We start from the raw sequence: 54,403 nt of genomic DNA, 5'->3' as shown, positions 1-54,403 counted from the left end.
GCGTCACAGCGACATCCACCGCGTCGAGGTCGTGACGCGCGGTGGTCCTGTCCGGCGCCTGTCCCTGCCGGTGGGCCCGTCCTCCGGGGACAGGACGCCTTCGACGGCACCGTGGAGGAGCTGCGCGCGCTGCACGGCGGCACGGCACACCCGAGACCGGGCGACGAGGGACGTCCTCCTGACCGCCCGTTTCCTGGAGTCCACCGACTACAGCCCCGACGGCTTCGGCACCCATGTGGTCCTCGGCCCTGACGGGCCCGCCGTCACACCCCACCCGGGCCCGGGCCGGTTCGCGGCACGCCCGATCCCGGTGGAGCGGCTCGTCGTCAGGGCGGTCCGCCGTCCACGCGGCGGCGACGGCGATGTGCCGAGGGGCTGGGACGTCGCCGAACTGGACGACGGAGGCAGGCGGATCCGCCTCGCGGCCGCCCCTGCCGGCCTGGGCAGGATTCTTCGGGCGCGTTCACCGCCACCGACGCGCCCGCGACCGCCGGAAGTCCGGGCGAGAGGTAGCACGCACCCCGCCCCTCACCGCCCGATCCGCACCCCCCGCTCCACCGTCACCTGGTCGATGTCCGAGACCCGGACCGTCAGTTTCATCGTCCAGGTGCCCTCCAGAGGGAGGGTGAGGTCGTTGGTGGCCCAGTAGCCGCCCCGGTCGGTGAGGCCGGCGTCGATGGGGCCCACGTCCTCGGACGGGAGGGTGAAGGTGACGCGGAGCTCCGGGACGAAGGACAGGGCGCCCTGAGGACCGAAGACCACCGCCTGGAGGCCGTTCTCGCCGACGCGGCCCGGGTCCATCGTGAGCTGGACCGTGCCGCTGCCGCCGGGTGTCCCCGTGTCGTAGGGGACCGTCAGGGCCTGGGCGCCGGGCAGGCCCGCCACCTGCGGCGCGGGCGCCTTCGCGGCCTCGGCCTCCGCCCGGGAGGGCAGGGTGCCGGTCAGCACCGTGGTGACCAGCAGGACGGCCACCGCGACCACCACCTCCGCCAGGACGGAGCGGCGCAGGGCGCGGCGGTGGACGGTTTCCGGCTCGACGGCTGCCGGTTCGGCGGTGGTCACGTGCGTGGTCCTCGGTTCGGTGGGCGGGCCCGGCGCGCCCACCAGCGCCGGTACGCGTTCCCCGGCCACCGCCGGACGGGCCAGCAGGGCCGTCCAGCGGCGGGACAGGGCCGCCGCGAGCAGCAGGAACACCGTCGCCGCCAGCTTCACGGCGAGCGTGCGGCCGTACGCCGTTCCCGTGAGGGCGGACCAGGAGCCGAGGCCGCGCCAGGACTGGTAGGCGCCGGTGAGGACCAGGACCGTCACCGACGTGAACGCCAGACGGGAGAAGCGGGCCACCGTGTCGTACGGCGGCGGGGTCTTCGCCCGGTGGAGGGTGAGCAGCAGGGCGGTGAGGCCGCCGAGCCAGGCCGCCATCGCCAGCAGATGCAGCACCGACGACGTCATGGCGACCGGGACCTGGATGCCGGCCGAGGCGTGTTCCGCCGACGCCCATGTCAGGGCCACCCCCACGGAGAAGGCCGCGCCCGCCGTCATGCGCGTGCGGACCGTCCGGTGGCGAAGGACCGGGAGGAGCAGGGCCGCCGTCAGCAGGAGCAGCACGCGGGCCAGGAGCGCCATGCCCGGACGGCCGCTCAGCGTGTCCGGGAACGCCGACACGTCCAGGGCCGTCGCCGGTGACGTGCCCTTCTCGTAGGGCGCGCGCAGCACCAGCAGCGCCGCCGTCGTCACCAGCAGGGTCCACCAGCCGAACAGCAGGGGCGCCCGCAGCGGGCCCGTGTCCGGCGGGCGGCACAGGGCCGCGAACGCCGCCGTGCCGATGAGCAGCGCGGCCGCGATGTAGGCGAGGTAGCGGCCGGTGTCGTAGAGGCTCTTGGTGACCGGGTGTTCGGCGTGGTCCTGGGGCGCCGCCGGCGGGGTGGGGGACGGCTTGCCGATGGAGAAGGTGAACGCGCCCGAGACCGGATGGCTGTCCGCCGAGACCACCCGCCACGCCACCGTGTACGTGCCTTCGTCGAGGTCCCGGGGCAGCGCGGCGCGGGCCGTGTCGGCGGCGCCGGCCGCGTGTTCGGGCTCCTCCATGTGGACGCGGCGGTTGTCGGGGCCGTAGATGCGGAAGGAGTCCTCGAGCAGGCCCACGGACTCGGTGAACGTCAGGGTGATGTGCGTGGGCGCCGTCCCGACGACGCTTCCGTCCTCGGGGTCGCTGGCGCGCAGGGCCGCGTGGGCGCTCGCCGGGGCCGCGCCCGCGAGGAGGAGCACCAGCAGCGTGCCCAGCAGCACCCACGCACGCAGGACCGGCGCTCCGCCGTCCCGGCCGCCCGCCGCCCCGTCGCGCCGTCGCTCCACGTCGTTCCCGCCTCCCGGCCGTCCGCCTCCCGGGGAGTACGGACGGAACGCCCGGTCCGCTCAACGCGGCGGGGACGTCTTCACCAGGTGAGGCTTCACCGAGTGGGCTTCGCCAACAAGGGCTAGACCAACCGAGGCTTCGCCAGGTGGGGCTTCACCAGGTGGGGCGGGAGGTCGCCCCTCCGTCGACCACCAGGTCGTGGCCGGTCACCCAGGACGCGAGCGGGGACGCCAGGAACACGCAGGCGTCGCCGACGTCCTCCGGGCGGCCGAGACGGCCCACGGCGGACGCCTCACGCCAGCGGCGCACCCCCTCGGGCCAGGCGTCCTCAAGGCCCTCCCGGTCGATCAGGCCGGGCGACACCGTGTTGACGCGCACGCCCCACGGGCCGTACTCCAGGGCGGCCGTGCGGGCGTGCATCACCACCGCGGCCTTGGACGCGCCGTAGTGCGCGTGGCCTGGAGCGGGGAAGCGGGCCTCGACGGAGGCGACGTGGGTGACGGAGCCGCCGCCCTGGTCGCGCATCAGCGCTGCCGCCGCCTGGGTGCAGGCGAAGACGGCGGTGAGGTTGGTGTCCACGACCGCGCGCCACTCGGCCGCCGTCATCCCGGCGAGCTCCTGGACGGGCTGGACCCCGGCGTTGTTGACCAGCGCGGTGAGCCGGCCACCGAACCGTTCGGCCGCCTCCGCGACGATCCGGTGGCAGGCGTCCTCGTCGGTGAGGTCGGCCCGCAGGACGACGGCCCGGCCGCCCGCCTCCCGGATGACGGCCGCCGTCTCCTGGGCGGACGCGACCGAGGTGCGGCAGTGCAGGGCGACGGCCGCGCCCTCCTCGGCGAGCCGGCGGGCGACGCCCCGGCCGATGCCGCCGCCGGCGCCGGTGACGAGGGCGACCTGACCGTTCAGCAGTCCCCGCCCGCTCATGGGCGGCCCAGCTCCGCCACGAGGGCGGCCCGGTCGGGGTGGCGGGCGGCCAGTTCGGCCGGGTCGCCGTGCTCGTAGCCCTCGTAGGTGAAGCCGGGGGCCATCGTGCAGCCGAACAGGGTCCAGGAACCGCCCTCCGCGACGCGGGCGCCCATCCAGGTGCCGGCGGGGACGGTGAGCTGGACGTGCTGGCCGCCGAGCACGTCGGGGCCGAGCACCGGGGTGCTGCTGGTGCCGTCGGGTGCGAGCAGCAGCATCCGCAGCGGGTCGCCGAGGTAGTGGTGCCAGGTCTCGTCGGCGGGCAGGCGGTGCAGGGCGGAGAAGTCGCCGGGCTCTGCGGTGAGCAGGGCGACGATGGCGGTGCCCTCGGGGCGGCCGTCGGGCCGGTCGGGACCGGCCCAGGTCTGCCGGAACCGGCCTCCCTCCCGGGGGATCGGCTCCAGTCCGAAGTGGGCGACGAGGTCGTCGGGGGTCACCCTCCGAAGGCTACCCGCCGGGTGAGGAACGCGAGTTGTGCGTGCTTCTCCGGGAGGTACACGTCCGGCAGGTCGACCTCGGGCAGCACCACCCGGGGCCCGGCGGTGAAGCCCTGGCGCGCGAACCGGGCGATCGCCTTCTCGTTGGCGACGTCCGGGTCGACGACGATCCGCCGCCGGTCCAGGACCAGCAGGACGAACGTGGAGAAGGCGACCGACAGCCCCGCGGTCCAGCCGGAGCTGCTCCCGCCCGGCCCCGGGGGCGCGAGCAGCAGGTGCATGCCGATGTCGCCCGGCTCGACGGGGTAGCACTCGCCCACCCGGTCGGCCTCCGGTTCGTACGTCTGGAGCAGCGCTGCCGGGTCGCCGTCCTTCACCACCAGGTACGCGTGGTGGGTGTCGAGGGTGTCCATGTGCGCGTAGATCTCGAGGACCCGCTGTTCGGTGAGGCCGTTCATGCCCCAGAACTCGGCGCGTTCCCCGCTCACCCAGCGGTGCAGCAGGGGCGCGTCGGCGGCCGGGTCCAGCGGCAGTACGCGTACGGTGCCGAAGCCGTCGACCTCCTGCTCGTGGACGGCGGGGCGGGAGGCGTACGGGTCAGACATCGGTCTCCTTCGTCAGGTGCGCCCAGTCGGTGACGACCGGGGCCAGGTCTCCGGCGAGCCACAGGGGCTGTTGGTCTCGGTGGTGGGGCGAGCCGGGGCGGCCCGAGGCGCCGTGCGGCACCACCCAGCGGCTGTCCTCGCGGCGGGCGAGGTCCCAGACGTAGCGGGCGGCGGGGCCGCGGGCGGCGAGGTCGGTGATGCCGGGCACGGCGGAGGTGCACAGCACGCAGTCGTGGTCGCCGGACAGGCCCGGCTCCTCCCGGGGGTCCTCGGGCGGCAGGGCGCGCCAGGGTGCGAGGCGGTGGGTGTCGCCCCAGGTACCGGAGGGCGGCGCGGCGGCCACCTCCTCCAGGGCCGCCCGGACGACGGCCGTGCGGTCGATGCCGAACAGGTGCTCCGCCGTGAGCAGGTGCTCCAGGGCGAACCCGATGCGCGGGACCAGCGCGAGCCAGGGGCGGAAGACGTCCGGGTACGGCGGCGGGGTCGCGGCGGCGGCGAGGGCGGGCTCGGCGGCCAGACGGCGGACGACCGCACCGCGCAGGGCCGCGAAGGCGGCGGCGTCGGCGCTGTCGGCGTCCATGTGCCGGTCCCAGGCCAGCAGCCGCTCGCGCAGCGCGGACGCGGGCCCCGTGAGGCCGGGGGCGTCGAGCGCGGCCAGGTGGTCCAGGAGGGGTGCGGCGGAGGCGAGGTGGGTGTCGGTGTGGATCGCGGCCATGCCGGCGGCGGACCAGCGGTGCTGCCGGGCGAGCAGGGCGGCGATGCGGCGGGCGCGGTGCGGCGGGGCGAACTCCGCGCCGAGCGGGGCGGCGGGGCCTCGCTGGTTGGCCATCACGGCGACGCCGTCGTCGAGACCGGCGCGCGGCGGCTCGTGCCAGCCCTGCCATTCGTGGCCGGGCTCCCACGCGGGCACCAGGCGGACGCGGTTGGCGTCGGAGCGCACGGGGACGCGGCCGGCCACCCGGTGCAGGGCGCCGCCCTCGGTGTCGGCGGCGAGGAGGACGTTGACGGGCTCGGCCCACAGGTCGGCGGCGCGGTCCACGTCGGCCACGCTGCGGGCCCGCAGCAGCGGCAGCAGGGCGCCGAAGCCGAGGTCGCCGGTGACGCGGGGCGGGTAGCGGAGGGCGACGGCGAGCGGGGGTCCGCCGTTCTCGGGCACCCCTCCGTCCAGGCCTTCGGGGCCGCCGACGACGACGGGCCCGCGCTCGGTCTCGACGACCTCCACCTCGACGGGGTCCTCGCCCGCGACCTCGACGGTCTCGGTGTGCCGTGCGGCCCGCCGCCAGACGCCGTCCGGGCCGAGCGCCTCGATCCCGGCGCCGGTGCGGCGCAGCCGCTCGCGGTAGAGGTCCTGGTAGTCGGCCATGGCGTTGGTGATGGCCCAGGCGACGGTGCCGGTGTGGCCGAAGTGGGCGATGCCGGGGACGCCCGGCACGGCGAGGCCGACGACGTCGAACTCCGGGCAGGACAGACGTATCTGCTGGTAGACACCGGGGTCCTCGATGAACCGGTGCGGGTCGCCCGCGATCACCGGCTGCCCGGTGACCGTGCGCTCCCCCGCGACCAGCCAGCCGTTGCTGCCGGAGGTGCCGGGGCCGTCGGTGGCGAACAGGCCCACGGCGTCCGGCCCGAGGCTCGCGGCGGCGTGGTCGCGCCACAGCTTGGCGGGGAAGCCGGCGAAGAGGAGGTGCGTGGACAGCCACACGGCCAGCGGCGTCCACGGCTCCCAGCGGCCGGGGAGGACACCGGAGCGGGCGAACTCCGGGGCCTCGTGACCGTCCAGGCCCTCGTTGACGCCGGTGACGTACGCCAGGATCCAGTCGGCGGTCTCCGGGTCGCACTCCTCCAGGCGGGCGAAGCAGCGGCGGGCGGTGTCGGCGATCCGGGCGCGCCGGACCAGCACGTCCCAGGAGAGCTCGCCGGCGCCGAGGAAGGCGGCGGAGGCTCCCTGGGCGCGGTGGCGCTCCACCTCGATCTGCCAGCCGCGGTCGCGGGCGGTCACCAGACCCTGGAGGCGCGCGAGTTCACGCACGCCGTCGGCCCGCAGATGGGGAATCCCCCAGGCGTCCCGGAAGATCGCACCGGACACTGTGCCCCCACTTCGCTTTAGGTTAGGCTCGCCTAAGTTACCCGTGACGTGACGGGATCGTACGCGAAGGGTGAAACCGCGATGGGGCAGGGGCGGGGTTGGGAGGGCACGGTCCTCAGACTGCTGCGCGCGAAGGACTTCGAGTTCACCGTGACGGGCGCGGAGGACGTCACCGCCGACTACCGGCGGCTGACCTTCACCGACGGCGGGATGCTGGCCGTCACCGGCGTCCACCCGACGATGTGGGTACGGCTGTGGTTCGACAACGCGGGCAAGCCGCACCAGCGCGCCTACACCCTGGTCGACCCCGACCCGGGGACCGGCACCTTCGCCCTGGAGTTCGCGCTGCACGAGGGCTGCGCCAGCGACTGGGCGCGGGCGGCGAAGTCCGGGGACACCATCGAGGCGACCGTGCAGGGCACCGGCTTCGAGCGCCCGGACCCCTCCCCGTCGCACGTGTACGTGGTCGGCGACCCGGCCTCCCTGCCGGCCGTCAACTCCCTGCTGGGCGCCCTGGGTGACGCCCCGGCGACCGTCTGGTTCGAGGGCTCCCTCGACGGGCTGCCCTGCGTGGCCGACCCCGCGCGGCACGAGGTGCGCGAGGTGCCCCGGCGCGACGCGGGCGCGGCCCTGGTGGAGCGCGTCCGCGCCGAACTGCCGGACCTGCTGGCGTCCTGCCCCGACCCGTACGTGTGGATCGCCTGCGACACCGCGACCACCCGCGCGCTGGGCGCCTTCGCCCGCAAGGAGCTGGGCCTGCCCAAGCAACGGGTGCAGGCGCTGGGGTACTGGCGCGCGAGCTGACCCGCGACGCGCGATCAACGGGACGACGCGCGATCATCGGGGCATGGACGTCACACTGCACCTCGCCCAGGACCCCGAGGCCGACCGGCTGCTGGGCCGCAGCCCGCTCGCCGCGCTGACCGGGATGCTGCTCGACCAGCAGATCCCGATGGAGTGGGCGTTCAAGGGCCCGGCGACGATCGCGCAGCGGCTCGGCTCGGACGACCTCGACGCGCACGAGATCGCCGCGTACGACCCCGAGGCGTTCGCCGCGCTGCTCTCCGAGAAGCCCGCGGTCCACCGCTACCCGGGGTCGATGGCGGGCCGTGTCCAGCAGCTGTGCCGGTATCTCGTCGAGCACTACGACGGTGACGCAGAGGCGGTCTGGCGGGGCGTGGAGGACGGGCGCGAGCTGCTGAAGCGGCTCCAGGACCTGCCCGGGTTCGGCAAGCAGAAGGCGCAGATCTTCCTCGCCCTGCTGGGCAAGCAGCTCGGCGTCCGCCCGTCCGGCTGGCGGGAGGCGGCCGGGGCGTACGGCGAGGAGGAGTCCTTCCGCTCGGTCGCGGACATCACGGGCCCGGAGTCGCTGACGAAGGTGCGGGCGCACAAGCAGGAGATGAAGGCGGCGGCGAAGGCCGCGAAGGCCGCGAAGGCCGCGAAGGCCGCGAAGAAGACGGGGGCGTGACTGGCCCTGCGGGTCCGCTTCGCATGTGTACCGGGGGCGGGTATGCGAGCCGGGTGTGGCGTACGGAGCGCCCCGTGAGGGCGCGCGACGGGCGCACCGACCGTTTTCTGATGGTTTCCGACATCTTTTACGGCGGCGTACTGCGTCGCCATGGCTGCGCCCGGAACGTCTCGACCGGTAGGCTTTCCGTGTGATCTTCAAGCGCATCGGAAACGGCCGGCCGTACCCCGACCACGGCCGGGAAAGCACCCGGCAGTGGGCGGACGTGGCGCCGCGCCCGGTCCGCCTCGATCAGCTCGTGACGACCAAGCAGCAGCTCGACCTCGAGACCCTCCTCGCCGAGGACTCCACCTTCTACGGCGACCTCTTCGCGCACGTCGTGAAGTGGCAGGGCGACCTGTACCTCGAGGACGGACTGCACCGCGCGGTGCGCGCGGCGCTCCAGCAGCGCCAGGTGCTCCACGCGCGCGTTCTCGAACTCGACTGACACCCGTCGAACCCTCTGGCGGCCCGGTTTGGCCCTTTCGGGTTGGACTGCACCCAGTCGAATGATCATCTAGTAGGCATAGCAGCCCGGGCGCACTACGCTGCGCTCATGAGCATGCTCACTCCACCCGGCATGGGCGGCCAGTACCGCATCACGGGTGACAAGTACCCGCGGATGCGCCGGCCCCGGCGGCGCGGCAAGCTCGTCGTGCTGACCGCCGCCTCTGTCGCCGTGCTCGGCGTGGGCGGCTGGGGCACGCTGCAACTCATCGACGTCTTCACCGGCGGCGACTCCGCCTCCGCGGCCGGCACCAAGGCCGCCTGCGGCACCACGGCGAAGGCCTCGGCGAGTCCCGCGGGGGCGGCCAAGCCGCTGCCCCGCCCCGGCACGATCACCGTCAACGTGCTCAACGCCACGACGCGCAGCGGGCTCGCCCAGAAGACCGCCGACGAGCTGAAGAGGCGCGGCTTCAAGATCGGCGAGGTCGCCAACGCGCCCGAGACGTTCGACAAGAAGGTCAAGGGAACCGGCGTGCTGCTCGGTCCGGCGACCGCGCTGGACACGGGGCTGCCGGTGCTGGGCACCCAACTGGCCGGCGCCGAGCGCCGCACGGAACCTGCCCGCAAGGGCGTCGAGCTCGATCTGATCATCGGCGACGCGTTCCGGGGGCTCACGGCGAAGGCGGACGCCGACAAGGCGCTGACCGCACTGGCCAACCCCGAGCCCGCGCCCGCCTCGAAGAAGAACTGCTGACCCTCCGGGCCGTCGGGCGCGGGGGCGTGTGAGCCGCGGAGTTACTCCGCGGCTCCGTACATGCGGTCGCCCGCGTCGCCGAGGCCCGGCACGATGTAGCCCTGCTCGTTGAGGCGCTCGTCGACGGACGCCGTCACGACCGTCACCGGCGTGCCGGCCAGCTCGCGCTCCATGACCTCGACGCCCTCCGGCGCGGCCAGCAGCACCACCGCGGTCACATCGTCCGCGCCGCGCTTGATCAGCTCCTGGATGGCCGCGACGAGCGTGCCGCCGGTCGCCAGCATCGGGTCCAGTACGTACACCTGACGCCCGGAGAGGTCGTCCGGCATGCGGGTGGCGTACGTGGAGGCCTGGAGCGTCTCCTCGTTGCGCACCATGCCCAGGAAGCCCACCTCGGCGGTCGGCAGCAGCCGGACCATGCCGTCCAGCATGCCGAGGCCGGCCCGCAGGATCGGCACCACCAGGGGGCGGGGGTGGGACAGCTTCACGCCCGTGGTCCGCTCCACCGGCGTCTGGATGTCCACCTGTTCGGTGCGCACGTCACGCGTGGCCTCGTAGGCGAGCAGGGTGACCAGCTCGTCGGCGAGACGGCGGAAGGTCGCGGAGTCGGTGCGCTGGTCGCGCAGCGTGGTGAGCTTGTGGGCGACCAGGGGGTGGTCGACGACGTGGAGACGCATGGCGTCAACCCTAACCGGGACACGGAGGGTCGGCGTCCCCGTGCGTGGCAAGGGGATGGGGCACCCGTCACTCCTTCGCTGGCGTCAAACCGCCCGGTCGGGGGAAGGTGGGAGGGACGGACTGGGGTGATGAAGCAATGCCTGAGCAGGAGGATCGCGATCCGTCGGCCGGGACGGCCGGGGCTTCCCGGGCGTTCCGGGGCGCCGAGGGTGCCGGGAGCGGCGCCGGGGGCGAGGTGGACTGGGAGGCCGAGCGCCGACGGCGGCGGGCGCGGTTCCTGAGGGAACTGGCGGAGGCTCGGGCGTTGCGGGACCGGGTGCAGCCTCGGCGGGCCAAGGCGGCGCGGTTGCGGCACGCGATGCGGATGCGGACGTTTCGCTGGTAGCGGCTTGTCCGGCGCGGGCGCCTGTACAGGCCGAGGGTGTCAGCGCACCCGGCACCCGCAGTGTGGCGCCACGCCCGCCCGTGCCGCGGCCGCCCGTTTCCAGGCACCGGCACCCGTGCGGACCGAGGGCATCTGCGCACCTGGCGCCGACAGGGCGCCGCCGCGCCCACCCGTGCCGCCCTGCGGCACGAATGCCCGCGGAGGGCGGGAGTTGTGCCCCGCGTGGGGCGGAAGCCTTGCCCGCGCAGGACGCAAGCCTTGCCCGCGTAGGGCAGGAGACGCGCCGCACGTAAGAAGGAAGCCGTGCCCCACGTAGGGCAGGAGCGCCCCGCGCAAGGGGAGAACCGTGCTCCGCGGAGGGTGTCCCGGGACCGGCCGGGTTGCCGGTGTGCGGGCGCGACACGCGGGGTGGCCCGTGGGGGAAAGGGGCCCTGGTCCCTTTGACGTGCCGCGGCCCGGTGGGCGGGGTTGGGCGCGTACGATCCGGTCGTGGCGGCGACAAGCGCGCTGGACCGCGATCGAAACTGCCGGACACAGGGAGCGGAAGACGTCCCCTGACGGCCTTGTTTCTGCCACGATTCCCAGTGGGCGGGGTCTCAGCTCCGCATACCCGCCCGCACACCTCCGCCGGGGGGACCCCCAACCGGCACGCCTATGACCAGTGGGAGAGTCACGGTGTACTTCGCCGCACTGCTCGCGCGCACCGAAGACGGGTGGGAAGCGAGCGACACAGAGCTCGACGATGTGGAAACCCTGTCGGATCTCGCCGACCTGGCCCGGGAAGCCTCCCCTGACGAGGACACGGTGCTCGTGCTGATCGAGCAGGAGGACGGCTGGTTCGGCGTCGTCCGCGTGGACGGTGAGGAGGATCCCCGGATCTACGTGTCCGACGCCGCGGCGGCCGCCCGCAGCAGCTACGGGGAGATCCTGCTCACCGACGAACTGCTCGGCCGGGAGCCCGGGGACGACGGCCCCGACCTGGACGCCCTCGACCTCGACGGCACGGAGGACGGTGAGCCGGACGACGAGGACGCCGACGGCGCCCCGTCCACCGCGTCCGGCGAGTCCGTGCCGCACGGCCCCGTCGGGGACGCGCAGGTCCTGGAGGACCTGGGCGTGACCGAGAAGGAGCTGCGCTCGATGACCCAGGACGCCGTCTCCGAGATCGCCGAGGTGCTCGGCGCCTCCGAGGTGCTGGAGACCGTCCGCTGACCGTGCCGACCACCACCCCCGCGCCCGGCCTCCCGGACCCGGTGCGCGACCCCTGGCGGGAACCGATGCGACTCGCCCTGGACGAGGCCCGCCGGGCCGTCCAGGGCGGGGACGTCCCCGTCGGCGCCGTCGTGCTGGCCGCGGACGGGGTCACCGTGCTGTCCCGCGCCCACAACGAGCGCGAGGCGGTCGGCGATCCCACCGCGCACGCGGAGGTCCTGGCGCTGCGCCGGGCCGCCGGGCGGGCCGGGGAGTGGCGGCTGGCCGGCTGCACCCTGGTGGTCACGTTGGAGCCCTGCACGATGTGCGCGGGCGCAGTCCAGCAGTCCCGGGTGGACCGGGTGGTCTACGGCGCCCGGGACGAGAAGGCCGGCGCGGCGGGATCCCAGTGGGATCTGGTCCGGGACCGGCGCCTCAACCACCGCCCCGAGGTGATCGAGGGCGTGCTCGCCGAGGAGTGCTCGCGGCTGCTCACGGAGTTCTTCCGGGGACGCTGAATACCGATTTCGAACCACGCGCCACCGTGCTGTAAGGTCTCCCTCGGTAGCGTGTCCGAGCGGCCGAAGGAGCTCGCCTCGAAAGCGAGTGTGGCGCAAGTCACCGAGGGTTCAAATCCCTCCGCTACCGCTTGAGAAGGGCCCCGTCGTCAGACGGGGCCCTTCGTGCGATCATGGGCCCGCTCGATGCACGCGTGACAGCAGTGACAGCCGTGACAGGGGAGGGCCGCGATGGCGGTGAACGCGAAGAAGGCCGCCGTCTATCTGGTAGTGGTCTTCGTGCTGTACGTGATCATCACGGATCCCGAGACCGCCGGCGACTACGTCACCATCGGGTTCCAGGGCATCTCGGACGCCGCCAAGGCGATCGGCGACTTCATGACCTGGCTGGCCGCAGGAGGCAACTGATGATCCGGCACCTGGTGCTCTTCAAGCTGAACGAAGGCGTCCGCCGCGACGACCCGAAGGTCGCCGAAGGCGTGGAGGCCTTCCGCGCGCTGGAGGGGAAGATCCCGGAGATCCGCTTCTGGGAGTGCGCCTGGAACATCAGCGACCGCCCCATCGCCTACGACTTCGCGATCAACTCCGCGTTCGACGACGCCGAGGCGCTGCGCCGCTACGTCGAGCACCCGGACCACCAGGCGGGCGTCGGACTGTGGCGCGAGTTCGCCACGTGGGTGATCGCCGACTACGAGTTCTGACGCCCCCTCCGCACTCCGTGCACCGTGGCCCCTTGCCGTGCCGGCAGGGGGCCACGGTGCGTCCGGCGCTCGTATCCCACCCTCAACACGGAATATGCGGTGCTTGCACACAGTGAGTCAGTCTTGTGATGCTATGACCGCTTTTGACGGATGAGTTGACGGACGATGTGAGCGAAATGAAGAGGTGGCGTTGACCGTGTCGGCCAGTTCCGCGCCGCCCCAGGACGAGGTGTCCCCCGACGCGGTCCAGACCCCCGCCAAGCGTCGTGGCGCGGACACCAGGGCCCTGACCCAGGTGTTGTTCGGTCAGCTCAAGAACCTGGAGCCGGGCACGCCGGAGCACGCCCGCGTGCGGGCGGCGCTCATCGAGGCGAACCTCCCGCTCGTGCGCTACGCGGCCGCCCGTTTCCGCTCCCGGAACGAGCCGATGGAGGACGTCGTCCAGGTCGGCACCATCGGCCTCATCAACGCCATCGACCGCTTCGACCCCGAGCGGGGCGTGCAGTTCCCGACCTTCGCGATGCCGACCGTCGTCGGTGAGATCAAGCGGTACTTCCGCGACAACGTCCGCACCGTCCACGTACCGCGCCGGCTGCACGAGCTGTGGGTGCAGGTGAACAGCGCGACGGAGGACCTCACCACTGCGTTCGGGCGCACCCCGACCACCGCCGAGATCGCCGAGCGGCTGCGCATCTCCGAGGAGGAGGTGCTGTCCTGCATCGAGGCCGGCCGGTCGTACCACGCCACCTCGCTGGAGGCCGCGCAGGAGGGTGACGGGATGCCCGGCCTCCTGGACCGGCTCGGCTACGAGGACCCCGCCCTGGACGGCGTGGAGCACCGCGACCTCGTCCGGCATCTCCTCGTGCAGCTGCCGGAGCGCGAGCAGCGCATCCTGCTGCTGCGTTACTACAGCAATCTGACGCAGTCCCAGATCAGCGCCGAGCTGGGCGTCTCGCAGATGCACGTGTCCCGGCTGCTGGCCCGCAGCTTCCAGCGGCTGAGGTCCGCAAACAGGATCGACGCGTAACCGTAAAGAGCGAATCGCCCATCGGCGTGAATTGGAGCCCTTTCCGTCCGAAAGCCCGTCAGACCCCTTGTTTCCAGGGCTGATTCGCATCTCGCATGTCGACATGTCACTACAGCGCGTTGCCGACATGTGACATTCTGCCGGAAGCGCGTTTGCCGGAGCCTCGGCGCCGGTATTCAGGTGAAGGCTGCGTTCCTCGGATCGGGAGCGTTCGCCGCGACCGTCCCGCGACCCAAAGGGGGTGGCATGTCCGCAGAACAGGGCAGCTCGAAGGTGCTCACGCTCGCGGAGAGCGAGTCAGCTCCCCATGCTCTCGACGTACTCGGCCCCATCGGCGAGGGCCCGGCCCTCGCCGCCGCACCCGCTCCGGAGGTCCCGGAGACGGCGGCCCTCGACACCCGCACCCTGTCCCGCTCCCTGTTCCTGCGGCTCGCCGTGCTCGACGAGGACAGCCCGGAGCGCGCCTACGTCCGGGACACTCTGATCGAGCTGAACCTCCCGCTCGTGCGGTACGCGGCGGCGCGGTTCCGTTCGCGCAACGAGCCGATGGAGGACATCGTCCAGGTCGGCACCATCGGGCTGATCAAGGCGATCGACCGCTTCGACTGCGAACGGGGCGTGGAGTTCCCGACCTTCGCGATGCCGACGGTGGTCGGGGAGATCAAGCGGTTCTTCCGCGACACGTCCTGGTCGGTGCGGGTGCCGCGCCGGCTCCAGGAGCTGCGGCTGGCGCTGACCAAGGCCAGCGACGAGCTCTCCCAGAAGCTGGACCGCTCCCCGACGGTGGGCGAACTCGCCGCCGTCCTGGGCGTGTCCGAGGAGGACGTCGTCGACGGCCTCGCGGTGGGGAACGCCTACACGGCGTCCTCGCTGGACTCCCCAGCCCCGGAGGACGACGGCGGCGAGGGCTCCCTGGCGGACCGCCTCGGCTACGAGGACACGGCTCTGGAGGGCGTGGAGTACCGGGAGTCGCTGAAGCCGCTGCTGGCGAAGCTGCCGCCGCGTGAGCGGCGGATCATCATGCTGCGGTTCTTCGCGAACATGACGCAGTCGCAGATCGGGGAGGAGGTGGGCATCTCGCAGATGCATGTCTCACGTCTGCTGACGCGCACCTTGGCCCAGCTGCGGGAGGGGCTCATCTCGGACTGACGTCCGCGGACCTGCCTTCGAGCGCGGAGGCGCTCGGCCCTCTCAGGGCCGGGGGCCTCCGCGCTCTTGTGTGCGGGCACCTCCGTGCACCGCTTTCCCGCGCCTCCGGGCGGGGCGGGTAGCGGTCGCTTCGCGGGCACGGGCCGGTGGGGGCTGGTCGCGCAGTTCCCCGCGCCCCCTGGGGATGCTCTCGTCGCCGTGCCCAGAGAGCGGACCGGGACGGTTACCCGCCCGTACGGGGCGGTAGGGGTTGATCGCGCAGTTCCCCGCGCCCCTTGAGGGTGCTGTCGTCGCCGTGCCGACGACTGGGCGAAGGCCGCCGAGGGGCTCCCCTCGGCGGCCTCCCCCTTACTTCAGTGCGAGCCAGGCCACCGCTGCGACGACGGCGACCGCGGCGACGATGCCGATGATCAGGCCGATCCGCGGGCCGCCGCCCGTGGCCGCCGGCTGACCGGTCTCGGGAGCCTCGTCGACGAACGCGCGGAACATCTGGGTGCTGCCGGCGGGGTCGTGATTGCCCTGCGGGCCCTGGGTGTTAGCCATGGACCGAGACCCTAGCGAATCAGCGTCCGGGGCCCCAAGCGGGGCGGGATCCACGGGGGAGGACCCCTCCCACCTGCGTGTTTACTGACGCGATTACTTGCCTTTGCCAAGTTTTTGGCCTGGACGGCCCGTTTTTATTTGCCTTCAGCAACCATCGATCCCTACGGTTGCTTCAAGCAACGAAACGGAGGTGCCATGGCCGAGTCGGCACAGTACGAGGAGCTGGTCCGGCAGTTCAGTGCCTTCGGCGCCGTCAAACGGGAGATGAACCGGCTGATGCCGTCGGACTGCCCGAGCGGCTCCGCGGCCGTGCTGACCGTGCTGGGCCGCCATGGCGACATGCGCATGAGCAGGCTCGCCGAGCTGCTGTCCGTGGACATGTCCGTCACCAGCCGGCACGTCACCCATCTGGCGGAGCGCGGCTGGCTCGAACGCTCCCCCGACCCCGCCGACAAGCGGTCCCGCATCCTGCGCCTCACCCCGGCCGGCGAGATCCGGCTCGACGAGCTGTTCCGGCGCACCACCCAGCTCCTCGCGGAGCGGCTGGGCGACTGGTCGGACGAGGAGGTCGACGACCTCACCCGGCTGATGGCCCGGCTCAGGGACAGCTTCGGCGACCCCCGCACCGTGCCCCGGCAGGCATCTCCGTCGCTCGAACAGACCACCCGTACACCCGCAAGCACGTAAGAGAAGGAAGTCCATGGCAACGACCACACCGAACGGTGTGCGGGCTCATGCCAAGCACGGGGGAGGCTCCTCCACGGACGCTCCGATGACCCATCGGCAGATCATGGAGGCGCTGTCCGGGCTGCTGCTCGGCATGTTCTGCGCCATCCTGTCGTCGACCATCGTCACCAACGCGCTGCCCGAGATCGTCTCCGACCTCGGCGGCGGCCAGAGCGCCTACACCTGGGTCGTCACCGCCTCGCTGCTGACGATGACCGCCTCCACCCCCCTGTGGGGCAAGCTCGCCGACCTCATCAGCAAGAAGGCGCTGGTCCAGACGGCCCTGGTGGTCTTCGTGATCGGCTCGATCGTGGCCGGCACGGCGCAGAACCCGGGCATGCTGATCACCGCGCGCGCCATCCAGGGTCTCGGCGGCGGCGGCCTCGCCGCGCTGGCCCAGATCATCATGGCCGCGATGATCTCCCCGCGTGAGCGCGGACGGTACTCCGGCTACCTGGGCGCGACCTTCGCCGTCGCGACCGTCGGCGGCCCGCTGCTCGGCGGCGTCATCACCGACACCAGCTGGCTCGGCTGGCGCTGGTGCCTCTACGTCGGCGTCCCCTTCGCGCTCGTCGCGCTGGTCGTGCTGCAGAAGACGCTGAACCTGCCTCTGGTGAAGCGGGAGGTCAAGGTCGACTGGGCCGGCGCCTTCTTCGTCACGGCGGCCGTCTCCCTGCTGCTCGTCTGGGTCACCTTCGCCGACGACAAGTACGACTGGATGTCGTGGCAGACCGGTGTGATGGTCGGCGGCGCGCTCGTGCTGACGCTGATCTTCCTGCTCGTCGAGTCCAGGGCGAGCGAGCCGATCATCCCGCTGCGCCTGTTCCGCAACCGCACCATCACGCTGGCGTCGCTGGCCTCGCTGTTCGTCGGTATCGCGATGTTCGCGGGCACCGTCTACTTCAGCCAGTACTTCCAGCTCGCCCGGGACAAGTCCCCGACCATGTCGGGCGTCATGACCATCCCGATGATCGGCGGTCTGTTCATATCGTCGACCGTCTCCGGCATCGTCATCACCAAGACCGGCCGCTGGAAGGCCTGGCTGCTGTCGGGCGGCGTGCTGCTCACGGCGGGCCTCGGCCTGCTGAGCACCATGCGCTACGACACCCCGTACTGGCACATCGGCATCTTCATGGCGCTGATGGGTCTGGGCGTCGGCATGATGATGCAGAACCTGGTGCTCTGCACGCAGAACCAGGTGGCCCCGAGCGACCTGGGCGCGGCCTCCTCCGTGGTCACGTTCTTCCGCTCGCTCGGCGGTGCGGTGGGCGTCTCCGTGCTCGGCTCGGTGATGTCCTCCCGGATCAGCCACTACGCGGCGGACACCATCGGCACGCTCAGCCCGCAGGAGCAGGCGGCGGCTGCCAAGGCCTCCGGCAGCGGCACCATCCCCGACATGGACCTGCTGCCCCCGGGCATCCGCACCTGGCTGGAGAGCGCCTACGGCCACGGCATCGCCGACATCTTCCTGTACGTGGCGCCGATCGCCGCGCTCGGCTTCCTGGTGACGGTCTTCATCAAGGAGGTCCCGCTGCGGACCACCGGCGCGCTGGCCCAGGCCGCGCAGGAGCAGGCCGCCGCCTCCGGCGACCCGGTCGCCCCGGCAGTCGCCGAGGCCGCGTCCGTCCCTGCCGGGGGCGCCGTCCCCGCGGGCTCCGCCGTCGCGGAGACCCAGGCCGCCGTGGAGGACACCTTCGCCCAGCCGGTGTCCGCCGTCGCCACCGCGGCCCGGCCCGAGGAGTCCGCCTCCTCCGGCATCCCGGTGCGCGGCTTCGTCCGGGGCGCCGACAGCACCCCGGTGCCCCGCGCCGCGGTCACGCTGATCTCCCTGGGCGGCCGCCAGCTGGGCCGCTCCGTGGCCCAGGACGACGGCTCCTACGCGGTGGACGCCCCCTCGCAGGGGTCGTACGTCCTGATCGCCGCCGCCGACGGGCACCAGCCGCAGGCGTCGACGGTCGTGGTGAACGACGAGCCGGTGTCCTACGACGTCCTGCTCAGCGGCACCAGCGGCATGACCGGTGTGGTCCGCGCGGCGGACACCGGTCAGCCCGTGAAGGACGCGATGGTGATCGTCACCGACGTGCGCGGGGACCTGCTGGCCACCGGGACCACCGGTGAGCAGGGCGAGTTCTCCTTCGCCGAGCTGGTGCCGGGCGCGGTGACCGTCGCGGTGAACGCCGCCGGGTACCGGCCGCGCGCCCTTCCGGTCGAGATCGGCGCCTCGGGCGTCACCCGGGTCGAGGCCGACCTGGAGACCGGCGCCCACGTCCGGGGCGTGGTCCGCGCCCCGCACGGTCCGCTGGCCGACGCCCGGGTCACCCTGGTCGACGCGGCGGGCAACGTGGTCGGCACGGCCACCACCGGCGACGACGGGGCGTACGCCTTCGCCGACCTGGACGGCGGCGAGTACACCGTCATCGCCACGGGCTACCCGCCGGTGGCGAGCGCCCTGACGGTCGCAGGACCCGGTGTCGACGACCACGACATCGATCTCGCCCACCCGGGCGAGTGACCCCAGTCCCGGCCCGTGGCGGGTTCGCGCGTCCTGTAGCGGAGACGCGCCCCGCCGCGGGCCGGTCGTATCACGACCTTTTCAAGAGCCTTCGCAGGGAGAAGACGGGATGCCACTGACCGCGAGGATCTGCACCCGGGACGGATGGGCCGTGTCGCACGCGGTCGTCACGCTGACCGACGGGACGGGCAGCCAGGTGCTGCGCGCCGAGGCGGACGCGGAGGGCGCCGTCCGGGACGCCACCGAGCTGGCGCCGGGGGCGTACACCGTCGTCGTGACCGCGGTCGGGTACGCCCCCGCCGCGGCCAGCGCCCTCGTCACCGCGAGCGGGCGCGCGGAGATCGGCACGGTGACGCTGGCCAGGGCCGGGGGGACGGAGCTGCCGCCGCCCGGACCGTGGACCGTCGACCCGGCCCACTCCGGCGTTGCCGCCGTCGCCCAGCACCTGGGCATCTCCAGCGTGCGGGGGCGGTTCACCGACTTCACCGCCCTGGTGGAGATCGCCCCTGACGACGTCACCAAGTCCCGCGTGGAAGCGGTGATCCGGGCCGATTCCATCGACACCGGCAACAGGATGCGCGACACCCATCTGCGGTCCCCGGACTTCCTGGACGTCGCACGGCACCCCGAGATCACCTACCGGTCCACGGGGCTCACCCAGGCGGGCACCGACCGCTGGACCGTGCACGGCGAGCTGACCATGCGCGGCGTGGTCCGCCCGGTCGACCTGGACCTGGCGTACCTCGGCACCGGCGCCGACCCCTGGGGCGGCACCCGGGCGGCTTTCCGTGCCACGACCGAGCTGCACCGCGAGGACTTCGCGATGAACTACAACCAGGTCGTCCAGGCCGGCATCGCCGCCATCGGCACCACGCTCCGGGTGGAGCTGGACGTCCAGGCCGTGCAGGGCGAGAAGCTCCCGGAGGGCTGAGCGCGACGCTCGGACCTGCACCGCTGTCCGTCTCGTCTCCGGCGTGGTGCAATGGGTGGAGGGTCAGGAAGCGGCCTTGCCGATTCCGGACGACCGATTCCAGGTGAATGCCCGTGACCCTTCCGCCCTTCTCCTCCGAACGCGTGATGCTCCCGCTGCCGTCGGAGATCGATTTCCGCAACGCCGACGGCCTGCTGCCGCTGATCATGTATCAGGCCCGCTCCGGCTCCGAGGGGCCCGCCCGGGTGATGGTCCTCGACCTGTCCCGGACCCTCTTCATGGACTCCCAGGGCATCCGCCTGATCAACGACGCCCGCAGGCTGCTGCTCCCCCACACCCGGGTGCACCTGGTGGCCCTCCCGGAGAGCGTCGCGGGCCGCGTCCTGGAGGTGACCGGGCTGCGCCGCGACGTGCCGGTGTACGACAACCTCCCCGAGGCGATGGCCGCCTAGGCTGACGCCATGGCACCCGACATCGCGACCAACACCCGCGTCTCCCTCGACGAGCTGCTCGACTTCGTACGCCCCCGCCACCGCGCCGTCCTGCTCACCCGCCGTTCCGACGGCGGACCGCAGGGGTCGCCGCTGACCTGCGGCGTCGACGACTCCGGGCGGATCGTGGTGTCCACCTACCCGGAGCGCGCCAAGACCCGGAACGCCAAGCGTGACCCGCGGGTGAGCCTCGTCGTCCTCAGCGACGACTGGAACGGCCCCTGGGTGCAGATCGACGGCACCGCCGAGGTGCTGGACGTTCCCGACTCGGTGGAGCCGCTGGTGGAGTACTACCGGAACATCGCCGGTGAGCACCCCGACTGGGACGAGTACCGCGCGGCGATGGTGAAGCAGGGCAAGTCGCTGATCCGGATCACCCCGGAGCGCTGGGGGCCGGTGGCGACGGGCGGTTTCCCGGCGCGGACGGCGCAGAGCGACTAGGGCAGCGCCTCGCACGCGGCTAGCCGCGGCTGCGGGCGACCATCGCCTCGATGCCGGCGATCAGCAGGTCCAGGGCGAAGGTGAAGTCCCGTTCCAGCATCTCCTCGACCGTGTCGCCGCCCCGCGCCTCCATGATCCGGGCCGACCGGCCGACGACGTCGGAGGCGTCCGGGTCGCGCAGCACCTCGGTCATGGCGCGGTGGTGGTACTCGTCGACGGTCAGGCCCGTGGAGGCGACCCGGTCACGGAAGTGGCCCTCCACCGTGCCGTGTCCGTACACGAACTGGAACACGGCGGCGATCGCCCCGGTCACCTCGTGCTCGGGCAGGCCGGTGCGGCCGAGGACCCGCTGGATCGCGCCGGAGAACAGCAGCGCGTGGGGGCCGATGTTGAGGAAGCGTCCGACGAGCGCCGGCAGCCAGGAGTGCCGCACCAGCAGCGCCCGGTACTCGCGGGCCAGGGCGCGCAGTTCGTGGCGCCAGTCCGCGCCGGAGTCCGGCTCGGGCAGGGCGAGTTCGCCGAAGGCGCGGTCCAGGGCCAGTTCGAGCAGGTCGTCCTTGGTGTCGACGTACCAGTAGACGGACATCGCGGTGACGTCGAGTTCGGCGGCGAGGCGGCGCATGGAGAACTTCTCCAGGCCCTCGGCGTCCAGCAGCCGCACGGTGGCCCCGGTGATCCGGTCCCGGTCGAGGCCGGAGGGCTGACCTCCGCCCCGCCTGCCGCCCCGCTCCCGGTCCTCCAGCCAGACACTGGGCCGCGGCGTCTTCCCGGACCGCTGGTCTGCCCTCACCATGGCGCACCTTCCTCGACTCGCCGACGCCGGTTCATGCTAGGGGTCCGCCCGGTCCCGCGCGGCTCACGCGTCGGCGCGGCTCACGCGTCCGCGCGGTCGGCGCGGTCGGCGCGGTCGGCGCGGTGCAGCAGCGACGCCGCGATCAGTCCGCCGAGCAGCACCGCGACCGAGCCGACGAGCAGGCTCGTCTCCAGACCGGAGGAGAACGCCCCGGTGATCTCGGCGCGTTCGCGGTCCGAACCGGCCGCGGCCGTCGCCGCCGGCAGCGAGGCCGCCGCGACCGGCACCAGCGCGGCGAAGCGCGCGTTCAGCACGGCGCCGAGGACGGCCACGCCGAGTCCGTTGCCGAACTCGGCCAGGGTGCCGTTGATCCCCGCGCCGACGCCGGCCTTCTCGCGCGGCACGGAACTCATCACGGCATGCGCCATCACCGGGCTGCCGATCGCGGTGCCGGCTCCGATCAGCACCAGGCCGAGCAGCGTGCCGCTGTAGCCGTGGCCGGTGAGCGTGGCGATCGACACCAGCCCGGCCGCCATCAGTCCCATGCCGACCGCGATGGACAGCGGGGTGCCCATCTTCGCCGACCACTTGGTACCCACGCCGGTAAAGTTGAGGGCGACCACGGTCAGCGCCATCGGCGCGGTGCGCAGCCCCGCCTCCAACGGGCCGTAGCCCAGGACGAACTGCAGGTACTGGGTGAGCAGGAAGAGCGCGCCGCCCATCCCGAAGGTGATCAGCACCAGGCCGCCGACCGCTCCGGTGAAGCGCCGGTCGCGGAAGAAGTGCAGGTCGAGCATCGGGTAGGGGATCCGGCTCTCCCAGTACGCGAAGACGCCGAGCACCACGGCCGCCACGCCCGCGCCGATGGCCACCGTGCCGGACGTCCAGCCGTGCTCGGGGCCGGAGATGATCGCGTAGACCAGAGCCGTCATGCCGATGGTCGAGAGCACCGCGCCCACCAGGTCGGGCCGGTCGCCCCGCCGGTTCCGCGACTCGGGGACGTACGCGGCGACGGCGGCCAGTGCCAGGGCCGCGACCGGCAGGTTGATCAGGAAGATCGAGCCCCACCAGAAGTGGTTCAGCATGAAGCCGCCGACCAGCGGACCGGCCGCGAACCCCAGGGAGTTGACGGCGCTCCAGATGCCGATGGCCTTGGGCTGCTCCTCCGGCGTGAAGATCTGCATGACCACGGCGAGGGTGGTGGTGAGCAGCAGCGCCCCGCCGACGCCCATGCCCGCCCGCGCGGCGATCAGCTGCGCGGAGGACTGGGCCAGCCCCGCCACCAGTGACCCCGCGCCGAACAGGACGAGACCCACGATCAGCATCTTCCTGCGGCCGTAGCGGTCGGCCGCGTTGCCCGCGCTGAGCAGCAGGCCCGACTGCACCAGGGAGTAGGCGTTGATCATCCACTGGATGTCGGCGGTCGAGGCGTCCATCTCCCGGGTGAGGGAGGGGATCGCCACGTTCAGCACCGTGTTGTCCAGCAGCACGGTGAGCTGGGCGAGGCAGATGACGCCGAGAATCAGCCAGCGCCGCGCGTGCCCCTCGGGAGCCCCGTCCTCCGGTGCGGGGTCCGGGGACGGGTCGGGGGCCGCGGCGGGCTGTTCCTGGGAGGACGTGGTCATGTTCTACACCGTAGAACACCCCTCCTACGGTGTAGAACACGGGGTCGTGGGGCGGGGCCGGCTCTCGGACGCGGGGCCGGTGAGGTCGTAGAACGTGGCGAATGCGGCGGTGACTTGAGTGAAGTTGGCCTCCCACCCGTGGAGGCGGGGGAGTCCGGCGACGCGCGTGGCGGTGCCGGTGGCGACGGCGGTGACACGGCGCAACGGGCGGGTGGCGGCGCCGACGCGGCCGCCCCGCCTCGGTCACTACGCCGCTGGCTTCAGCAGGTAACCGGCGCCGCGCCGGGTGTGGATCATCGGCTCCCGGCCCGCGTCGATCTTCCGGCGCAGGTAGGAGATGTACAGCTCGACGACGTTCGCCCGGCCGCCGAAGTCGTAGGACCAGACGCGGTCGAGGATCTGTGCCTTGCTGAGCACCCGGCGCGGGTTGCGCATCAGGAAGCGCAGCAGCTCGAACTCGGTGGCGGTCAGGTGGATGCTCTGCCCGCCGCGGGTCACCTCGTGGCTGTCCTCGTCCAGGGTGAGGTCGCCGACCACCAGCAGGGCGTCGGAGCGGCGGTCGACCGCGTGGGAGCGTCGGATCAGCCCGCGCAGCCGCGCGACGACATCCTCCAGCCCGAACGGCTTGGTCACACAGTCGTCGCCGCCCGCGGTCAGCCCCGCGATCCGGTCCTCGACGGCGTCCCTCGCGGTGAGGAACAGCACGGGCACGTCCGGCAGTTCGCGCCTGAGCCGGCCGAGGACGGTGAGCCCGTCCATGTCGGGCAGCATCATGTCCAGGACGACCGCGTCGGGCCGGAACTCGCGCGCCGCGCGGAGGGCGCCCTGGCCGTCGTCCGCGCTGCGGATCTGCCAGCCCTCGTAGCGCAGGGCCATGGAGAGCAGCTCGGTGATCGACTGCTCGTCGTCCACCACCAGCACCCGGACGGAGCTCCCGTCCGGCCTCAGCAGTTCCGTGCGCCCCTGGGGCGAGATCGTGGTCATACCGGACACGGTCTCGGCGTCCCCTGAGAGCACCCTTGCGTCTGTCTGTGTTTTCCCTGAGAAATCCACAGGCGTGTCTCAGGCGGGCGGCTCCGGTGCGTCCGGCAGGCCGAACAGCCGGGCCGCGTTGTCGTGGCACACCGCCCGCAGCCAGTCGTCGCCGAGCCCCAGATCCGCGAGGACGTCGAGCTGATGGACGTACGGGTAGGGGATGTTGGGGAAGTCGGTGCCGAGCAGGACGCGGTCGCCGAGGGCCGCGATGCGGGGGAGAGCCCGCCGGGGGAACGGCGCCATCCGCTCGCTGAAGCCGGTGAACGCCATGGTGGTGTCGAGGCGGACCTCCGTATACCGCTCGGCCAGGTCGAGGAAGTCCTCGTACTCGGGCATGCCCATGTGGGCGACGACCATCCGCAGCCGGGGGTGGCGGGCCAGCACGCGCGCCATCGGTTCGGGTCCGGTGTGCTTGCCCGGGGCGGGGCCCGAGCCGCAGTGGACCACCACCGGTGTGCCCGCCTCGGCGAGCAGGCCCCAGCAGGCGTCGAGCGCCTCGTCGGCGGGGTCGTACCCGCCGACCTGGACGTGCGCCTTGAAGACGCGCGTCCCGCCCTCGACGGCCTCGCGGACGTAGGCGGCGGCGCCGGGCTCGGGGAAGAAGGTGGAGGTGTGCAGGCAGTCGGGGGTGCGGCGGGCGAAGTCGGCGGCCCAGTCGTTGAGCCAGCGGGCCATGCCCGGCTTGTGCGGGTAGAGCATCGCAGTGAAGGCGCGCACGCCGAACGCCCTCAGCAGCGCGGCCCGCTCGGCCTCGTCCTCGCGGTAGGTGATCGGCCACTCGACACCGCCGGTGAGCGGGCCGAGCCGGTCGAAGTACGCCCACACCTTGTGGAGCACGCGCTCCGGCATGAAGTGCGTGTGCACGTCGACGAGGCCGGGGAGGCCGAGATCCTGCCAGAAGCGGCGGACCTTGGCGGACTCGGCGGACTCGGCGGACTCGGCGGAGTCTGGCGTCCCGGTAGCCGCGGCGGACTCGGAAATCCCGGCGGCCCCGGCGGTCGCGGGCGGCTCGTCTGTCTGGGCCGACGGAGTCGGAGGTTGCGCGCTCATGCCGGACACGATCACCCGTGGGGGCGGGGGCGGTCCAGCCCTCGTTGTCCTCACCCTCGGCTCAGAACAGCCCGTCCTGCGCGGTGTGCCGCTCCTTCAACGCCCGCACCGGCACCTCGACCCGGCGTCCCCCGCCCGGCACCAGCTCCCAGCCGGGCAGCAGGCGGGTGTCCAGGACCAGGACGCCGCGGTCCGTCGCGAGATGCAGATCGGGGCCGGCGGCCGCCACCAGCTCCCCGCTCACCGCACCACCGGCGGCCAGCTCACCCACCACGCCCACCGGTGCCGGCGCCTCCGCCAGTCCGAACGCCTCCTCATGGTCGACGGGGCGGAAAGGGGCGGGTTCGAGCGACTCCGGCCAGCCGGTGAGGGTCAACGCGCGTGCGTGCAGCCCGGCGATCTCGGCGGCCCGCTCCTCTCCGGCCGAGGGGAGCGCCGCCCGCGCCGCGCGCTTGGCGGCGTAGGGGATGCGGTCGGGCACCCTCAGGGCGGCACGCAGCAGCTCTTCGGTGCGGCGTGCCGCCATCAGCGGCCCCGTGCCCAGCCAGGTGAAGCAGATCGCACCCTGCTCCAGCAGCCGGGCCGGTCCCCGCCGCTCGGCGGTGATCCCGACCTTGGTCATTCCGGGTCCGAACCACGCCAGGTAGACCCGGTACGGCCGCGGGTCGTCCGCGAGCGTGTCGGCGGCAACCGAGTGCGCCCGGTCCAGGCGGGCGCACTCCTCACAGCGCGGCCCGGTGCTCCGGGCGGACACCCGCACGGAGAGCGGACACACGTTCCCCCGTGCTCCCACACAGGTCCGCGCTCCCCCCTCCGCGACCCCGAAGGCCACCGTCTTCCCCCAGGTCAGCGCCGAGCGCCGGCCCCCGTCCCAGATCAGCACGGGGCCGCCCGCCGTCCAGCTCAGCCCCGCGCACCGCCATGCCTGTGCCATCCCGGCCGAGAGTAGAGGGGGCCACTGACAACGGGCGGGTCAGCCGCCCACGCCCACCGCGTCCGTCTCGACGGGGGCGGCCTGCGGGGATGAAATCGGACGTGCCGGCACCACGGTCCTGCCACCCCTCCGTCCCGCCAGCCGGCACCCCAGGCACTCCGCATGCCCCGCGCGAGCCCCGCTGTCCCGCACCCGCCAGCTCCACTCCCCCCGCGGCCGGGGCCCCGACGGTTTGCCCCATCCGGCGAGATGGAGGGCCCAGGTGACGAGCAGGGCGAGCACGTCGACCGCCGCTCCGGCGGCGAGCAGCGGCCCCGAGACGGTGCAGACTCCCGCGCCCAGGAGGGCCGTTCCGGCGACGGCGATCCCGCAGCCGGTCCAGCCGGCGACCGTGTGCCCGTGGTCATATGGATGCGCGCTCATGTCTGCCCTTCCGCGGCGTCGGCGTTCCTCCGGACGACGGACGTCCTCCTGATGTCTCACGTCCTAAGAAATTTATAACAGAAATCCCTCACGAGCTAAGAGGAATGGGAAGTCCCGTCATGCACGCCAATCCGCGCCCGCCCGCCACGCAGCAGGAGGCGATGTGGGCGATGGACCGACTGATCGCGACGCATCTGATCGGCCAGCAGGAGATGGCCCAGGTCATGGGCCTGAACGTGACCGACGTGACCTGCTTCGGCTTCGTCCTGGAGGCGGGGGACGACCTGCTCACCGCCGGTGAGCTGGCGGAGCGCGTCCACGTCACCACCGGCGCGATGACCGGCGTCCTCAACCGTCTGGAGCGGTCCGGCTTCATCACCCGCCGCCCCGACCCCGCCGACCGCCGCCGCGTCCGCGTGGCCGCCGTGCCCGACGCGGTGGCCATGGCGCGCCGGCTCTACGAGCCCTACTACGCGCGCCTCGCCGACCTGTTCGCGGACTACTCCGCCGAGGAGCTTGCCGTACTGAACGACTGGTTCCGGCGCGCCACCGCGCTCGCGGACGCCTTCCGGGAGGAAAGCCGCAGCAAGAACTGACCGGCGCGGGAGCCCGCACGAGAACTGGCCGCAGCAAGAGCTGACCCGCGCGGGAGCCCGCACGAGAACTGACCCCGGATCACCGCCGAGGTGCCGGGCGTGGCCCGCGGTGCCAGTCTGAAGGGGATCGAACCGCTCGGGGACATCCGGAAGGTCGTCAAACATGGCCAGCAATGTCAGCGGTACGGGCTTTCGCGGGGCCGGCCGGGAGGCCGAGAGCCCCTGGGCGGCGAGCTGGACGGTGGCCGCCGCGTTCCTGATGGTGTTCGGCGGCGTCATGGCGATCTTCGAAGGCATCGCCGCCATCGCCCGGGACGACGTCTTCGTCGCCACCCCCAACTTCACGTACTCGTTCAGCCTGACCGGCTGGGGCTGGGTTCATCTGATTCTCGGCGCGCTGGTGGCCGCCGCCGGCCTGGCCTTGTTCAGGGGGGCCACCTGGGCCCGTGCCGTGGGCGTCGGCCTGGCGGGGCTGAGCATGATCGCCCACTTCGTGTGGCTGCCCTACCAGCCGGTGTGGTCGATCGTCCTCATCGTCATCGACGGCTTCATCATCTGGGCCCTGTGCGCACCCCGCCGCGAGTCCCCGGCGTAGAGCGCGCGCCCGGCGGCCGGTCCGGCGCCTGGCCCTGGGTGATCCAGGCGGCCGGACTGACCGCGATGGTCACCGCGTACTTCCTGCTGCCGCTGGACCGGCTGGGCCCGCGGCGGCCGGTGCTGAGCTGGGTGCTCTTCGGCGCGGCCCTCGCACTGATCGCCGTCCTGCTGCTGATCCAGGTCGCCCGGGTGCTGCTGAACGCGCCGGGCGTCCGTCCGGGGCTGGTGATCCCGCCGCTGATGTGTCTGTCCGTGCTGGTCTTCGCGACCACCTACCAGGGTCTCGCCCAGCGCCCCGGCGAACTGGACGGCATCGCCACGCGCCTGGACGCCCTCTACTTCACGATGGTCACGCTCGCGACCGTCGGGTACGGGGACATCACCCCGCGCGGGCAGTCCGCGCGCCTGGTCGCGATCCTGCAGATCCTCTACAGCTTCATCTTTCTCACGGCGGCGGCCACCGCCCTGACCACCCATCTGCGCAACGCCCTGCGCCACCACGGGGACGCGGACCCGCCGCGATGACCCCGCGCCCGCGTCGCACGTACGTGTGATCGGCGTCACACTTGAAGGAGCAGGGTGCTCCCCGGGACGCCCGGGGACCGCCCCCCAGGACCCCGGACGAACACCGGCCGGACGCCTCGTGAGGCCCGGAAACGACACCGAGGCGCAGGTACACCGGGTCGTCCGCCCGCGGGCCCGCATCCGGTTCCGCACTGCTCCAAGGGGTGTCCGCACATGAGCGGCATGGATGCAACCGCACTGGACAATCTGGGCGAGGCCCTGCGAGGTCCCCTCGTGACACCGCAGGACTCCGGGTACGACGAGACCCGCTCCGTCTACAACGCCATGATCGACCGCCGTCCCGCCGCCATCGCCCGCTGCACCGGCACGGCGGACGTGCGTTCCACCATCGCCTTCGCCCGGCAGACGGGCGTCGAGCTGGCCGTGCGCGGCGGCGGGCACAGCGGGCCCGGCCTGTGCCTGGTCGACGGCGGGCTCACCCTCGACCTGTCCCTGATGCGCTGGGTGCGGGTCGACCCGGTGGCCAGGACGGCCCAGGTCGGCGGGGGCAGCCGGCTCGGCGACCTGGACCACGAGACGCACACCTTCGGGCTCGGCGTGCCCGCCGGCATCAACTCCACCACCGGCGTGGGCGGTCTCACGCTCGGCGGCGGCCACGGCCACCTCACCCGTAAGTACGGACTGACGATCGACAGCCTGGTCGCCGCGGACGTGGTCCTGGCCGACGGCAGCTTCGTCACCACCACCGAGAAGGAGCACCCGGACCTGCTGTGGGCCCTGCGGGGCGGCGGCGGCAACTTCGGCGTGGTCACGTCCTTCACCTTCCGGCTGCACCCGGTGCACACGGTCGGCGTGGCGGTCACCGTGTGGCCGGTCGAGCAGACCCAGGAGGTGCTGCGCTGGTACCGGGAGTTCCTGCCGTCGGCGCCCGAGGACCTCAACGGCTTCTTCGCCGTCATGGCCGTCCCGCCCGCACCGCCCTTCCCCGAGCCGCTCCACGGACGGAAGGTGTGCGCCGTCGTCTGGTGCTACACCGGCGACCTGGAGGGCGGACGCCTGGACGACGTGCTGTCCGTGGTGGACGACCCGGCCCCGCCCGCCTTCCACTTCGCCACGCCGATGCCGTACCCGATGCTCCAGACGATGTTCGACGACCTCGTGCCCGCAGGGCTCCAGTGGTACTGGCGCGGCGACTTCTTCGACACGGTCACCGACGAGGCCCTCGCGGTGCACGAGCGGTTCGGGCGGGAACTGCCGACCGGCCTGTCGACCATGCACCTGTACCCGGTGGACGGGGCGGCCCACGACGTCGCCCCGGGCGAGACGGCCTGGGCGTACCGGGACGCGACCTGGTCCGGCGTCATCGCCGGCATCGACCCCGACCCGGCCGGCGCCGACCTGATCCGCCGGTGGTGCGTGGACTACTGGTCGGCGCTCCACCCGCACTCCATGGGCGGCGCCTACGTCAACTTCCTCGGCGAGACCGGCGACGCCGACAGCGTCCGCGCCACCTACCGCGACAACTACGCCCGCCTCGCGGCCGTCAAGCACACCTACGACCCGGACAACTTCTTCCACGCCAACCAGAACATCCCGCCGGCTGCCTGAGCCGCGCAGCCACCGGGCGGGCCGCGAACGGACCCGCCCGGTGGCTGCGCGGGAGGGCTTGCCGAAAACTGGGGCGCAGGACGCGACGGACCGACCGGGGGCCCTGGGGATGCAGCGGTACCAGCGCGAGAAGCGCTTCAGGCGGATCGCCTGGCCCCGTGCACTGCCGCCCGCCGTGATCGTCGTCGCGGTCGTCGTCGACCTCGCCTGGCCGCCGTTCAACACCTTCCCGCTGCTGGCGACCGTGTCGGTGACGGCGGCGCCCATGTACTCCCTGGCCTGGACGGTCACCAGCGGTGCGGCTGCCCTCCTGACGGGCTGGCTGCTGGCCTTCCGGGAGAGCGAGGAGGTGATCTCCCGACCGAACGTCATCGGCTTCTCGACCCTCCTCACGCTGACCGTGGTCGCGGTGTTCCTCAACCGGATGTTCGCCCGCGAACGCGAGCAGCTGAGGACGTCGCGCCAGGTGGCGGAGGCGGTCCAGCGCGCCATGCTGCCCACCGTGCCCGAGCGGGTCCGGGGGCTGGCCATGGCCACCCGGTACCAGGCCGCGCAGGAGGAGGCCCTGATCGGCGGCGACCTGTACGCGGTCCACGACACGCCCCACGGGCTGCGGATGGTGATCGGCGACGTCCGCGGCAAGGGCACCCAGTCGGCCACCCTGGTCAACACCCTGCTGGGCGTCTTCCACGCGGCCGCCCTGCAGACGCCGGACCTGCCGTCGGTCGTGCAGGCCGCGGAGATCCAGGTCCAGGACCTGAAGGCCCGCGAGAAGGACGCGCCCTACGAGGACTTCGTCACCGCCGTCTTCGTCGAGATCCTCCCCGACCGGTCCGCGTTCCGCATGGCCAACCGGGGGCACCCGCCGCCGCTGCTGGTCCACGGGGGCCGGGTGACGACGCTGGAGCCGAAGGAGCCGTCACTGCCGTTGGGCCTGGGCGACCTGGCCGGTCCCGTCGTCCCCGTGGACCGGTACGACCTGCCTCCCGGCGCCACGCTGGTGCTGTTCACCGATGGCATCATCGAGGCCCGCGACCGCACCGGCGCCTTCTTCGACCCCGTCCCCCCGCTCACCGGCCCGCTGCCCCCGGATCCGGGCGCGGTACTGGACGCCGTGCTGGCAGCCCTGTTCCGCCACACCGACGAACTCGAGGACGACACGGCGGCCCTGGCGGTGACACGGCTCCCGGAGGGGCCCGCGGGGACCGCATCTCCCTGAGACACCCGGAAACACCAGAGGCCCCGGATCTCTCCGGGGCCTCTGAACTGTGTGCACTCGGCAGGATTCGAACCTGCAACCTTCTGATCCGTAGTCAGATGCTCTATCCGTTAAGCTACGAGTGCTTGTCTCTTCATTTGTCTCGCCGCTCCCGGCCCTTTCGGCCCGCTCGCGGCGACAGGAAGAACATTACATGACTGCCGCCGCCATGTGAAATCCGATTGCCCTACCCCTTGTGACCTGCGGAAACGCGGTGTGGGGCGTGAGTGGCGAGGGAACGACGAAGCCCCGGCCGCTGGGGCCGGGGCTTCGTGTTCGGGGCGGAGGCGGAGGGATTTGAACCCTCGATGGGCTTTAAGGCCCAAACCGCATTAGCAGTGCGGCGCCATAGACCGGACTAGGCGACGCCTCCATGCACAACCTGCTGCGCGCGGGCGCGAACGAGTGGTGCGTGCCGATGATGACACAACCGCGTGGCGTGTCACCAATCGGTGCCCACGGTACAAGGCGCGGAGCCCGCAGGGCAAAGCCCTGACGACCGGCACGCCGTCATGGCGCAACGTCCCGCCTCCCGGCGCGTTGATCACGGCATGACTGCCCTGTCCCCCTCCCTCCCCTCCCTCCCCTCCCTCTCCTCCCTCTCCTCCATCCCCTCCCTCTCCTTCCTGCCCGGGCGACGCAGCCTCGTCGCGCTCGCCGCCGTCCTCGCCTCGCTCGCCGCGTCCCCCTCCCCTGCGCGGGCCGGGGAACCGGCGCCGGACGGCGACCGGCTCACCGTCACCGTCCGGGACGCGGGCCGCGCGGCGGACGGTACGTACGAGGTGCGGTGCCGGCCGAGCGGCGGGACGCACCCCGATCCGGACGGCGCCTGCGCGGCCGTCGAGGAACGGACGCGGTGGGGGCAGGACGCCTTCGCGCCGGCGCCGCGGGACGCCGTGTGCACCATGCAGTACGGCGGCCCCGCCACCGCCCGGATCACCGGCACCTGGGCGGGCCGCCCCGTCGACGCGACGTACGACCGGACGAACGGGTGCGCGATCGACCGGTGGGACCGGCTGGTGCCGTTGCTGCCCGAGGTGGGCCCGGCACCGGGTGCGCCCGGGGCGTAAAGGTCCCGCGAAGGTTCGTGGTGCGTCGGCCCAGGCAGGCGCGGTTCCGGACGTACCGGGCGTCACATCACCGTCACCTCGGGGTGCGATGTGCGTCCCATCCGGCGTCCCCGGCGCACCCCCAGCCCTTAGACTCCCTCCCGTGACACGTTGCGGGCCCGTTGGCAAGATGGCCCGAGCGGTCGGCACGTCGCGGTAACAGGGAGGAAGCGTCTCGTGAGCAGCAGGCCATCCCGAGGCGCTGCTCGCCTCGCAGCCATACTGGACGCGCTTCCCGACGCCCTGGTGCTGGTCAACGCCAACGGGACCGTCGTCAACGCCAACACCATCGCCCTCGAGGCCTTCGAGGCGCCGGGCACCGCCCTGGTGGGGCGCGGGCTGCTGGACCTGCTGCCGGAGTTCGACAGCAAACTCATCCCCGGTTCCATGCGGCGGCCCGACCACATCGACCCTCGCGGACGCACCAAGCCGACCCGGATGACCGCCCGGCGGACCGACGGCACCGAGTTCCCCGTCGAGGTCACCAGCGCCAACCTCGAGAACACCTCGCAGGCCTACGACAGTTACGGCTACACCGGCGACGAGCTGCTGATGCTCGTCGTCCGGGACCTCTCCGGCACGGTCGACACCGAGGCCGAGCTCGCCCGTTCGCAGCGGCAGACGGAGATGATCCTGCGGGCCGCCTCCGAGGGCGTCGTCGGCACCGACACCGACGGGCGGATCGTCCTGGTCAACCCGGCCGCCGCCCAGATCCTCGGCTACCGGGCCGGTGAGCTCGGCGGACGCGAGCTGCACACCCTCGTGCTGCACTCGCGCGCCGACGGCTCCCCGTTCCCGTACTCCGAGTCCCCGCTCGCCGACACCCTGCGCTCCGGCCGCAAGCACCGCGTGCGCGGCCAGGTCCTCTACGCCAAGAACGGCGACAAGCTGCCGGTCGACCTCACCACCGCCCCGGTGCGCGACGGCGACCAGCTCGTCGGCGCCGTGATGACGTTCCTCGACCGCCGCCCCTACGACGCCCTCCTGAAGGAGAAGGAGGACGGCGAACAGGAGCACGCCAAGGAGCTGGAGCGGCTCGCCGAGGAGCACGGCTCCGAGCTGACCGCCCTGCGGCAGAGCCACGTCACCGAGGTGGAGGAGCTCCGCGAGAAGCACGCGGAGGAACTCGCCGCGCACGAGGAGCGGTACGCGGCCCTCGGCGAGCGCGAGAAGGACCGCTACGAGGCCCTCGCCGCCCGTCACGAGCAGTTGCTCACCCTCCTCGGCCGCTCCCTGCGCGGCCCGCTCGACGAGCTGCGCCGCGAACTGGCCGCGCTGGCCGCGGACGACGCGGGCCAGCTGTGGCCCGAGGCCAACCAGGTGCTCCACCACCTGTCGGCCGGCTACTCCCGCATCACCACCCTCATCGACAACGTCCTCGGCTACCAGCAGCTCGACGCCGGCACCGAGGGGATCGCCCGTACGAAGGTGATGCTCGACGCGGTCGTCGCGGCCGGCGTCGACGGCGCCGTGGAGCTGATCGGCCCCGGCCGGGTGCAGTTCGCCGTGCACGCGCCGCCCATCGAGGCCGAGGTGGACGCGCGTCTGCTCGCGACCGCCCTCGCCCATCTGGTCGCGGACGTCGCGGGCGTCGACGCGACCGGCAACACGCCGCTGTCGGCGGGCGGTTATCTGGACAACACGGTCGTCGTCGCGGCGGCCCAGCGCGGCGAGGTCGTCCGCATCGAGGTGCGCGGCCCGTACGGCGGCGGCGACCCGGTGCACGAGCCGATCGTGCGCGGGATCGTCCGGGCGCACGGCGGGGTGCTCCAGACGCACGAGGTGCCGGGGATGAGCGGCAGCGCGTTCGTCCTCGAGGTGCCGATCGGCGGCGGGGCGGGTTCCGTACCGCAGGAGCCGGCTCCGCAGGCCGAGGAGGCCGCCGCTCCCGCCGAGCCCGCGCCGGGCGGAGGGCGGCGCCGGGCGCGCCGCGCGTCCGTCGACGCGTTCCTGGAGAGCGACGTGTCCGGCGGCGACGGCGAGGCTCCGGAGGCTCCGGCCGCGGAGGCGCCCCAGCCCACCGGGCGGCGCAGGCGGCGGGCGGCTCCCGCCGAGCCCGCGCAGGCGCGGCAGCCACAGCAGGCGCAGCTTCCGGCGCAGGCGTCCGGTGAGGGCGCGGCCGTGTCCGGCGGTACCGGGCGGCGGCGTGGCCGTCCCGCCGAGGACGCGGCCCCCGCGGCGGGCGCCGAGGTCGAACTCGCCGGTGCGGCGGCAGGGGCGGGGGTGTCCGAGGGCGCCGTCGTCACCGCGGCCGAGCACGCGGCGGGCGCCGCCGCCTCCAACACCGGGCTGGGCGGGACCGTACCGCCGCAGGGCGTGCCCGCACCGTCCGGACGCCGGGCCCGGCGCGCGGCCGGTGAGCAGCAGGCGCTGCCGCCGGCGCTCCCCGCAGCCGGCGGGGCGAACGGCGCGCCCGGCGCGGTCGCCGTGCACGTGCCCGCCCAGGGCGCGGGACCGGACCAGCAGGCGCAGCCGACGGGACGGCGCCGGCGTGCGCTGGCCGCCGCGAACGAGCGGGCGGCGGCGCAGGAGGCCGCGCCGCGCACGGTGTTCGCGCTGCCGCCGGCGGCTCCGGCAGGGGCGGGCCAGGACGAACAGACGGGGCAACCTGCCGGGCAGCCCGCGCAGGCCGAGGCCGCGGGGCAGGCCCTTGTGGCGCCGGGTCAGCTGCCGGGAGGTCAGGAACTTCCGGGTGCCCAGGGGGCCGTGCCGGTGGCGCCGGGCGCCTCGTCGAACGGTGTGGCTGCCGGGCAGGCTCCGCAGCCTGTCGCTCCCGCCGCGGGACAGTCCGTACCTCCGCATTCGCAGGCCGTCGGGCCGAACGCCGCGGCTGCGGGTGCGGGTGTGCCTCAGCCGGCCGGGTCCAACGCGCAGCCGGTCGGGCCGAACCAGCAGGTGCCGCAGCCGATCGCGCCTCAGCCCGCCGCGTCCGACGCACAGCAGCCCGTACCGCCGAACGCACCCGCCCCCGGGTCCGCGCCTCACCCCGTAGCGCCGGGCCTTCAGCCCGTGGGCCCGAATCCGCAGGCTCCGCAGCCCGTTCCGGCGAACCAGCAGGTCACGCCCCAGGCAGCCGGCCCGAACCCGCAGCTGGTTCCGCCGAATCAGCAGGCGCCGCAGCCGACCGCACCTCAGGCGACCGCACCTCAGGCGGCGGGACCGGGGCTTCAGCCGGTCGGCCCGAATGCACAGGCTGCGCCCCGGCCCGCCGCGCCCGGCCCTCAGCCGGCCGACGCCGCAGCACAGGCTCCGCAGCCCGTACCGCCGAACCCGAACCTTCAGGCACCGCAGCCCGTACCGCCGAGCCCGAACCCTCAGGCACCGCAGCCCGCCGACACCGCCGCTCAGGCGCCGCAGCCCGGTGCGCCCGCGCCGCAGGCGGGCGCGCAGCCCGTCCCCGCTCCCGCACCGCATGGCGGGCCCGCCACCGATGCCGGGCAGCACGACGCCGTCCCGGTGGACCAGTCCGAGGACCACACCCCGCCGCAGCCGCACCCCACCAGCGCGCCCACCGGCCGCCGTCGGCGTGCGGTCGCCCCGCCGGCCGATGCCGCGCAGGCGCCGGGAGCTCCCGAGCAGTGGGGGGCGGCGCCCTCGCAGGGCGCCGCGTCCCCGCTCCCTCCGGCCCAGCCGCTGCCCGCCGAGGCCCCGTCCGCCCAGGGCGCGCCGCAGCCCGCGCCGGGCGCGGCCGCCCCGCCCGCCGGGACGCCGGCCCCGCAGCAGTGGCCCGCCGCCGGTGACCCCTCCGGCGCCGGAACGGCGCCCGTGCCGAACGTGCCGCAGCCCACGCCGTCCGGCGGCACCCCGCTGCCGCCCGAGGGCGCGCCCGTGCCCGCCCGTCCGGCCGCCCAGCCGCTGCCCGCCGAGGCCGCCGCGCCGGTCGACCCGAACTCGACGCAGGGCCGTGCGATCAGCGTGCGGACGCTGGGCCAGGGGGTGCCGTTCAACCGGCAGGCCGCCCAGGTCCAGCAGCCGCCGGCGTCGGCCACGCCGCCCCCGCACCAGCCGGGCGGTTCAGGACGCCGCCGCAAGCTCGGCACCCGCAACGACCAGGCCGCGGCGAACGGCCAGACCTCCGGCGGGCAGGCGCCCGGCGCCGCCCAGGGCGCCCGCCCGCACCCGCAGCAGGCCGAGCCCGTACCGCCCGCCGGTCAGGCGCCCGCTCCGCAGCAGGACCGCACCCCGGCCGCCGCCCTCGCCCAGCAGGCGGCTCAGCCGACGCCGACGCCGTCCGGGCAGTCCCGGCTCGCTCCGGCCGCGGAGGCCGCCGGACGCTCGTACGCGATAGGGGCGCCGGACGCGGACGCCGCCGAGGGTCCCGAGCCGCTGGACGGTCCGGGCGGGGCCGTGGAGGTGGCGGACCCGCCGCGTCCGCAGCCGATGGACGACGAACTGCCGCCGGAGCCGCTGGACAACCCGCGCCGGCTGCTGGTGTGGCCCGCGCCGGACGTGTCGACGCAGCAGGCGCTGAGCGACCGCGGCTACCGCCCGGTGATCGTGCACTCCCGTGAGGAGGTCGACGCGCAGATCGCGGCCTTCCCGGCGGCGCTGTTCGTCGACCCGCTGACCGGGCCGATCACCCGTACCGCCCTGCAGTCGCTGCGTCAGGCCGCGGGCGCGGCGGAGGTGCCGGTGATGGTCACGGCCGGACTCGGCCAGGCCTCCCGCGACGCCGCGTACGGCGCCGACCCGGCGGTGCTGCTGAAGGCGCTCGCGCCGCGCGACAGCGAACAGCACCCGCCGCGCGTCCTGCTGATCGAGGAGCACGCGGAGATCGCACTGGCTCTGACCGGCACGCTGGAGCGGCGCGGGATGCAGGTCGCGCGGGCCGCGAGCGACGCCGACGCGGTGACGCTGGCGGGTCAGTTCCGGCCGAATCTGGTGGTGATGGACCTGATGCAGGTGCACCGCCAGGCCGGGCAGGCAGGCATCGTCGACTGGCTGCGCGCGAACGGGCAGCTCAACCGCACCCCGCTGGTCGTCTACACGACCGCCGTCGACGCGGCGGACCTGCCGCGGCTGGCCTCGGGCGAGACGGTGCTGTTCCTCGCGGAGCGGTCCACCAGCGTCGAGGTGCAGGAGCGGATCGTCGACCTGCTGTCGCGGATCGGGACCAACTGACTGACCGGGTACGGGCCGTCGGCCCGTACGGCACTGACAGCACCGCGCCGGGCGGTGGGCGCGGGTGTCGCGCTCACCGCCCGGCGCGTGTCCGGGAGCGGGTGCCGGTCAGAGCTGTGTGACGTCCAGCGCGCCGTCGGCGTACTGGCGGCGCAGCACCTTCTTGTCGAACTTGCCGACGCTGGTCTTCGGCACCGCCTCGATCACCGTCCAGCGTTCCGGCAGCTGCCACTTGGCGATCTTCCGCTCGTCCTGGAGGAAGGCGCGCAGCGTGGCGAAGTCGGCGGCGGAGCCCTCCTTGAGGACGACCGTGGCGAGCGGGCGCTCGCCCCACCTGTCGTCGGGGACGGCAACCACTGCGGCCTCGGCGACGTCCGGGTGCGCCATCAGCGCGTTCTCCAGCTCCACCGAGGAGATCCACTCGCCGCCCGACTTGATGACGTCCTTGGCACGGTCGGTCAGGGTGAGGAAGCCGTCGGCGCTGATGGTGCCGACGTCGCCGGTCTTGAGCCAGCCGTCCTCGCTGAACTTGTCGGCCGGGCGCAGCGGTTCGGCGTCGGGGCCGTTGTAGTAGGCGCCGGCGATCCAGGGGCCGCGCACCTCCAGCTCACCCGCGGACTCGCCGTCCCACGGGAGTCGCTCGCCGCCGGGGCCGGTGAGGCGGGCCTCGACGCCGGCCGGGAAGCGGCCCTGGGTGAGCCGGTAGGCGAACTCCTCGTCGGTGCCGACGGCGTGGGCCGGCGGGCGGGCGATCGTGCCGAGCGGGGAGGTCTCCGTCATTCCCCAGGCGTGACAGACCCGCATGCCCAGCTTGTCGAACGCCTCCATCAGCGAGGGCGGACAGGCGGAGCCGCCGATGGTGACCTGGGTGAGGGAGGAGACGTCCCGGGGGCGGGCGGTGAGCTCGGCGAGCAGGCCCTGCCAGATGGTGGGGACGGCGGCGGCGTGCGTCGGCTTCACGCTCTCGATCATCTCGGCGAGCGGGGCGGGCTGCAGGAAGCGGTCCGGCATCAGCATGTGGACGCCGGTCATGAACGTGGCGTGCGGCAGGCCCCAGGCGTTGACGTGGAACTGCGGGACGACGACCAGGGAGGTGTCCTGGTCGGTCAGGCCCATCGACTGGGTCATGTTGACCTGCATCGAGTGCAGGTAGATCGACCGGTGGCTGTAGACCACGCCCTTGGGGTCTCCGGTGGTGCCGGAGGTGTAGCACATGGCCGCGGCGGCCCGCTCGTCCAGCTCCGGCCAGTCGTAGGCGACGGGCTGTCCGGCGATCAGCTCCTCGTACTCGTGCACCTGGACGTGGGTGTCGGCCAGGGGGGAGCGGTCGCCGGGTCCGGAGACGACGACATGCTCGACGGTCTTCAGGTGTGGCAGCAGCGGGGCGATCAGCGGGATCAGCGAGCCGTTGACGATGACCACGCGGTCGGCGGCGTGGTTCACGATCCACGCGAGCTGCTCGGCCGGCAGGCGCAGGTTCAGGGTGTGGAGCACGGCGCCCATGGAGGGGATCGCGAAGTACGCCTCGACGTGCTCGGCGTTGTTCCACATCAGGGTGGCGACCCGCTCGTCGCCGCGGACGCCGAGTTCCTCGCGCAGGGCGTGCGCCAGCTGGGCGGCCCGGGAGCCGATCTCCGCGTAGGAACGACGCTGCGGGTCCCCCTCGCCGGTCCAGGTGATCACCTGCGAAGTGCCGTGGATCGACGACCCGTGGGTCAGGATCCTCGAGATCAGCAGCGGTACGTCCTGCATGGTGCTCAGCACGGCGTCCTCCTGGGCGACATTGCCTGGCGTCGGTACGGTGTGCGCTGATTCTGCGCACATACCGCGCGGTATGTCACTAGGGGAGCGAATGATCGATCACGCTCCGGCGGACGACATTTCTCGTCAGGATCCGCTCATACCCCCTCAACTCCGAACAAGCCCCAGCTCAGCGTCCTCGCGGAGCTTGCCGAGCGCCCGCGACACGGCCGACTTCACCGTCCCGACCGAGACGCCGAGCACCTCCGCCGTCTGCGCCTCGCTGAGGTCCTCGTAGTACCGCAGCACGACCATCGCCCGCTGGCGCGCGGGCAGCCGCATGACCGCTCGCCACATCGCGTCCCTCAGGGCCTGCTGCTCGGCGGGATCGTCGCCGGCCGGCAGCGGGTCCGGCTCGGGCAGCTCGTCGCAGGCGAACTCGTCGACCTTGCGTTTGCGCCACTGCGAGGTCCGCGTGTTCACCAGCGCCCGGCGGACGTAGCCGTCCAGCGCCCGGTGGTCCTCTATCCGCTCCCAGGCGACGTACGTCTTGGCGAGCGCGGTCTGCAGCAGGTCCTCCGCGTCGCTGGGGTTTCCGGTCAGCGACCGGGCGGTCCGCAGGAGCACCGGCTGGCGGGCCCTCATGTACGACGAGAACGACGCGTACGGGAGGGTCTGCGTCGCCGGGGCGGCGGCGTTCGAAGCGCTGGTGCAGACGGGTGTGGTCATGTCGTCCACGCTAGGAGCGGGGCTCGCCCGGCGGATCGCCCGCAGGTCCCGAAGCCGGGTCCCCCTCAGGTTGTAGGGGTGGGGTTCGCCTCACCTCCCAGAGGTGGACGAGCGGATGAGGGGTCCTGCGGGTCCCCCCTGACGTGCGGCGCGCCGCCTTGAGGACCGGCCGCCCGGCGCGGCGGCGCCGAAGCGCCGCCGCGGCCGACGTCCTCCCCCCTGTCCCGGCATCCCCCCTTCTCCCCCCCGGGTCTCCCCCCTTGCCTACGCGGTCAGAGCGCCGGCCACCAGAAGGGGGCGAAGCTGACGGCCACGTTGTCCTCCCCCTGGTTGACGGTCGTGAACGCGGAGCCGTTGACCTGGGCGGTATTGCTCTCGTTCTCGGCGCCGGCCCCTACGGCCTGCTGCTGCGTGGTGGCGGAGTTCCCGAAGTTGTCCCCGCCGACTCCGGTACCGAGGGCGCCGACGCCGTTGTCCGCCGTCGCGACTCCCGCGAAGAGCGCGGCCGCGAGCGGGAGAGCGGCGGCGGCGGCGATGACACGGGCGGTACGGATGCTTGCCATGTTGTGTTCCCTCCAGAACCAAGGACGCACCGGGTCAAGGCCGTCCATGTGAGCACTACGACTGTGAACTGCGGTTTTCACCAGGGAAGCTGGCCCCCCGCCCTGGTGCTGTGCACGACGTCGCAAGATCAGGATTGCCCACCGGACGCCGCGGAACCACCCCGGAAGCCGTGATTCGCACGCAAGCGTGAGAAGTCGCCGATAAACCCCGAGTCGACCCTGATTCGGGGCCTGTTCGGCCCGGGCGGCGACGACCTGGGCGCCCCAAGGGAGGAAGCGTTTCGGCGTCCGTCCGGCCGGGCTTCTCATCCCCTGGGTGGCACCCCTTACCCTCTTCCCTTCTTCGAACGCGTGTACGAAAATGGGCTCATGGCCACCACCGACCGGCAGGCCACGACGCTGGCCCTCGCACACGCCCTGTCAGCCGCCGAACGCGGGCTGGCCGTCATCCCGTTGTCCCGCACCAAGCTCCCGGCCCTGCGCTCCCCCCACCGCGACGACCCGTCCCACCCGCCCTGCCACGGCGAGTGCCGCCGCTTCGGCCACGGCGTGTACGACGCCACCACCGACCCGGCGCGCATCCGCGCCCTGTTCGCCGCCGCGCCCCGCGCGACCGGCTACGGCATCGCCTGCGGCCTGCCCCCGCACCACCTGATCGGCGTCGACCTCGACACGAAGAACGGCACCGACCCCGGCGCCGCCCTCCGCGCCCTCGCCTCCCGGCACGGCTTCACCGTCCCGCCCACGGTGGTCGTCCTCACCCCGAGCGGCGGCCGTCACCTGTGGCTCAGCGGCCCGCCCGACGTCGTCGTCCCCAACTCCGCCGGCCGCCTCGCCCCCGGCATCGACATCCGCGGCGCCGGCGGCTACCTCGTCGGCCCCGGATCCCGTACGGAACACGGCACGTACCGGGCCGCGCCCGGCACCGCCGACCTGGCGCCCGCGGCCTGCCCGCCGCCCCTGCTGCGCCTGCTCCTGCCGCCGCCCCGCGCCCACCACCCGACCCCGCCGTCGGCCGGTGACCACGGGCAGGGCCTGGTCCAGTTCGTCCTCGCGGCGCACGAGGGCCAGCGCAACACCCGGCTGTTCTGGGCGGCCTGCCGTGCCTACGAGGACGGCATCGGCCCCGAGCTGGTGGAGCCCTTGACCGACGCGGCACGCGCCACGGGCCTGTCCGAACGCGAGGCACGCGCGACGATCGCGTCGGCAGCGCGTCTGACCGGCCACTGAAGCAGCCGCCCCCTACCCCCACACCCTCCCGCGCACGCGCCCGAAATTCGAAAGACCCGCATGCACCAGCGCCTTAAAGTGCCGACCATGGCACTCTCCCGCGTCGTCCTCGCCTCGGGCCGTACCGTCGACCTGACCGAGCTGCACCTGTCGGCGACATACGGGAACGTGCTCGAGGGATACCCGTGCAAGCCGCTGAACGACCACGCGATCGCCGGGCTGCTCCGGGCCGCCGAACGCTTCCACCCGGGAGCCCCGGTGCATCTGATCCCGCCGCCGCGCGAGTACCCCGACCAGTTCGCGGGCGCCTTCGGCCCGGTGGAGGTGCTGCCCGCCGTGACCTGCGTCGGCAGCTTCCGCTCCGAGGCCGTCGACCCCGAACACGACCGTGCCCTGTACCGCTCCCGCCTCACCGTGGTCTGGTTCCAGCCGACGTCGCGCATCCCCTCGGGGTACGACGCGGAGACGGAGCTGCTGGACGTGGACTGGGAGCAACTCGCCACCGACGAGGAACTGTGACCGCACCCACCCCTTCCGCCGCCGGCCGGATCGGCCTGCTCCGCTGGCAGTTCGACCTGACCTGGTCCCTGTTCGAGTACCACCTGGAACGTCTGGAGCCGGAGGACTTCCTCTGGGAGCCCGCCCCGCTCTGCTGGACGCTCCGCCGGTCACCCGAGGGTGTGTGGATCCCCGACTGGGCGGAAACCGAGCCCGACCCCGTGCCGGTGCCCACCATCGCGTGGGTGAGCTGGCACATCGGCTGGTGGTGGAGCGTGACGCTGGACCACGCGCGCGGGGAGCGCCCTCGTGAGCGGACCGGGATCGTGTGGCCCGGCGCGGGTGACCCCACGCTCGCGTGGCTCCGTTCCCTGCGCACGGAGTGGCTCGCCCACCTCGACACCCTCACGGACGCCGACCTGGACACCCCGGCGCCCTTCCCCTGGCCCGACGACCCGTCCCACACGAAGGCGCACATGCTGGCCTGGGTGAACGCGGAGCTGATGAAGAACGCCACGGAGATCGGCCAACTCCGCCTCCTGAGGGCGGCGTCATGAACGGTGGCACCGGCGCCACCCGGACGCCGTGGTCCCTGCTCGACCTCGACAGGGCGTTCCGCGCCTGCTGGGCCGCCGACACGTGCTCACCCGACGACCTGCCCGAGTGGCGCCCGGACAGCCCGTCCGTGGGCCACTGCGACATCACGACGCTGGTCGTCAACGACCTGTTCGGCGGCGACCTCCTGGTCGCCGACGTCCGCCGGGCCGGCTCCCCGCACGGCCACCACTGGTGGAACCGCCTCCCCAACGGCGTCGAACTCGACCTGACACGGGACCAGTTCCGAGCGGGCGAGACCCTCTCCCCACCCCGCACGGTGACACGCCCCCCGGGCCCACTGCCTCGCCGCCACCCGGAGTACGAACTCCTCCGCGCCCGCCTGACGCAGCACTTGGGCCCGCTGCCGTCGGGGGGTGAGGGCTAGGCCCGGCCGAGGGCGGCGGAAGGGGGAGTTGCCGTGAACCAACGGTGGCCGGAAGGACGGTACGCCGACCCGGCCATTGCCGTCGCCTTCGTCGCGCTGTTCACCATCGTCCTGACAACGAGGCTCGTCACCGGAAAGGGAGTCCGGCCCTCCCTGCGCACCGCCTGAACGGCCACCTTCGGCTGGGCGGACCGGATCTGATCGGCGCTCCACGGCCGGTCGCCCGCCGGAGCTGTCACCCGGCCCCCATGGCGGAGACCAGCGCGGCGCCGACGCCGAGGACGACCAGTTGCACGATGCCGGGGATGCGCCACCCCAGGGCGAGTAGGCCGCCGCCTGTCAGGACAGCGCCGCCGCCCAGGAGCCACATCGCCTGAGCCGCCGTCTGCGACGCACCCGACGCCGCGGAGCCGTCGCTCTCGTAGCTGTCGGCCCAGCCCGCTATCCCGACGCAGTACACCGACCCGGCGATGAGCATGAGGTCGACGAGAAGCAGCGCCACGCTGACGCCGATCTGCGGGCCGGTGGAGGAATCTTCCGCCGGTGCCATTTCTCCTGGGCTCATGCGGTCAGTGTGGTGCCGCGGCGGGCGTCGCACATGAGTTCACGTACTCAGGTGTGCCTCTTAGACCGCTTGGTCGACGGTTCGTCGGCCATGTCTCTCGTCCTTTCGGTGTAGGAACCGGCCTCCCACCGTGGGCACGCCGCCCAGTCAGGGCAGGCCGGCTCCTCCCCCCACGAAGAAGGTGGAGATGTTCCAAAAGTTGCTACTGGCCGGACGCTTCGACAGGCCGCACCTCTGTGTGAATCAGTAGCCGCCCAATGGCCAGGGTGCCGTCCCGCACCTGGCCGCAGGTTGGCCGCACGTGCTGGTCAGGGGTGAACCGCCGGCGGTTCAGAGTGAGACAAGGTGCACGCAGAGAGGGTGCCCCGGCAAGCGGGGCACCCTCTCTGACCTGCAACGTCCATGACCTGCGCGGAGGCGGTGGGATTTGAACCCACGGTGACATCGCTGCCACGACGGTTTTCAAGACCGTTCCCTTCGGCCGCTCGGGCACGCCTCCCCGCGCCGGCCGGTGATCGGCGGCGCGGGGACAAGGGTAACGGGTTCGGGGGTGGCGGGTGAGGTCAGCTGTCGCCCACGCGGGAGCCCAGCGTGAGTTCCGTGGTGCGCTCCTTGCCGCCGCGTTCGTAGGTGATCGTGACCTCGTCGCCGGGCTTGTGCGTCCAGATCTCGCCGATCAGCGTGGGGCCGGAGTCGATGACCCGGTCGTCGAGCTTGGTGATGACGTCGCCCGGCCTCAGGCCCGCCTTGTCCGCGGGGCCGCCCGGGTCGACGGGCTCGGTGCCGCCCACGCCCTGCTCGGTGATCTTCGCTCCGTTCGTGGTGTCCTCCAGGGAGACGGACGCGCCGATCTTGGCGTACACCGGCTTGCCGTTCTCGATCAGCTCCTGGGCGACGTACTTGGCCTGGTTGATCGGGATGGCGAAGCCGAGGCCGATGGAGCCGGCCTGGCCCGTGCCGAAGCCGCCGTTGCTGGTCGACTGGATCGCGGAGTTGATGCCGATCACGTTGCCCTGTGCGTCCAGGAGCGGCCCGCCGGAGTTGCCCGGGTTGATCGACGCGTCGGTCTGCAGCGCGCTCATGTAGGAGGCCTTGTCGCCGCTGCCGTCGCTGGAGGCGACCGGGCGGTTCTTCGCGCTGATGATGCCGGTCGTCACCGTGTTGGACAGGCCGAAGGGCGCGCCGATCGCGATGGTCGAGTCGCCGACCGCCACGTCGTCGGAGTTGCCCAGGGTGAGCGGCTTGAGGTCCGACGGCGCGTTCTTCAGCTTGATGACGGCGACGTCGTACCCCTGGGCGTTGCCGACGACCTCGGCCTCGTACTTCTTGCCGTCGGGGAACGTCGCGGAGAGGTTGCCGCCGTCGACGGCGTCGGCCACCACGTGGTTGTTGGTGACGATGTGACCCTGCTTGTCGAAGACGAAGCCGGTGCCCGTGCCGCCCTCGCCGCTGCTGCTCGCCGCCTCGATGGTGACCGTGCTGGGCAACGCCGCCGCCGCGACCGCGGCGATCGTGCCCGGGTCGCGCTTGACGTTGCCGCCGGTGGTGCCCGCCGACACGGTCGTCGAGCCGCCGCTGTCGTTCTCCCGGGCGAGCGTGTAGCCGAGGCCGCCGCCCAGGCCGCCCGCGACCAGCGCGGCCACCAGGACCGCGGTGACGAGCCCGCCGCGCCCGCGGCCGTTCTTCGGCGCGGGCTGCTGGTGCGCGGCGCCCCAGCCGGCGCCCCAGCCGCCACCGCCCTGGCCCGCGGCGCCGTGTCCCGCGCCGCCGTCACCGCCGTACGCCGGGGTGGACGGCGGCGGGGGCGGCGGCCAGGAGGGGTCGGGGGCGGAGGCGGACTCGCCCGGGTCGTGGTGGGCCTGGGGCACCGGAGTGCCGTAGGGGTCGCCGGCCGCCGGAGCCGACCCCGGGTGTGCGCCCTGGGGTGCGGAAGCAGCGGGAGCATCCGCCGGGGGCGGCGGAGCCGACGGGGCCGGGGGTACCGCGGTGCCCTCGTTCTCGGTGCTCACAGCTTCTCTCCTCGATCCACGGCTGTTCGGTCTCGGTCGCACTCGGGCCCGCATGTCACGCGCGCCTGACGTCCGGCGCGATGCAGATGGAGCTGTGCACGTCTCTTTGTATGACGTCAGCTTTTCCCACACGCCGTCAGGGCACCGTAAGCCGTTCCTGTGGGTCCGGGGTCATTCTTTATATAGGGCATTACTCACGTAAGGTGCGCCACTCCATGGCTCCGACCGGACTGTCGTACCGATCGCGCCACACCGCCCGTCCGCAGGCCGGCGAGCGGTGGCACCATGACGCGGTGACCCACGCACGTCAGCACCTGACCCGAGTCGTCGCGCACCGCGGGGCGTCCGAGGACGCCCCCGAGCACACCCTGGCCGCGTACCGCAAGGCGATCGAGGACGGCGCGGACGCACTCGAGTGCGACGTACGCCTCACCGCCGACGGACACCTTGTGTGTGTACACGACCGTCGCATCAACCGTACGTCGAACGGGCGCGGCGCCGTCTCGGCGCTCGAACTGTCCGACCTCGCCGCGCTCGACTTCGGCTCGTGGAAGACCCGGGACGCGGCCGGCGGGCCCCGCGTCGAGGAGCCCGACTGGGAGCACCGCCCGGAGGACCGCGAGGCCACCTCCGTGCTCACCCTGGAGCGGTTGCTGGAACTCGTCGCCGACGCCGGGCGCCGGGTGGAACTGGCGATCGAGACCAAGCACCCCACGCGCTGGGCAGGGCAGGTCGAGGAGCGGCTGCTCGTCCTGCTCAAGCGGTTCGGGCTGGACGCGCCCGCCTCCCGCGAGGACTCACCGGTGCGCGTCATGAGCTTCTCCGCGCGCTCCCTGCACCGCGTGCGCGCCGCCTCCCCGACACTGCCGACGGTCTACCTCATGCAGTTCGTCACACCACGGCTGCGCGACGGGCGGCTGCCCGAGGGCGTGGACATCGCGGGCCCCTCGATCCGCATCCTGCGCAGCCACCCCGCCTACATCGAGCGTCTGAAGCGGACCGGGCGCCAGGTGCACGTCTGGACGGTCGACGAGCCGGCGGACGTCGACCTGTGTGTGGGCCTGGGCGTGGACGCCATCATCACCAACCGGCCGCGCGCGGTACTGGACCGGCTCGGGCGCTGAGTCGACGGGCCGGGGAAGAGGTCCACCGGTACGGATTTACGGATCGATGCGGCGCGAGTCGGTGTCCCGGGCCCGGCGGGCGGGTGCGAGCCGGCGTGCCAGGCCCGGCGGACGGGCGAGATTCGGCGTGCCGGACCCGGCGGACGGGCCCGGAGGCACGCCTCCCATCACGCCTCGGGCGTCGCATCCGTCCCTTGTGTCCCAGTGGTTATCACCCACCTCTTGACCCACGGGACCGGTCGCCCACATCCTCATATCTCGGCCACATCGACGAAATCCAGCCATGCGACTACGGGGAGTGCTCCGGCGCGTTCGGTGCGTGTTCGATCGTTCCAAGTGCGTCACCGCGCAAGGATCGGCCGGTTTCCGGTTCAGGCCGATGGGGCATCCACACCGTGGCGTGGGGCGAAGGAGGTCTCGGGGGTGGCGTTGGTGGTGGCACAGGAGGTGCCCACGTCGTCGTGCATGGCCGTTCCCCATGGCCCTGCGGGCGTGGGTAAGGCGAGGCGTCGGATGCGCACGCAGCTGCGTGACGGAGGCGTCCCGGAATCGGTCATCGACGATGCCGTACTGATCCTTTCCGAGCTGTTGAGCAACGCGTGCAAACACGGCCGTCCCCTGGGCGACAGCCTGGCGGGCGACGGCGACGTGCGTGCGGCCTGGCGGGTGGACCCGCGCGGCCGGCTCGTCGTCGAGGTCACCGACGGGGGCGGTCCGACCCGCCCAGCGCCTGCCACCCCGTCGGTCACCGCGCACGGCGGCCGCGGGCTCAACATCATCTCCGCGCTCTCCGACGACTGGGGCGTGCGCGACGAGGTGCCCGGGGAGGTCACGGTGTGGGTCATCGTCCACGAGGACGTGCACGACCCGGACGCCGTGAGCTGCCACCGCCGCGAGGACTTCGCGGCACGGGTGACCGCCCCGCCGGCCGCCCGCCTCACGGGGCTGGACTTCGCGGACGTCTTCGACGACCTGGACTGATCAATCACCCGGAACGGCGCGGCCGCCCGGACGGACCGCGGCCGGCACCAGGCCGGGCTCTCTTCTGGAAGACGGTCACCGGGCCCGGCCTCCTCCCGACCGCCGGTATCGGGCCCGGCTCCCACGACAGCCGACACCGTCCAGCCTTCCCAGCCGGCCCGGCACCGCGTCCGGCCTTCCCGACGGCCCGGCACCCGTTCCGGGCCCTCGACCGCCGCCACAGGCCCGGCCTCATCCCCACGGCAGGCATCCGGTCCGGCTCCCCCGACAGCCGGTACCGCATACAGCTCTCCGGGGAGGGCCTCGACGACCGGCCCAGGTTGTCCACAGGGCACCCCGTCGTCCACACCTTCCCGTCGGCCGTGGCGCGAACGGCTAGGCTCGCGCCGTACGAGACGAGCCGTAACCGGGAGACACCCACGATGGCCAAGAAGCGACCCCAGACGAAGGCCAAGCGCCCGCAGCTCACGGACGGGCAGATCCCGGTCGTCGGCGCACGCGAACCCTGCCCCTGCGGCAGCGGCCGCCGCTACAAGGCGTGCCACGGCCGCGCCGCCGCGCAGGCGGTGACCGAGCTGGTGCACCGCCCGTTCGAGGGCCTCCCGGGCGAGTGCGACTGGGTGGCGCTGCGCGAGCTGGTGCCCGCCGCGACCGTCGAGCTGGCTCTGAAGGACGGCCTGCCCGAGGGCGTCCCGTCCGTCACCCTGGCCACGGTGCTTCCGATGGCCTGGCCGGCGCTGCGCCGCGACGACGGCTCGGTGCTGCTCGGCCTGCAGAACGACACGCCTTCCGGCGACCTCAGCCGCGACCTCGCCGACACCCTGCAGCGCGCGCTGACCGCCGAGCCGGGCACCCCGGTGCAGTCCCGCCGCGCGCCCGCCGACGGCCCCCGGCTGCAGGACCTGCTCGACCCGAAGGGCGCTTTCGAGCCGGTCGTGCACGACGGGTTCGAGTTCTGGGTCCCGGACCCGGAGAGCGCCGCCCCGGACGTCACCGCCTCCCTGGAGCGGGCGAACGCGGCCGCGATCCCCACCGTGAAGCTGACGGGCGTGGACTCCGCGTACTGGTGCGAAACGCCCGAGAAGAACCACCTGCGATGGGTCATGCCGCACCCGGAGGAGCAGCTTCTGGACGCGCTCGCGCGGCTGCACGCGGCGGGCCGCTCCTCCCTCGGCGAGGGCACCCGTCTGGTCGGCTCCTTCCGCGCTCACGGGCTCACCGTGCCGGTCTGGGACCTGCCGAGCGAGGTCCGCGCGGAGGACGTGGAGAAGCCGGCCGCCGAGTTCGCCGAGCGGCTCGCCGCCGCGCTGGCGACCGACGCCCCGCTCACCGCGGACGAGCGCCGGGCGCGCGGTGGTCTGACGAACCGCCAGGTCACGCTGAGCTGAGGCACTGCGTACCCGGCTTCCCGCGGGTGTCCCGGGCGGTCCGAACCGCCCGGGACGAATCTCCTTACGCTCGCGTAACTCCCCATACGCACAAGCCAGTCGGTGACCGGAAACGCCGAGATCGAATTTGCTTACCGCCGATCTCTTGTTACCGTTCCAGTAGCCCGGTTGCTGGTGCATCCCCCGTCGCCAGCAACCGGGTCTTTGCATGCTCGCCGCACGCCGTCCGTACGAGCTTCCGTACGGGCCCCCGGCACCGGCCGCTCCGGACTCGTCGCCCCGTTCTCCTGAGGCTCCGGTACGGGCTTCCACGCCTCACCGGATCTTCTCCGACGGTGAGTTGCTCCCGGCCCGCAGCAGCAGCCCCTCCTGCGCACCGCCCGCGTGGGCGGCGAACTCCGCGACCGCCGTGTACCGCAGCGGCTCGCCCTTCAGGCGTACACGCGGCGTCTCGCACAGGGACGGGTCGTCCCCGGCCCCCGCCACGCACCGGCTCCGCACGCTGTGCCCGTCCGGGCCGAGCAGGGACAGGGCAGCGTCCAGGGGCGCGCCGGTGGTGTTGCGGTAGTACGTCCGCGCCCACACGTCCTCCCCCCGCACGGCCACGCACGTCTGTGCCTCCACGCCGTCGGGCGAGGGCAGGGCGGGGCCGCAGCGCAGTGCGGTCGACACGTGCGTGCCAGGCGGCGGCGCCTCGTCCGCCGTCGGCGCCCTCACCAGGACGTCCCCGTTCTCCGGGACGGAGATCTCCGTAGCACCCCTGTCAGGGGCGTGTCTCTCGGGGATGCGTCCATCGGGCGCGCCTCCCGCCTCTGCACGGGTCTCCACAGCACCCCCCTCGGGGACGGAAATCGGACGCAGGTCGTCCGGTCCGGCCGAGGTGTGGTGCCGGCCCTCGTCCCGGCCCGCGCAGGCCACGGCCAGCGGAAGCACGAGCACGCACGCCGCCGCGACGCCCGCGAGGGCGGTCGCTCGGGCTCTGCGGGACGTCCTGGCACGGCCCCCGGCATGACGCGGCATGCCCCGGGAAGATAGCGGCCCGGCACCGGGTGCCGGGCGCGGCGCGCGACGGCGCCGCCTACATCTCGGGGGCGCTCACACCCGTACGGGTGAGGGCATCGACCACCACGTCCACCACGGCCTCGACGTCGGGCATCCAGGGCGACGCCGAGCCGGGCAGCGGCGCCCGCTCCCAGCGGATCTCGCCCTGCGCGGTGACGGACGGGGGCAGGGCCAGGTAACCCCCCTCGCCGTGGAAGCGGAGGGAGCCGGGGACGAAGTCCTGGGCGTACAGCAGCTCGCCCAGCTGCTCCAGCGAGTACGGCTTGACGAGGATCGCCCAGCGGGACGGCGAGGCGACGACCGGGCCGATCCGCATCCCCCGGCGGTCCAGCGCGGCTAGCGCGCGGGCGGCCGGCAGGGCGGGCAGGGACAGCGCGCACGGGGCCTTGCCGCCGGTGGCGAGCACGATCGGCGCCGTCGGCCGGTTGGTCCACCACCAGCGCACCATCCGCGCGTCGGTGGTGGCGGCGAGGAGACCGGGGTCGAACGGATGGGCGCCCGGCACCGTGCACTCCGGGTCGGGGCAGGCGCAGCGGGACCCGTCCTGCGGGTCGGCCGCCACGCCGGGGAGTACGGGCCACTGCCACTCCGCGGCGAAGGTCAGGGCCGCACCGATCAGATCGGGCCCTTCGTCACCACGCCGGGACAGGAGCCTGCGTCGCCTTCCGAGGATCTCGCGCATGAGCGCTCGTTCCTTTCCGTTGCACGCCTGGCAACACCGTGGACCACTCACGTCATGTGTCGATCACTTCACTGTGCGTACCTGTTGGCGCATCACACCCCCGCGCCGGGCAGGGGGAACCCCTATGGGCCGGGCATGGGCTGCCTCCGCGGCCGTTCCACCCATACAGCGTCTATCAGAAGTACGGGTACGGCGTGGGGTGGCGAAGTCTGGCGTTTACCGTCGCGCGTGGTTCTCTCCGCCTCCGCCACGGGAGGATGGGGCACGGTCGTCGGTGGTTAAGACGCCCGGGTCCGTCGCCAGGTTCCCGGGCGGTTCCCAACCACCCCTGGCCTTCTCCGAGTACGTACCCATCACGACCGCTGTGACGCTCCGTCGAGCAAGGCCAGTCGACCGCAGTAAGCCTCCCCCTGAGGCAGTTTCAAGCCAACTTCGAATTTCGGCAAGAGTTCTACCGGTAGTTCTCCTCGGTCACACGGACACCAGGAATCCCAGCAGGACAATGCTGGACATCTCCTCACGAGTACGTGTACATGTGGAGACACTGCCGGCGACGCAGAACGACATGGGGGTTTGCGATGCTTTTGAGCAGTACGTACCGGCCGGAAAGCCGGACGCCATGAACGCTCCGCACCCTCCGAAAGTGGCCGGAATCGATTCAACGGTTCCCGCCCCCGCACACACTGTCGCGCCCGTTACGGGTACCACCCCGTCCGCCGCGGCACACCCCCAGAACGCCCCGGGCGCGCTGCTCCAGGACCGCCTCGCCGGCTGGGTCTCGGACCTCACCACCCTGCACGAACTGACCGAACGCCTGGTCCGCGCCGGCACGCTCGACGCCGCGCTGGACGAACTGCTGCGCGCGGGCGCCGCCCTGGTCGGCGCCCGTCGCGGGCTCGTGGCCCTGGAGCCCGCCGACGGCCGCGGGCAGTCCACGACCGCGGGGCTGGGCCTCGGCCGCGCGGACCTGGGCCACATGGAGACGGTGCCGCGCAGCGCCCTGCCGCACGGCCGGATCCTCGACGGACTGCCCGGCGGGGACGACGGCGTCGCCGATCCCGACCTGTTCGCCGAGAAGGGCCTGGACCCCCGGCACCGTGAGGTCGCTGCCCGCCTCGGTTACGCCGCGAGCTACGCCCTGCCGCTCGCCACCGACTCCGCCGGACGCCTCGGTGCGGTCGTCTGGTTCTACGACGAGCCCGCCGAACCCGTCGAGCGGCAGCGCCACCTCGCCGGCCTGTACGTCCGGCACGCCGCGGAGCACCTCGCCCGGCTCCTCGAACTGGAGCACACGCGCGCGTCGATGGCCACGATGACCGAGGAGCTGCTGCCCTCCCGCCTGCCGCGGGTGGCCGGTGTGCAGCTGGCCGCGCGTCATCGCACCTGCCCGAACGGAGGCGGCGACTGGTACGACGCGTTGCCGCTGCCGGACGCCGCGCTCGGTCTCGCCGTCGGCTCCGTCACCGGCTCCGGCCCCAGCGCGGTCGCCGCGATGGGCCGGCTGCGGGCGTCGCTGCGGGCGTACGCCGTGATGGAGGGCGAGGACCCGGTCGCCGTCCTGTCCGACCTGGAGCTGCTGCTGCGGCTGACCGAACCGGCCCGGTCGGCCACCGCCCTGTTCGCCTACTGCGAGCCGGCGCTGCGCCGGATCACGCTGGCCGGGGCGGGCCACAGTCCGCCGCTGCTGCTCGGCGAGCGCCGCACCGAGTTCGTGGAGACGTCCGTCTCGGCGCCCCTCGGCATGCTCGCCTGCTGGGAGGCGCCCAGCGTGGAGGTCCAGGCGGAGGCGGGCGAGACGGTGCTGCTCTACACCGACGGCCTGCTGCACCGCACCGGCGACCCGACCGACCGTGCCTTCGCCCGGCTGCACGCCGCCGCGGCCGGGGTGCCGCGGGCGCTGCGCCGCGACCCGGGCGCCGTCGCCGACCATGTGCTGCGGGCGGTGCTGCCGGAGGGCGCTCAGGACGCGGACACCTCGGAGGACGTGGTGCTGCTCGCGGCGCGCTTCGACTGATCCGCCCGTCCCGCGCACCGCTCACCGCGTGTGCCTCCGACGTAACAGGTGCTTCCCCGGTTCGTCCGTTTCCGCCCGACCGTACGATGGGGGTGGTCCAGTGCCGTATCGAGGAGGATGACCGTGGCGGAGGAGCTGCCGGAGACCCCGGAGACTGCCGACGAGGAGCCCGTCAAGCAGCGGAAGAACGGCCTGTACCCGGGCGTGTCCGACGAGCTGGCAGAGAGCATGAGGAGCGGCTGGGCCGACACGGAGCTGCGCGACCTGGAGCCGGTCCCGCAGGTCGCCGAGACCGCCGCCCGCCGCGCGGCGCTGTCCGCCCGCTTCCCCGGTGAGCGCCTGGTGATCCCGGCGGGCAACCTGAAGACCCGCTCGAACGACACGGAGTACCCGTTCCGCGCGTCCGTCGAGTACGCCTACCTCACCGGCAACCAGACGGAGGACGGCGTCCTCGTCATGGAGCCGACGGCGGACGGCCACCAGGAGACGATCTACCTCCTGCCCCGCTCCAACCGCGAGAACGGCGAGTTCTGGCTGGACGGCCAGGGCGAACTGTGGGTGGGCCGCCGCCACTCCCTCACCGAGGCCGAGAAGCGGTACGGCATCCCCGCCTCCGACGTCCGCGAGCTGGCCGGCGCGCTGCGCGAGGCCACCGGCCCGGTCCGTGTGGTGCGCGGCCACGACGCCGGGATCGAGGAGGCGCTGACCGACAAGGTCACCGCCGAGCGCGACGAGGAGCTGCGCGTCTTCCTCTCCGAGATGCGGCTGGTCAAGGACGGCTTCGAGATCGGCGAGCTGCAGAAGGCCGTCGACTCCACCGTGCGCGGCTTCGAGGACGTGGTGAAGGTCCTCGACAAGGCCGAGGCCACCAGCGAGCGCTACATCGAGGGAACGTTCTTCCTGCGCGCCCGCGTCGAGGGCAACGACGTCGGCTACGGCTCCATCTGCGCCGCCGGCCCGCACGCCTGCACCCTGCACTGGGTGCGCAACGACGGCCCGGTCCGCTCCGGCGACCTGCTGCTGCTCGACGCCGGCGTGGAGACGCACACGTACTACACCGCCGACGTCACCCGCACCCTGCCGATCAACGGCCGCTACACCGAGCTGCAGAAGAAGATCTACGACGCGGTGTACGACGCCCAGGAGGCGGGCATCGCGGCGGTCAAGCCGGGCGCCAAGTACCGCGACTTCCACGACGCCGCGCAGCGCGTGCTGGCGGAGCGGCTCGTCGAGTGGGGCCTGGTCGAGGGCCCGGTGGAGCGGGTGCTGGAGCTGGGCCTGCAGCGTCGCTGGACGCTGCACGGCACCGGTCACATGCTCGGCATGGACGTCCACGACTGCGCCGCCGCGCGCACCGAGACCTACGTCGACGGCACGCTGGAGCCGGGCATGGTCCTCACCGTGGAGCCGGGCCTGTACTTCCAGGCCGACGACCTGACGGTCCCCGAGGAGTACCGGGGCATCGGCGTCCGCATCGAGGACGACATCCTGGTCACCGAGGACGGCAACAAGAACCTGTCCTCGGCGCTGCCCCGCCGCTCGGACGAGGTGGAGGCGTGGATGGCGGGCCTCAAGGGCTGAGTCACCCCTGGTGCACACGACGAGGGGCCCCTCCCGGTGACCTTGGGTTCAAGGGGTCGTCGCAACACCGCCTGGTTTCAGGTGGTGAGTAGATCACGTAGACGCTCGGCTGGGGTATCCCAGTCGAGCGTCTTGC

At 73.0% G+C, this 54,403-nt stretch carries 53 protein-coding genes and 4 tRNA genes; 34 read left to right on the top strand and 23 right to left on the bottom strand.

Annotated elements, in window-relative coordinates; all coding sequences use genetic code 11:
• Positions 1-528: 528 nt before the first annotated feature.
• The 5 genes from ACF1AG_RS29870 to ACF1AG_RS29850 form a co-directional block, all read right to left on the bottom strand.
• Positions 529-2,286: a copper resistance protein CopC gene (locus tag ACF1AG_RS29870; protein ID WP_391810700.1), complete on the bottom strand. Its 1,758-nt coding sequence runs from the start codon at positions 2,284-2,286 to the stop codon at positions 529-531.
• A 220-nt stretch (positions 2,287-2,506) separates the two neighbouring features.
• Positions 2,507-3,277, bottom strand: a complete 771-nt coding sequence (locus ACF1AG_RS29865; RefSeq protein WP_359600972.1) for a glucose 1-dehydrogenase — start codon at positions 3,275-3,277, stop codon at positions 2,507-2,509.
• Complete coding sequence (locus tag ACF1AG_RS29860) at positions 3,274-3,753, bottom strand: cupin domain-containing protein (RefSeq protein WP_359600973.1); 480 nt, start codon at positions 3,751-3,753, stop codon at positions 3,274-3,276. Before ACF1AG_RS29860 ends, ACF1AG_RS29865 begins: the two co-directional genes overlap by 4 nt.
• Complete coding sequence (locus ACF1AG_RS29855) at positions 3,750-4,358, bottom strand: GNAT family N-acetyltransferase (protein ID WP_359600974.1); 609 nt, start codon at positions 4,356-4,358, stop codon at positions 3,750-3,752. The genes ACF1AG_RS29860 and ACF1AG_RS29855 overlap by 4 nt, the downstream gene beginning before the upstream one ends.
• The gene (locus tag ACF1AG_RS29850; RefSeq protein WP_391810690.1) at positions 4,351-6,444 is read right to left on the bottom strand and encodes a penicillin acylase family protein; all 2,094 of its coding nucleotides are present in this window, start codon (positions 6,442-6,444) and stop codon (positions 4,351-4,353) included. The genes ACF1AG_RS29855 and ACF1AG_RS29850 overlap by 8 nt, the downstream gene beginning before the upstream one ends.
• A gap of 81 nt (positions 6,445-6,525) precedes the next feature.
• On the opposite strand from ACF1AG_RS29850, the gene ACF1AG_RS29845 reads away from it, so the two are divergent.
• The 4 genes from ACF1AG_RS29845 (at position 6,526) to ACF1AG_RS29830 (ending at position 9,152) form a co-directional block, all read left to right on the top strand.
• Positions 6,526-7,248, top strand: coding sequence for a siderophore-interacting protein (locus ACF1AG_RS29845; protein ID WP_359600976.1), 723 nt, complete (start codon positions 6,526-6,528; stop codon positions 7,246-7,248).
• Between the two features lie 43 nt (positions 7,249-7,291).
• Positions 7,292-7,912 (top strand): HhH-GPD-type base excision DNA repair protein, encoded by a 621-nt coding sequence (locus tag ACF1AG_RS29840; RefSeq protein ID WP_391810689.1) that lies wholly within the window; start codon positions 7,292-7,294, stop codon positions 7,910-7,912.
• Between the two features lie 190 nt (positions 7,913-8,102).
• On the top strand, positions 8,103-8,399 hold the full coding sequence (locus ACF1AG_RS29835; RefSeq protein WP_004943146.1) for a type II toxin-antitoxin system VapB family antitoxin: 297 nt from the start codon (positions 8,103-8,105) through the stop codon (positions 8,397-8,399).
• Positions 8,400-8,531: 132 nt separating this feature from the next.
• Positions 8,532-9,152 carry a LytR C-terminal domain-containing protein gene (locus tag ACF1AG_RS29830; protein WP_359601001.1) on the top strand — a complete coding sequence of 207 codons (621 nt, stop codon included), beginning with the start codon at positions 8,532-8,534 and terminating at the stop codon, positions 9,150-9,152.
• Between the two features lie 41 nt (positions 9,153-9,193).
• Here the strand turns inward: ACF1AG_RS29830 and upp are convergent, their stop codons facing one another.
• Positions 9,194-9,829 (bottom strand): uracil phosphoribosyltransferase, encoded by a 636-nt coding sequence (gene upp / locus ACF1AG_RS29825; RefSeq protein WP_359600978.1) that lies wholly within the window; start codon positions 9,827-9,829, stop codon positions 9,194-9,196.
• A 137-nt stretch (positions 9,830-9,966) separates the two neighbouring features.
• On the opposite strand from upp, the gene ACF1AG_RS29820 reads away from it, so the two are divergent.
• The 8 genes from ACF1AG_RS29820 (at position 9,967) to ACF1AG_RS29785 (ending at position 14,801) form a co-directional block, all read left to right on the top strand.
• Positions 9,967-10,215 (top strand): hypothetical protein, encoded by a 249-nt coding sequence (locus tag ACF1AG_RS29820; protein ID WP_359600979.1) that lies wholly within the window; start codon positions 9,967-9,969, stop codon positions 10,213-10,215.
• A 675-nt stretch (positions 10,216-10,890) separates the two neighbouring features.
• On the top strand, positions 10,891-11,427 hold the full coding sequence (locus ACF1AG_RS29815) for a hypothetical protein (RefSeq protein ID WP_359601002.1): 537 nt from the start codon (positions 10,891-10,893) through the stop codon (positions 11,425-11,427).
• A 65-nt stretch (positions 11,428-11,492) separates the two neighbouring features.
• Positions 11,493-11,924: a tRNA adenosine(34) deaminase TadA gene (gene tadA / locus ACF1AG_RS29810; protein WP_359601003.1), complete on the top strand. Its 432-nt coding sequence runs from the start codon at positions 11,493-11,495 to the stop codon at positions 11,922-11,924.
• A 45-nt stretch (positions 11,925-11,969) separates the two neighbouring features.
• A tRNA-Ser gene (locus tag ACF1AG_RS29805) sits at positions 11,970-12,054 on the top strand.
• A gap of 101 nt (positions 12,055-12,155) precedes the next feature.
• The gene (locus ACF1AG_RS29800) at positions 12,156-12,332 is read left to right on the top strand and encodes a hypothetical protein (protein WP_359600980.1); all 177 of its coding nucleotides are present in this window, start codon (positions 12,156-12,158) and stop codon (positions 12,330-12,332) included.
• The gene (locus ACF1AG_RS29795) at positions 12,332-12,625 is read left to right on the top strand and encodes a Dabb family protein (RefSeq protein WP_033273344.1); all 294 of its coding nucleotides are present in this window, start codon (positions 12,332-12,334) and stop codon (positions 12,623-12,625) included. The genes ACF1AG_RS29800 and ACF1AG_RS29795 overlap by 1 nt, the downstream gene beginning before the upstream one ends.
• 190 nt (positions 12,626-12,815) lie before the next feature.
• Positions 12,816-13,652 (top strand): RNA polymerase sigma factor SigF, encoded by an 837-nt coding sequence (locus tag ACF1AG_RS29790; protein ID WP_006132791.1) that lies wholly within the window; start codon positions 12,816-12,818, stop codon positions 13,650-13,652.
• 246 nt (positions 13,653-13,898) lie between these two features.
• The gene (locus ACF1AG_RS29785) at positions 13,899-14,801 is read left to right on the top strand and encodes an RNA polymerase sigma factor SigF (protein ID WP_359600981.1); all 903 of its coding nucleotides are present in this window, start codon (positions 13,899-13,901) and stop codon (positions 14,799-14,801) included.
• A gap of 348 nt (positions 14,802-15,149) precedes the next feature.
• Here ACF1AG_RS29785 and ACF1AG_RS29780 read toward each other — a convergent pair whose 3' ends face one another.
• Positions 15,150-15,344 (bottom strand): hypothetical protein, encoded by a 195-nt coding sequence (locus tag ACF1AG_RS29780; protein WP_359600982.1) that lies wholly within the window; start codon positions 15,342-15,344, stop codon positions 15,150-15,152.
• A 195-nt stretch (positions 15,345-15,539) separates the two neighbouring features.
• Between ACF1AG_RS29780 and ACF1AG_RS29775 the strand changes: the two genes are divergently transcribed.
• The 5 genes from ACF1AG_RS29775 to ACF1AG_RS29755 all read left to right on the top strand — a co-directional run bounded on the left by ACF1AG_RS29775 (position 15,540) and on the right by ACF1AG_RS29755 (position 20,445).
• On the top strand, positions 15,540-16,031 hold the full coding sequence (locus tag ACF1AG_RS29775; RefSeq protein WP_359600983.1) for a MarR family transcriptional regulator: 492 nt from the start codon (positions 15,540-15,542) through the stop codon (positions 16,029-16,031).
• A gap of 13 nt (positions 16,032-16,044) precedes the next feature.
• The gene (locus ACF1AG_RS29770) at positions 16,045-18,582 is read left to right on the top strand and encodes an MFS transporter (protein ID WP_359600984.1); all 2,538 of its coding nucleotides are present in this window, start codon (positions 16,045-16,047) and stop codon (positions 18,580-18,582) included.
• Between the two features lie 109 nt (positions 18,583-18,691).
• Positions 18,692-19,513 carry a YceI family protein gene (locus ACF1AG_RS29765; RefSeq protein ID WP_387798620.1) on the top strand — a complete coding sequence of 274 codons (822 nt, stop codon included), beginning with the start codon at positions 18,692-18,694 and terminating at the stop codon, positions 19,511-19,513.
• 146 nt (positions 19,514-19,659) lie between these two features.
• On the top strand, positions 19,660-19,965 hold the full coding sequence (locus ACF1AG_RS29760; protein ID WP_391810699.1) for an STAS domain-containing protein: 306 nt from the start codon (positions 19,660-19,662) through the stop codon (positions 19,963-19,965).
• Between the two features lie 9 nt (positions 19,966-19,974).
• Positions 19,975-20,445: a PPOX class F420-dependent oxidoreductase gene (locus ACF1AG_RS29755; protein WP_359600987.1), complete on the top strand. Its 471-nt coding sequence runs from the start codon at positions 19,975-19,977 to the stop codon at positions 20,443-20,445.
• Between the two features lie 19 nt (positions 20,446-20,464).
• On the opposite strand, the gene ACF1AG_RS29750 is transcribed toward ACF1AG_RS29755, so the two are convergent.
• The 6 genes from ACF1AG_RS29750 to ACF1AG_RS29725 all read right to left on the bottom strand — a co-directional run bounded on the left by ACF1AG_RS29750 (position 20,465) and on the right by ACF1AG_RS29725 (position 26,305).
• On the bottom strand, positions 20,465-21,238 hold the full coding sequence (locus ACF1AG_RS29750) for a TetR/AcrR family transcriptional regulator (protein ID WP_391810688.1): 774 nt from the start codon (positions 21,236-21,238) through the stop codon (positions 20,465-20,467).
• Between the two features lie 80 nt (positions 21,239-21,318).
• The gene (locus ACF1AG_RS29745) at positions 21,319-22,863 is read right to left on the bottom strand and encodes an MFS transporter (RefSeq protein WP_391810687.1); all 1,545 of its coding nucleotides are present in this window, start codon (positions 22,861-22,863) and stop codon (positions 21,319-21,321) included.
• Between the two features lie 246 nt (positions 22,864-23,109).
• Positions 23,110-23,847 carry a response regulator transcription factor gene (locus tag ACF1AG_RS29740; protein WP_359600990.1) on the bottom strand — a complete coding sequence of 246 codons (738 nt, stop codon included), beginning with the start codon at positions 23,845-23,847 and terminating at the stop codon, positions 23,110-23,112.
• 78 nt (positions 23,848-23,925) lie between these two features.
• Positions 23,926-24,948, bottom strand: a complete 1,023-nt coding sequence (locus ACF1AG_RS29735; protein ID WP_391810686.1) for an amidohydrolase family protein — start codon at positions 24,946-24,948, stop codon at positions 23,926-23,928.
• Between the two features lie 61 nt (positions 24,949-25,009).
• The gene (locus ACF1AG_RS29730) at positions 25,010-25,882 is read right to left on the bottom strand and encodes a DUF2797 domain-containing protein (RefSeq protein WP_391810685.1); all 873 of its coding nucleotides are present in this window, start codon (positions 25,880-25,882) and stop codon (positions 25,010-25,012) included.
• Between the two features lie 39 nt (positions 25,883-25,921).
• Positions 25,922-26,305 carry an HGxxPAAW family protein gene (locus tag ACF1AG_RS29725; protein ID WP_391810684.1) on the bottom strand — a complete coding sequence of 128 codons (384 nt, stop codon included), beginning with the start codon at positions 26,303-26,305 and terminating at the stop codon, positions 25,922-25,924.
• 119 nt (positions 26,306-26,424) lie between these two features.
• On the opposite strand from ACF1AG_RS29725, the gene ACF1AG_RS29720 reads away from it, so the two are divergent.
• The 5 genes from ACF1AG_RS29720 (at position 26,425) to ACF1AG_RS29700 (ending at position 30,850) form a co-directional block, all read left to right on the top strand.
• Entirely contained in the window at positions 26,425-26,901 is a 477-nt protein-coding gene (locus tag ACF1AG_RS29720) for a MarR family transcriptional regulator (RefSeq protein WP_359600994.1), read from the top strand.
• Positions 26,902-27,064: 163 nt separating this feature from the next.
• The gene (locus tag ACF1AG_RS29715) at positions 27,065-27,496 is read left to right on the top strand and encodes a hypothetical protein (protein WP_359600995.1); all 432 of its coding nucleotides are present in this window, start codon (positions 27,065-27,067) and stop codon (positions 27,494-27,496) included.
• A gap of 65 nt (positions 27,497-27,561) precedes the next feature.
• The gene (locus tag ACF1AG_RS29710; RefSeq protein ID WP_359601004.1) at positions 27,562-28,023 is read left to right on the top strand and encodes a potassium channel family protein; all 462 of its coding nucleotides are present in this window, start codon (positions 27,562-27,564) and stop codon (positions 28,021-28,023) included.
• Positions 28,024-28,245: 222 nt separating this feature from the next.
• Complete coding sequence (locus tag ACF1AG_RS29705) at positions 28,246-29,631, top strand: FAD-binding oxidoreductase (protein ID WP_391810683.1); 1,386 nt, start codon at positions 28,246-28,248, stop codon at positions 29,629-29,631.
• A gap of 109 nt (positions 29,632-29,740) precedes the next feature.
• Positions 29,741-30,850, top strand: a complete 1,110-nt coding sequence (locus tag ACF1AG_RS29700) for a PP2C family protein-serine/threonine phosphatase (RefSeq protein ID WP_391810682.1) — start codon at positions 29,741-29,743, stop codon at positions 30,848-30,850.
• 52 nt (positions 30,851-30,902) lie between these two features.
• Here ACF1AG_RS29700 and ACF1AG_RS29695 read toward each other — a convergent pair.
• Positions 30,903-30,975, bottom strand: a tRNA-Arg gene (locus tag ACF1AG_RS29695).
• A 196-nt stretch (positions 30,976-31,171) separates the two neighbouring features.
• A tRNA-Ser gene (locus ACF1AG_RS29690) sits at positions 31,172-31,262 on the bottom strand.
• A gap of 178 nt (positions 31,263-31,440) precedes the next feature.
• Between ACF1AG_RS29690 and ACF1AG_RS29685 the strand changes: the two genes are divergently transcribed.
• Both ACF1AG_RS29685 and ACF1AG_RS29680 read left to right on the top strand, forming a co-directional pair.
• On the top strand, positions 31,441-31,959 hold the full coding sequence (locus ACF1AG_RS29685; protein ID WP_387798643.1) for an SSI family serine proteinase inhibitor: 519 nt from the start codon (positions 31,441-31,443) through the stop codon (positions 31,957-31,959).
• 216 nt (positions 31,960-32,175) lie between these two features.
• Positions 32,176-37,119, top strand: coding sequence for a PAS domain-containing protein (locus ACF1AG_RS29680; protein WP_391810681.1), 4,944 nt, complete (start codon positions 32,176-32,178; stop codon positions 37,117-37,119).
• Positions 37,120-37,227: 108 nt separating this feature from the next.
• Here ACF1AG_RS29680 and ACF1AG_RS29675 read toward each other — a convergent pair whose 3' ends face one another.
• From ACF1AG_RS29675 to ACF1AG_RS29665, 3 genes are all read right to left on the bottom strand, one after another.
• On the bottom strand, positions 37,228-38,943 hold the full coding sequence (locus tag ACF1AG_RS29675) for a long-chain fatty acid--CoA ligase (RefSeq protein ID WP_359606270.1): 1,716 nt from the start codon (positions 38,941-38,943) through the stop codon (positions 37,228-37,230).
• Between the two features lie 84 nt (positions 38,944-39,027).
• Complete coding sequence (locus tag ACF1AG_RS29670) at positions 39,028-39,588, bottom strand: SigE family RNA polymerase sigma factor (protein ID WP_190004473.1); 561 nt, start codon at positions 39,586-39,588, stop codon at positions 39,028-39,030.
• Between the two features lie 272 nt (positions 39,589-39,860).
• Entirely contained in the window at positions 39,861-40,151 is a 291-nt protein-coding gene (locus ACF1AG_RS29665) for a hypothetical protein (protein ID WP_093551149.1), read from the bottom strand.
• Positions 40,152-40,520: 369 nt separating this feature from the next.
• Between ACF1AG_RS29665 and ACF1AG_RS29660 the strand changes: the two genes are divergently transcribed.
• From ACF1AG_RS29660 to ACF1AG_RS29640, 5 genes are all read left to right on the top strand, one after another.
• Positions 40,521-41,381: a bifunctional DNA primase/polymerase gene (locus ACF1AG_RS29660; protein WP_359606268.1), complete on the top strand. Its 861-nt coding sequence runs from the start codon at positions 40,521-40,523 to the stop codon at positions 41,379-41,381.
• A gap of 87 nt (positions 41,382-41,468) precedes the next feature.
• Positions 41,469-41,900, top strand: a complete 432-nt coding sequence (locus tag ACF1AG_RS29655; protein WP_391810680.1) for a hypothetical protein — start codon at positions 41,469-41,471, stop codon at positions 41,898-41,900.
• A complete protein-coding gene (locus tag ACF1AG_RS29650) occupies positions 41,897-42,436 on the top strand; it encodes a DinB family protein (RefSeq protein ID WP_359606265.1) in 540 nt (179 codons plus the stop codon). Before ACF1AG_RS29655 ends, ACF1AG_RS29650 begins: the two co-directional genes overlap by 4 nt.
• Complete coding sequence (locus ACF1AG_RS29645; protein WP_387798653.1) at positions 42,433-42,861, top strand: hypothetical protein; 429 nt, start codon at positions 42,433-42,435, stop codon at positions 42,859-42,861. The genes ACF1AG_RS29650 and ACF1AG_RS29645 overlap by 4 nt, the downstream gene beginning before the upstream one ends.
• Positions 42,862-42,894: 33 nt before the next feature.
• On the top strand, positions 42,895-43,029 hold the full coding sequence (locus tag ACF1AG_RS29640; RefSeq protein WP_359606261.1) for a hypothetical protein: 135 nt from the start codon (positions 42,895-42,897) through the stop codon (positions 43,027-43,029).
• A gap of 67 nt (positions 43,030-43,096) precedes the next feature.
• Here ACF1AG_RS29640 and ACF1AG_RS29635 read toward each other — a convergent pair whose 3' ends face one another.
• The 3 genes from ACF1AG_RS29635 to ACF1AG_RS29625 all read right to left on the bottom strand — a co-directional run bounded on the left by ACF1AG_RS29635 (position 43,097) and on the right by ACF1AG_RS29625 (position 45,435).
• A complete protein-coding gene (locus ACF1AG_RS29635) occupies positions 43,097-43,426 on the bottom strand; it encodes a hypothetical protein (protein ID WP_387798656.1) in 330 nt (109 codons plus the stop codon).
• A 412-nt stretch (positions 43,427-43,838) separates the two neighbouring features.
• A tRNA-Ser gene (locus ACF1AG_RS29630) sits at positions 43,839-43,925 on the bottom strand.
• 64 nt (positions 43,926-43,989) lie between these two features.
• Positions 43,990-45,435 carry a trypsin-like peptidase domain-containing protein gene (locus ACF1AG_RS29625; RefSeq protein WP_359606258.1) on the bottom strand — a complete coding sequence of 482 codons (1,446 nt, stop codon included), beginning with the start codon at positions 45,433-45,435 and terminating at the stop codon, positions 43,990-43,992.
• A gap of 293 nt (positions 45,436-45,728) precedes the next feature.
• Between ACF1AG_RS29625 and ACF1AG_RS29620 the strand changes: the two genes are divergently transcribed.
• From ACF1AG_RS29620 to ACF1AG_RS29610, 3 genes are all read left to right on the top strand, one after another.
• On the top strand, positions 45,729-46,559 hold the full coding sequence (locus ACF1AG_RS29620) for a glycerophosphodiester phosphodiesterase (RefSeq protein WP_359606256.1): 831 nt from the start codon (positions 45,729-45,731) through the stop codon (positions 46,557-46,559).
• Positions 46,560-46,895: 336 nt separating this feature from the next.
• On the top strand, positions 46,896-47,540 hold the full coding sequence (locus ACF1AG_RS29615) for an ATP-binding protein (protein ID WP_359606272.1): 645 nt from the start codon (positions 46,896-46,898) through the stop codon (positions 47,538-47,540).
• 422 nt (positions 47,541-47,962) lie between these two features.
• The gene (locus ACF1AG_RS29610) at positions 47,963-48,928 is read left to right on the top strand and encodes a DUF5926 family protein (RefSeq protein WP_391810679.1); all 966 of its coding nucleotides are present in this window, start codon (positions 47,963-47,965) and stop codon (positions 48,926-48,928) included.
• A 315-nt stretch (positions 48,929-49,243) separates the two neighbouring features.
• On the opposite strand, the gene ACF1AG_RS29605 is transcribed toward ACF1AG_RS29610, so the two are convergent.
• Positions 49,244-49,645 (bottom strand): hypothetical protein, encoded by a 402-nt coding sequence (locus ACF1AG_RS29605; RefSeq protein WP_391810678.1) that lies wholly within the window; start codon positions 49,643-49,645, stop codon positions 49,244-49,246.
• Positions 49,646-50,006: 361 nt separating this feature from the next.
• Positions 50,007-50,672, bottom strand: coding sequence for a bifunctional DNA primase/polymerase (locus ACF1AG_RS29600; protein ID WP_359606250.1), 666 nt, complete (start codon positions 50,670-50,672; stop codon positions 50,007-50,009).
• A gap of 502 nt (positions 50,673-51,174) precedes the next feature.
• On the opposite strand from ACF1AG_RS29600, the gene ACF1AG_RS29595 reads away from it, so the two are divergent.
• Positions 51,175-52,686 (top strand): PP2C family protein-serine/threonine phosphatase, encoded by a 1,512-nt coding sequence (locus ACF1AG_RS29595; RefSeq protein ID WP_387798666.1) that lies wholly within the window; start codon positions 51,175-51,177, stop codon positions 52,684-52,686.
• A 117-nt stretch (positions 52,687-52,803) separates the two neighbouring features.
• The gene (locus ACF1AG_RS29590) at positions 52,804-54,267 is read left to right on the top strand and encodes an aminopeptidase P family protein (protein WP_359608076.1); all 1,464 of its coding nucleotides are present in this window, start codon (positions 52,804-52,806) and stop codon (positions 54,265-54,267) included.
• The last annotated feature ends 136 nt before the right edge of the window (positions 54,268-54,403 follow it).

Source organism: Streptomyces sp. NPDC014764 (genome assembly GCF_043082785.1).
Taxonomy (GTDB): domain Bacteria; phylum Actinomycetota; class Actinomycetes; order Streptomycetales; family Streptomycetaceae; genus Streptomyces; species Streptomyces althioticus.
The sequence above is the reverse complement of the archived record's forward strand: the minus strand, read 5'-3'. Positions and strand labels throughout refer to the sequence as shown.

Coding starts and splice junctions, on each gene's coding strand:
- ACF1AG_RS29740 (WP_359600990.1), bottom strand. CDS start 23,847: ATGACCACGATCTCGCCCCAGGGGCGCACGGAACTGCTGAGGCCGGAC.
- ACF1AG_RS29675 (WP_359606270.1), bottom strand. CDS start 38,943: ATGTGCGCAGAATCAGCGCACACCGTACCGACGCCAGGCAATGTCGCC.
- ACF1AG_RS29820 (WP_359600979.1), top strand. CDS start 9,967: ATGCCTGAGCAGGAGGATCGCGATCCGTCGGCCGGGACGGCCGGGGCT.
- ACF1AG_RS29705 (WP_391810683.1), top strand. CDS start 28,246: ATGGATGCAACCGCACTGGACAATCTGGGCGAGGCCCTGCGAGGTCCC.
- ACF1AG_RS29830 (WP_359601001.1), top strand. CDS start 8,532: ATGGGCGGCCAGTACCGCATCACGGGTGACAAGTACCCGCGGATGCGC.
- ACF1AG_RS29765 (WP_387798620.1), top strand. CDS start 18,692: ATGCCACTGACCGCGAGGATCTGCACCCGGGACGGATGGGCCGTGTCG.
- ACF1AG_RS29845 (WP_359600976.1), top strand. CDS start 6,526: ATGGGGCAGGGGCGGGGTTGGGAGGGCACGGTCCTCAGACTGCTGCGC.
- ACF1AG_RS29610 (WP_391810679.1), top strand. CDS start 47,963: ATGGCCAAGAAGCGACCCCAGACGAAGGCCAAGCGCCCGCAGCTCACG.
- ACF1AG_RS29745 (WP_391810687.1), bottom strand. CDS start 22,863: ATGACCACGTCCTCCCAGGAACAGCCCGCCGCGGCCCCCGACCCGTCC.
- ACF1AG_RS29635 (WP_387798656.1), bottom strand. CDS start 43,426: ATGAGCCCAGGAGAAATGGCACCGGCGGAAGATTCCTCCACCGGCCCG.
- ACF1AG_RS29865 (WP_359600972.1), bottom strand. CDS start 3,277: ATGAGCGGGCGGGGACTGCTGAACGGTCAGGTCGCCCTCGTCACCGGC.
- ACF1AG_RS29785 (WP_359600981.1), top strand. CDS start 13,899: ATGTCCGCAGAACAGGGCAGCTCGAAGGTGCTCACGCTCGCGGAGAGC.
- ACF1AG_RS29775 (WP_359600983.1), top strand. CDS start 15,540: ATGGCCGAGTCGGCACAGTACGAGGAGCTGGTCCGGCAGTTCAGTGCC.
- ACF1AG_RS29600 (WP_359606250.1), bottom strand. CDS start 50,672: ATGCGCGAGATCCTCGGAAGGCGACGCAGGCTCCTGTCCCGGCGTGGT.
- upp (WP_359600978.1), bottom strand. CDS start 9,829: ATGCGTCTCCACGTCGTCGACCACCCCCTGGTCGCCCACAAGCTCACC.
- ACF1AG_RS29725 (WP_391810684.1), bottom strand. CDS start 26,305: ATGAGCGCGCATCCATATGACCACGGGCACACGGTCGCCGGCTGGACC.
- ACF1AG_RS29590 (WP_359608076.1), top strand. CDS start 52,804: ATGACCGTGGCGGAGGAGCTGCCGGAGACCCCGGAGACTGCCGACGAG.
- ACF1AG_RS29760 (WP_391810699.1), top strand. CDS start 19,660: ATGCTCCCGCTGCCGTCGGAGATCGATTTCCGCAACGCCGACGGCCTG.
- ACF1AG_RS29700 (WP_391810682.1), top strand. CDS start 29,741: ATGCAGCGGTACCAGCGCGAGAAGCGCTTCAGGCGGATCGCCTGGCCC.
- ACF1AG_RS29655 (WP_391810680.1), top strand. CDS start 41,469: ATGGCACTCTCCCGCGTCGTCCTCGCCTCGGGCCGTACCGTCGACCTG.
- ACF1AG_RS29720 (WP_359600994.1), top strand. CDS start 26,425: ATGCACGCCAATCCGCGCCCGCCCGCCACGCAGCAGGAGGCGATGTGG.
- ACF1AG_RS29855 (WP_359600974.1), bottom strand. CDS start 4,358: ATGTCTGACCCGTACGCCTCCCGCCCCGCCGTCCACGAGCAGGAGGTC.
- ACF1AG_RS29660 (WP_359606268.1), top strand. CDS start 40,521: ATGGCCACCACCGACCGGCAGGCCACGACGCTGGCCCTCGCACACGCC.
- ACF1AG_RS29710 (WP_359601004.1), top strand. CDS start 27,562: ATGGTCACCGCGTACTTCCTGCTGCCGCTGGACCGGCTGGGCCCGCGG.
- ACF1AG_RS29645 (WP_387798653.1), top strand. CDS start 42,433: ATGAACGGTGGCACCGGCGCCACCCGGACGCCGTGGTCCCTGCTCGAC.
- ACF1AG_RS29770 (WP_359600984.1), top strand. CDS start 16,045: ATGGCAACGACCACACCGAACGGTGTGCGGGCTCATGCCAAGCACGGG.
- ACF1AG_RS29670 (WP_190004473.1), bottom strand. CDS start 39,588: ATGACCACACCCGTCTGCACCAGCGCTTCGAACGCCGCCGCCCCGGCG.
- ACF1AG_RS29795 (WP_033273344.1), top strand. CDS start 12,332: ATGATCCGGCACCTGGTGCTCTTCAAGCTGAACGAAGGCGTCCGCCGC.
- ACF1AG_RS29780 (WP_359600982.1), bottom strand. CDS start 15,344: ATGGCTAACACCCAGGGCCCGCAGGGCAATCACGACCCCGCCGGCAGC.
- ACF1AG_RS29685 (WP_387798643.1), top strand. CDS start 31,441: ATGACTGCCCTGTCCCCCTCCCTCCCCTCCCTCCCCTCCCTCTCCTCC.
- ACF1AG_RS29755 (WP_359600987.1), top strand. CDS start 19,975: ATGGCACCCGACATCGCGACCAACACCCGCGTCTCCCTCGACGAGCTG.
- ACF1AG_RS29665 (WP_093551149.1), bottom strand. CDS start 40,151: ATGGCAAGCATCCGTACCGCCCGTGTCATCGCCGCCGCCGCCGCTCTC.
- ACF1AG_RS29595 (WP_387798666.1), top strand. CDS start 51,175: ATGCTGGACATCTCCTCACGAGTACGTGTACATGTGGAGACACTGCCG.
- tadA (WP_359601003.1), top strand. CDS start 11,493: ATGCGACTCGCCCTGGACGAGGCCCGCCGGGCCGTCCAGGGCGGGGAC.
- ACF1AG_RS29715 (WP_359600995.1), top strand. CDS start 27,065: ATGGCCAGCAATGTCAGCGGTACGGGCTTTCGCGGGGCCGGCCGGGAG.
- ACF1AG_RS29840 (WP_391810689.1), top strand. CDS start 7,292: ATGGACGTCACACTGCACCTCGCCCAGGACCCCGAGGCCGACCGGCTG.
- ACF1AG_RS29735 (WP_391810686.1), bottom strand. CDS start 24,948: ATGAGCGCGCAACCTCCGACTCCGTCGGCCCAGACAGACGAGCCGCCC.
- ACF1AG_RS29800 (WP_359600980.1), top strand. CDS start 12,156: ATGGCGGTGAACGCGAAGAAGGCCGCCGTCTATCTGGTAGTGGTCTTC.
- ACF1AG_RS29730 (WP_391810685.1), bottom strand. CDS start 25,882: ATGGCACAGGCATGGCGGTGCGCGGGGCTGAGCTGGACGGCGGGCGGC.
- ACF1AG_RS29750 (WP_391810688.1), bottom strand. CDS start 21,238: ATGGTGAGGGCAGACCAGCGGTCCGGGAAGACGCCGCGGCCCAGTGTC.